General features: G+C 47.3%; 46 protein-coding genes (1 of these 46 running past the window's edge). 28 read left to right on the forward strand and 18 right to left on the reverse strand.

The window, feature by feature from the left end; genetic code table 11:
• Both topA and ACYVK4_RS15305 read right to left on the reverse strand, forming a co-directional pair.
• Positions 1 to 294, reverse strand: the start of a protein-coding gene (topA, locus tag ACYVK4_RS15300) for a type I DNA topoisomerase (RefSeq protein ID WP_461128391.1). It extends 2,382 nt beyond the left edge of the window; only the first 294 of its 2,676 coding nucleotides appear in the window; the start codon lies at positions 292 to 294; its stop codon lies beyond the left edge, outside the window.
• A gap of 480 nt (positions 295 to 774) precedes the next feature.
• A complete protein-coding gene (locus ACYVK4_RS15305; RefSeq protein ID WP_461128392.1) occupies positions 775 to 1,548 on the reverse strand; it encodes a hypothetical protein in 774 nt (257 codons plus the stop codon).
• Positions 1,549 to 1,715: 167 nt separating this feature from the next.
• On the opposite strand from ACYVK4_RS15305, the gene ACYVK4_RS15310 reads away from it, so the two are divergent.
• From ACYVK4_RS15310 to ACYVK4_RS15320, 3 genes are all read left to right on the forward strand, one after another.
• A complete protein-coding gene (locus ACYVK4_RS15310; protein ID WP_461128393.1) occupies positions 1,716 to 2,198 on the forward strand; it encodes a GNAT family N-acetyltransferase in 483 nt (160 codons plus the stop codon).
• Between the two features lie 324 nt (positions 2,199 to 2,522).
• Entirely contained in the window at positions 2,523 to 2,789 is a 267-nt protein-coding gene (locus ACYVK4_RS15315) for a hypothetical protein (protein ID WP_461128394.1), read from the forward strand.
• Positions 2,790 to 2,848: 59 nt separating this feature from the next.
• The gene (locus ACYVK4_RS15320) at positions 2,849 to 3,316 is read left to right on the forward strand and encodes an Hsp20/alpha crystallin family protein (protein WP_461128395.1); all 468 of its coding nucleotides are present in this window, start codon (positions 2,849 to 2,851) and stop codon (positions 3,314 to 3,316) included.
• A gap of 71 nt (positions 3,317 to 3,387) precedes the next feature.
• On the opposite strand, the gene ACYVK4_RS15325 is transcribed toward ACYVK4_RS15320, so the two are convergent.
• Positions 3,388 to 3,843, reverse strand: coding sequence for a CHRD domain-containing protein (locus ACYVK4_RS15325; RefSeq protein ID WP_461128396.1), 456 nt, complete (start codon positions 3,841 to 3,843; stop codon positions 3,388 to 3,390).
• Positions 3,844 to 4,134: 291 nt separating this feature from the next.
• Here ACYVK4_RS15325 and ACYVK4_RS15330 point away from each other — a divergent pair, with 291 nt between their 5' ends.
• A complete protein-coding gene (locus tag ACYVK4_RS15330) occupies positions 4,135 to 6,402 on the forward strand; it encodes an aconitate hydratase (protein ID WP_461128397.1) in 2,268 nt (755 codons plus the stop codon).
• Between the two features lie 803 nt (positions 6,403 to 7,205).
• Here the strand turns inward: ACYVK4_RS15330 and ACYVK4_RS15335 are convergent.
• Positions 7,206 to 8,894 carry a tetratricopeptide repeat protein gene (locus tag ACYVK4_RS15335; RefSeq protein WP_461128398.1) on the reverse strand — a complete coding sequence of 563 codons (1,689 nt, stop codon included), beginning with the start codon at positions 8,892 to 8,894 and terminating at the stop codon, positions 7,206 to 7,208.
• A gap of 464 nt (positions 8,895 to 9,358) precedes the next feature.
• Between ACYVK4_RS15335 and ACYVK4_RS15340 the strand changes: the two genes are divergently transcribed.
• Positions 9,359 to 11,983: a DUF7133 domain-containing protein gene (locus tag ACYVK4_RS15340; protein WP_461128399.1), complete on the forward strand. Its 2,625-nt coding sequence runs from the start codon at positions 9,359 to 9,361 to the stop codon at positions 11,981 to 11,983.
• A 128-nt stretch (positions 11,984 to 12,111) separates the two neighbouring features.
• Here ACYVK4_RS15340 and ACYVK4_RS15345 read toward each other — a convergent pair whose 3' ends face one another.
• Positions 12,112 to 12,438 carry a hypothetical protein gene (locus tag ACYVK4_RS15345; RefSeq protein ID WP_461128400.1) on the reverse strand — a complete coding sequence of 109 codons (327 nt, stop codon included), beginning with the start codon at positions 12,436 to 12,438 and terminating at the stop codon, positions 12,112 to 12,114.
• A gap of 336 nt (positions 12,439 to 12,774) precedes the next feature.
• Here ACYVK4_RS15345 and ACYVK4_RS15350 point away from each other — a divergent pair, with 336 nt between their 5' ends.
• Positions 12,775 to 14,199: an SDR family oxidoreductase gene (locus ACYVK4_RS15350; RefSeq protein ID WP_461128401.1), complete on the forward strand. Its 1,425-nt coding sequence runs from the start codon at positions 12,775 to 12,777 to the stop codon at positions 14,197 to 14,199.
• Between the two features lie 77 nt (positions 14,200 to 14,276).
• Complete coding sequence (locus ACYVK4_RS15355) at positions 14,277 to 14,747, forward strand: CAP domain-containing protein (RefSeq protein ID WP_461128402.1); 471 nt, start codon at positions 14,277 to 14,279, stop codon at positions 14,745 to 14,747.
• A 19-nt stretch (positions 14,748 to 14,766) separates the two neighbouring features.
• On the opposite strand, the gene ACYVK4_RS15360 is transcribed toward ACYVK4_RS15355, so the two are convergent.
• The 4 genes from ACYVK4_RS15360 to ACYVK4_RS15375 are packed head-to-tail and all read right to left on the reverse strand — an operon-like array spanning position 14,767 to position 18,344.
• Positions 14,767 to 15,297 carry a GNAT family N-acetyltransferase gene (locus ACYVK4_RS15360; protein WP_461128403.1) on the reverse strand — a complete coding sequence of 177 codons (531 nt, stop codon included), beginning with the start codon at positions 15,295 to 15,297 and terminating at the stop codon, positions 14,767 to 14,769.
• A 37-nt stretch (positions 15,298 to 15,334) separates the two neighbouring features.
• Positions 15,335 to 15,709 (reverse strand): hypothetical protein, encoded by a 375-nt coding sequence (locus ACYVK4_RS15365; RefSeq protein ID WP_461128404.1) that lies wholly within the window; start codon positions 15,707 to 15,709, stop codon positions 15,335 to 15,337.
• Between the two features lie 17 nt (positions 15,710 to 15,726).
• A complete protein-coding gene (locus ACYVK4_RS15370; RefSeq protein WP_461128405.1) occupies positions 15,727 to 17,229 on the reverse strand; it encodes a helix-turn-helix domain-containing protein in 1,503 nt (500 codons plus the stop codon).
• 14 nt (positions 17,230 to 17,243) lie between these two features.
• On the reverse strand, positions 17,244 to 18,344 hold the full coding sequence (locus tag ACYVK4_RS15375) for an o-succinylbenzoate synthase (RefSeq protein WP_461128406.1): 1,101 nt from the start codon (positions 18,342 to 18,344) through the stop codon (positions 17,244 to 17,246).
• A gap of 84 nt (positions 18,345 to 18,428) precedes the next feature.
• Here ACYVK4_RS15375 and lpxK point away from each other — a divergent pair, with 84 nt between their 5' ends.
• The 12 genes from lpxK to ACYVK4_RS15435 all read left to right on the forward strand — a co-directional run bounded on the left by lpxK (position 18,429) and on the right by ACYVK4_RS15435 (position 36,820).
• On the forward strand, positions 18,429 to 19,493 hold the full coding sequence (gene lpxK, locus ACYVK4_RS15380; protein WP_461128407.1) for a tetraacyldisaccharide 4'-kinase: 1,065 nt from the start codon (positions 18,429 to 18,431) through the stop codon (positions 19,491 to 19,493).
• Positions 19,494 to 19,545: 52 nt separating this feature from the next.
• Complete coding sequence (locus ACYVK4_RS15385) at positions 19,546 to 21,564, forward strand: putative porin (protein WP_461128408.1); 2,019 nt, start codon at positions 19,546 to 19,548, stop codon at positions 21,562 to 21,564.
• Between the two features lie 130 nt (positions 21,565 to 21,694).
• Positions 21,695 to 23,440, forward strand: a complete 1,746-nt coding sequence (locus ACYVK4_RS15390) for a GMC family oxidoreductase (protein WP_461128409.1) — start codon at positions 21,695 to 21,697, stop codon at positions 23,438 to 23,440.
• Between the two features lie 45 nt (positions 23,441 to 23,485).
• Positions 23,486 to 24,124: a gluconate 2-dehydrogenase subunit 3 family protein gene (locus ACYVK4_RS15395; RefSeq protein ID WP_461128410.1), complete on the forward strand. Its 639-nt coding sequence runs from the start codon at positions 23,486 to 23,488 to the stop codon at positions 24,122 to 24,124.
• A 552-nt stretch (positions 24,125 to 24,676) separates the two neighbouring features.
• Positions 24,677 to 26,119 carry a hypothetical protein gene (locus ACYVK4_RS15400; protein ID WP_461128411.1) on the forward strand — a complete coding sequence of 481 codons (1,443 nt, stop codon included), beginning with the start codon at positions 24,677 to 24,679 and terminating at the stop codon, positions 26,117 to 26,119.
• A 273-nt stretch (positions 26,120 to 26,392) separates the two neighbouring features.
• A complete protein-coding gene (locus tag ACYVK4_RS15405; RefSeq protein ID WP_461128412.1) occupies positions 26,393 to 28,075 on the forward strand; it encodes a glycoside hydrolase family 26 protein in 1,683 nt (560 codons plus the stop codon).
• A 232-nt stretch (positions 28,076 to 28,307) separates the two neighbouring features.
• Complete coding sequence (locus tag ACYVK4_RS15410) at positions 28,308 to 30,005, forward strand: CTP synthase (protein ID WP_461128413.1); 1,698 nt, start codon at positions 28,308 to 28,310, stop codon at positions 30,003 to 30,005.
• Positions 30,006 to 30,166: 161 nt separating this feature from the next.
• On the forward strand, positions 30,167 to 32,047 hold the full coding sequence (gene yidC, locus ACYVK4_RS15415; RefSeq protein WP_461128414.1) for a membrane protein insertase YidC: 1,881 nt from the start codon (positions 30,167 to 30,169) through the stop codon (positions 32,045 to 32,047).
• 149 nt (positions 32,048 to 32,196) lie between these two features.
• On the forward strand, positions 32,197 to 33,990 hold the full coding sequence (locus tag ACYVK4_RS15420) for an amino acid ABC transporter substrate-binding protein (protein WP_461128415.1): 1,794 nt from the start codon (positions 32,197 to 32,199) through the stop codon (positions 33,988 to 33,990).
• A 47-nt stretch (positions 33,991 to 34,037) separates the two neighbouring features.
• The gene (hemL, locus tag ACYVK4_RS15425; RefSeq protein WP_461129606.1) at positions 34,038 to 35,327 is read left to right on the forward strand and encodes a glutamate-1-semialdehyde 2,1-aminomutase; all 1,290 of its coding nucleotides are present in this window, start codon (positions 34,038 to 34,040) and stop codon (positions 35,325 to 35,327) included.
• 11 nt (positions 35,328 to 35,338) lie between these two features.
• A complete protein-coding gene (locus ACYVK4_RS15430) occupies positions 35,339 to 36,364 on the forward strand; it encodes a glycosyltransferase family 2 protein (RefSeq protein WP_461128416.1) in 1,026 nt (341 codons plus the stop codon).
• Positions 36,365 to 36,463: 99 nt separating this feature from the next.
• Positions 36,464 to 36,820 carry a hypothetical protein gene (locus ACYVK4_RS15435; RefSeq protein ID WP_461128417.1) on the forward strand — a complete coding sequence of 119 codons (357 nt, stop codon included), beginning with the start codon at positions 36,464 to 36,466 and terminating at the stop codon, positions 36,818 to 36,820.
• A gap of 35 nt (positions 36,821 to 36,855) precedes the next feature.
• Here ACYVK4_RS15435 and ACYVK4_RS15440 read toward each other — a convergent pair whose 3' ends face one another.
• Positions 36,856 to 37,011, reverse strand: coding sequence for a hypothetical protein (locus ACYVK4_RS15440; protein WP_461128418.1), 156 nt, complete (start codon positions 37,009 to 37,011; stop codon positions 36,856 to 36,858).
• Positions 37,012 to 37,174: 163 nt separating this feature from the next.
• Here ACYVK4_RS15440 and hisS point away from each other — a divergent pair, with 163 nt between their 5' ends.
• A complete protein-coding gene (gene hisS, locus ACYVK4_RS15445; protein ID WP_461128419.1) occupies positions 37,175 to 38,539 on the forward strand; it encodes a histidine--tRNA ligase in 1,365 nt (454 codons plus the stop codon).
• Positions 38,540 to 38,542: 3 nt separating this feature from the next.
• On the opposite strand, the gene ACYVK4_RS15450 is transcribed toward hisS, so the two are convergent.
• The 3 genes from ACYVK4_RS15450 to ACYVK4_RS15460 all read right to left on the reverse strand — a co-directional run bounded on the left by ACYVK4_RS15450 (position 38,543) and on the right by ACYVK4_RS15460 (position 40,543).
• Complete coding sequence (locus ACYVK4_RS15450) at positions 38,543 to 39,436, reverse strand: serine kinase (RefSeq protein ID WP_461128420.1); 894 nt, start codon at positions 39,434 to 39,436, stop codon at positions 38,543 to 38,545.
• Positions 39,437 to 39,532: 96 nt separating this feature from the next.
• Positions 39,533 to 39,877, reverse strand: a complete 345-nt coding sequence (locus ACYVK4_RS15455) for a hypothetical protein (protein WP_461128421.1) — start codon at positions 39,875 to 39,877, stop codon at positions 39,533 to 39,535.
• Between the two features lie 87 nt (positions 39,878 to 39,964).
• Positions 39,965 to 40,543: a DUF4142 domain-containing protein gene (locus tag ACYVK4_RS15460; RefSeq protein ID WP_461128422.1), complete on the reverse strand. Its 579-nt coding sequence runs from the start codon at positions 40,541 to 40,543 to the stop codon at positions 39,965 to 39,967.
• A gap of 478 nt (positions 40,544 to 41,021) precedes the next feature.
• Here ACYVK4_RS15460 and parS point away from each other — a divergent pair, with 478 nt between their 5' ends.
• From parS to ACYVK4_RS15480, 4 genes are all read left to right on the forward strand, one after another.
• On the forward strand, positions 41,022 to 41,405 hold the full coding sequence (parS, locus tag ACYVK4_RS15465; RefSeq protein WP_461128423.1) for a type II RES/Xre toxin-antitoxin system antitoxin: 384 nt from the start codon (positions 41,022 to 41,024) through the stop codon (positions 41,403 to 41,405).
• A 46-nt stretch (positions 41,406 to 41,451) separates the two neighbouring features.
• A complete protein-coding gene (locus ACYVK4_RS15470) occupies positions 41,452 to 41,901 on the forward strand; it encodes an RES family NAD+ phosphorylase (protein ID WP_461128424.1) in 450 nt (149 codons plus the stop codon).
• 277 nt (positions 41,902 to 42,178) lie between these two features.
• Complete coding sequence (gene gyrA / locus ACYVK4_RS15475; RefSeq protein WP_461128425.1) at positions 42,179 to 44,695, forward strand: DNA gyrase subunit A; 2,517 nt, start codon at positions 42,179 to 42,181, stop codon at positions 44,693 to 44,695.
• A gap of 142 nt (positions 44,696 to 44,837) precedes the next feature.
• Complete coding sequence (locus tag ACYVK4_RS15480; protein WP_461128426.1) at positions 44,838 to 46,277, forward strand: tetratricopeptide repeat protein; 1,440 nt, start codon at positions 44,838 to 44,840, stop codon at positions 46,275 to 46,277.
• Positions 46,278 to 47,164: 887 nt separating this feature from the next.
• Here ACYVK4_RS15480 and ACYVK4_RS15485 read toward each other — a convergent pair.
• On the reverse strand, positions 47,165 to 47,689 hold the full coding sequence (locus ACYVK4_RS15485) for a helix-turn-helix transcriptional regulator (RefSeq protein ID WP_461128427.1): 525 nt from the start codon (positions 47,687 to 47,689) through the stop codon (positions 47,165 to 47,167).
• Positions 47,690 to 47,848: 159 nt separating this feature from the next.
• A complete protein-coding gene (locus ACYVK4_RS15490) occupies positions 47,849 to 48,664 on the reverse strand; it encodes a 2,3,4,5-tetrahydropyridine-2,6-dicarboxylate N-succinyltransferase (protein WP_461128428.1) in 816 nt (271 codons plus the stop codon).
• 1,294 nt (positions 48,665 to 49,958) lie between these two features.
• Between ACYVK4_RS15490 and gap the strand changes: the two genes are divergently transcribed.
• Complete coding sequence (gene gap / locus ACYVK4_RS15495; RefSeq protein WP_461128429.1) at positions 49,959 to 50,951, forward strand: type I glyceraldehyde-3-phosphate dehydrogenase; 993 nt, start codon at positions 49,959 to 49,961, stop codon at positions 50,949 to 50,951.
• Positions 50,952 to 51,052: 101 nt separating this feature from the next.
• Here the strand turns inward: gap and trmB are convergent, their stop codons facing one another.
• Genes trmB through ACYVK4_RS15510 form a run of 3 tightly spaced genes read right to left on the reverse strand, consistent with a single transcriptional unit; the run spans position 51,053 to position 53,948 of the window.
• Positions 51,053 to 51,715, reverse strand: a complete 663-nt coding sequence (gene trmB, locus ACYVK4_RS15500) for a tRNA (guanosine(46)-N7)-methyltransferase TrmB (protein WP_461128430.1) — start codon at positions 51,713 to 51,715, stop codon at positions 51,053 to 51,055.
• 2 nt (positions 51,716 to 51,717) lie between these two features.
• Positions 51,718 to 53,004, reverse strand: a complete 1,287-nt coding sequence (locus ACYVK4_RS15505; RefSeq protein WP_461128431.1) for a bifunctional folylpolyglutamate synthase/dihydrofolate synthase — start codon at positions 53,002 to 53,004, stop codon at positions 51,718 to 51,720.
• The gene (locus ACYVK4_RS15510; protein ID WP_461128432.1) at positions 53,004 to 53,948 is read right to left on the reverse strand and encodes an energy transducer TonB; all 945 of its coding nucleotides are present in this window, start codon (positions 53,946 to 53,948) and stop codon (positions 53,004 to 53,006) included. Before ACYVK4_RS15510 ends, ACYVK4_RS15505 begins: the two co-directional genes overlap by 1 nt.
• A 283-nt stretch (positions 53,949 to 54,231) precedes the next feature.
• On the opposite strand from ACYVK4_RS15510, the gene ACYVK4_RS15515 reads away from it, so the two are divergent.
• The 3 genes from ACYVK4_RS15515 to menD are packed head-to-tail and all read left to right on the forward strand — an operon-like array spanning position 54,232 to position 57,553.
• Positions 54,232 to 55,395, forward strand: coding sequence for a sensor histidine kinase (locus ACYVK4_RS15515; RefSeq protein ID WP_461128433.1), 1,164 nt, complete (start codon positions 54,232 to 54,234; stop codon positions 55,393 to 55,395).
• On the forward strand, positions 55,361 to 55,768 hold the full coding sequence (locus ACYVK4_RS15520; protein WP_461128434.1) for a response regulator: 408 nt from the start codon (positions 55,361 to 55,363) through the stop codon (positions 55,766 to 55,768). Before ACYVK4_RS15515 ends, ACYVK4_RS15520 begins: the two co-directional genes overlap by 35 nt.
• A gap of 24 nt (positions 55,769 to 55,792) precedes the next feature.
• A complete protein-coding gene (menD, locus tag ACYVK4_RS15525; protein ID WP_461128435.1) occupies positions 55,793 to 57,553 on the forward strand; it encodes a 2-succinyl-5-enolpyruvyl-6-hydroxy-3-cyclohexene-1-carboxylic-acid synthase in 1,761 nt (586 codons plus the stop codon).
• Positions 57,554 to 57,671 lie beyond the last annotated feature (118 nt).

The following is a 57,671-nucleotide window of genomic DNA, read 5'->3' on the forward strand; positions in this document are numbered from 1 at the left end:
AAGCGCTTCTTTTAAATGCCACGAAATCGCTTCCCCTTCCCGGTCATCATCCGTCGCAAGCCAAACCTCGTCAGCGGCTTTGGCCAGTGATTTTAATTCGCTAACTAATTTCTTCTTATCGGGCGAAATTTCATAAGACGGACGGAAACCATTCGTCACATCAACGGCCAGCCCATCTTTAGGCAAATCGCGGACATGACCGAAACTGGACTTCACAGTAAAGTCTTTTCCCAGATAGCCTTCAATGGTTTTCGCCTTCGCCGGCGACTCCACTATGACTAAGTTTTTCGACATAATCGATATTTAGATTGAAACTGTCTCCGCTACCATTTACCACGAATCGAGCCAAATATAGACGCAAAAGCACTGACTTGTGCATGACAAGCAATCTAAGATGAAACAAAAAAAGAGGATTGCGGGGCTACTGTAGGGATTATATACAGCTAACAATCGAGGAGTAATCTCAGTTCGTATTCCCCGGCAAAAACCCCTATAAATGGGCTAAAAAGGCCTATTTTTCGTCAAAACAATAGCTGATTTCTTCATAGATCAAGCTGTTCACCCCCTTTGTTTTAACCCAATGAATAATTTTTGATTTTTTCCAACAATTAACTTCAATTATGCATATTCTGAATTCAATGTATAAAGACGCCTAACCCTGTGCAGTGGATTCGTACATCTATTACTTTGGCTTGAACCGTACCAAACAGGCAAAAAAAATGGCTCCACATTCCTGGTGGAGCCATTTTTTTGCCTGTTTGGCAATCGTATGAATTATCGAATCTGAACAGTACCGCCAATTTCACCATTTGGATAGCTGGAGGTACGCAGGTTTACCCGGTATAGCCCGTTTCGAAGACTATCTGCCCGAGCTTGTGAAACTGAAATCGTTCCACTGGACGGTGATGAAAGTGTAACGGCGGTTCCACTTCCTGGGGTCGTACTTGTGCCACTACCTGGAGTCGTATTCGTCCCGCTACCGGGTGTGGTTGTTGTCCCGCTACCTGGAGTCGTACTTGTCCCGCTACCGGGTGTGGTTGTTGTCCCGCTTCCGGGGTCAGTAGTCGTGCCACTACCCGGTGTTGTTGTGGTTCCACTACCGGGTGTTGTTGTCGTACCACTGCCGGGGTCAGTAGTCGTTCCACTACCGGGGTTCGTTGTGGTTCCGCTACCGGGTATCGTACTTGTACCGCTGCCAGGGTTTGTAATTGTCGATGGTAGGGTACCCGCCAGGAGTATGCTGTTGCTATTCGTTCCTGATGTCGATCCAACGGGGTCGAGCGTAATCGCCGTTGGTGATATACCCGAATACGTTACTGTGTAACTTAATACGTTCGACGTTTGCGTAGAACCGGAAGTGCTTCCCTGATTCAGGCTTCCTGTAAACGTACCGGTACCCGCAGACGTTGACGATCCGCCGGAGTTGCTTAAGGATGCGGCAAATAAAACGGGTGTCGGCACAGTAATTGGATTGTCGGTGTCTTTCTTACAGGCGTACCCAACGAGCCCAACAGCCAGAACGGCTGCGCCAATGATCACTTTTTTCATAACGAGAGAGGTTACATTAATTTAGACTAATGCCTATGGGATTAATATAGTTTGATGTGTTGGGTTAACGTTGAATATTGTTCCAAGCTTGCCTAATTTTTTGTAAAGTGAGGAAATGGACCAACTGAAACGGCTTTACATGAGCATAAAAGCAAGCGCCATTGTATATGCATGTAAAACTTATTTTCCGACTGGCTACTGTGGCCGACCTTCCAGTAATTGTCCAGATGCTTTCCGACGACACCCTCGGTGCGTTACGGGAAAATACTAAACCATCAGTTTCGGAGCAGTATAAGAAGGCATTTGACGAAATTCACAAGGACCCGAATCAAGAATTGACAGTTGCCGAACTAAACGGCGAGATCGTAGCGACTTTTCAGCTAACCTTTATCCAATATCTGACCTACCAGGGTGGGCGCAGGGCACAAGTTGAGGCTGTTAGAACCCATTCCAGCTACCGGGGGCAGGGTATAGGTACCGCTGTGTTTGACTATGTTATCCAACGAGCCAAAGAGAAAGGTTGTCATTTGGTGCAGCTAACGACCGATAAGCGAAGACCGGATGCTTTACGATTTTATGAATCATTGGGCTTCGTGGCTACACACGAGGGAATGAAACGTAAACTGGACGACGAACAGACGCAGGTTTAACTCCAGAAAACAGATTCAGTTAGCTCCAATACACTTTTTTTTACGTATCTCAACTCACTGAATAATTCTGGTAAGCTAAGCTAGGCCGCTGATAGTCAGTTAAATGGATGAAGGGTTTCTTTTTTTGGACGAAGATTGAATTCGCTTAGACTCATTCTCTGAAAAAAAATTCTCATTTGGTTAAAGTAAAAGTAAGGGCTTATGCGTCAACCTTACAAAGGCCCCAAACAGGCATTCGTTGTACCGAAAGATCGGCCGTTACTTTTCGCTACAATCGATAGACTGTCCTTACCAGGTCTTACAACCAATTAATGAATTTATAACATGAATATCATATGGCGAATAGCTGGCGTAGCGCTGGCGGCTGGATTGGTACTGTTTCTGGTATCACTCCTATTAAAAGTACTTTTAGTGGCATTAGGCATTGGGCTGGTTATACGGGTCGTTGGCCCCCGCTTAGCGGGCAGACGAGCATTTGGCCAGTTCAATCGGGGGCCGTGGCAATCATCGGATATTATTTCTATCGATAGTCCTGGTTATCGTTCACCGGTGAACCAGGCGAGTTTCGCCCGTATCATTCCGATCAGCTAAGCGAGTGAACACACACAATCAAAAACAATCAGTAAACACAAGACTAAAAACAGACAATCATGTATAATAAGCAGGGATTTCAATCAGACCATAAAGGGGGCTGTGGATCAATGGGCCGGGGTAAATGGGGACGCGGTAAATTTGGCGGATTCTGGGGCGGCCCAATGGGTGGACGACACGGATGGGGCTTTCAACAGACACCCGTCAACATTCAGGAAACCGAAACGGAATTTATACTCTCCGTATTTGCCGCTGGTATCGTTAAAGAAAATGTGACACTTTCGGTGAAGGACGATGTATTGACCATCGCCTATACAGGCAGCGAGTCAACTGAAAAGGCTGATTCAACAACCGCAAACTATACCCACCAGGAGCACGGTGACCGTTCATTTGAACGTGCTTTCCGACTCAATGAGAAGGTGTTGACGGAGAGTATATCTGCAAGCTATGCAAATGGGATTCTGAAGGTGATTTTGCCGAAAAATCCGGCCACCAACAAACCGGCGCAAACGATTAGCGTTGCCTGATCGGACGTTTAGATGAATAAAAAGCCCCGGCTTCTACAAGCCGGGGCTTTTTATTTTTTGCTGTCAACGGGTTACAGTTTTTTTACCTCCCCACGGATTTCACCACCTTTATAGGTAGCGGTATGGATGTTGGCGTAATACTGACCAGCCAGCAAACTATCGACCTGGGTTTGGCGGAGAACCGGTGAGGTCGCAATGATGGGCGATGTCAGGCTTGGGAATGGGATATCTACGGGCCCTGTACCATCTGCGTTGACAATCTTGTGTAAGTGACCGCCCGTTGGCGTTAGGCCCTGATAAGTAACGGTATAGCTAAGTACCCGAGTCGTTGTGTTCAGACTGCCGACAAACGTACCCGTTGCAGTTGACGGGTTGCCAGTAGGTTTCTCGCCGGAACCCGTTAACGAGGCTCCTAACCGGGTTACTGTGGAGATAACCGTTGGGTTCTCATCACTGCTACAGGAAGCTACCGTGAACCCGATAGCCAACAGGGTAATAGCAGAAAGAAAGGCGTTTCTCTTCTTCATAAAGTTTGTTTTCAATAGAATGATTGTGGGGTTGCTGATTTTAGTCATTGAATTTCTGCCACCAAGTTAAGTTTATTATCTATTTTGTTCTATTGATGGTCCTGTAAACTGGGTTATTCCTCAGAATTACCCCCAACTTTACGGTTGTTTAGTATCCATTCAGGGGAATATTTCCAAAACGAGTCAGAATCTTCTAATTTTGACCCGCAAACCTGAATCCATATTTGGATTCCTTGGTTGTTTTAAAGAGAATATCCCTTTCAGTAATCTGTTTTTTTATTCCTACTTGCTATGGCTTTTGATTTAGACATGATTCAGCGCGTTTACGCTAACCTCGGCAAACGCGTCGAAGCCGCTCGGCAGGCAGTGGGCAAACCGCTGACCCTGTCGGAAAAGATTTTGTATAGTCACCTCTTTGGCGGTGAAACAACCCAGGCGTTTGAGCGGGGTAAAGCCTATGTGGACTTTGCGCCAGACCGCGTAGCCATGCAGGACGCCACAGCTCAAATGGCCCTTCTGCAGTTTATGCAGGCCGGTCGTCCGAAAGTGGCTGTGCCATCAACGGTTCACTGCGATCACCTGATTCAGGCTGAAGTAGGGGCAGTAAAAGATTTGGACATTGCCAAAAATAAAAATAAAGAAGTTTACGACTTCCTGGCTTCGGTATCAGACAAGTATGGTATTGGTTTCTGGAAGCCGGGTGGTGGCATTATTCACCAGGTGGTTCTGGAAAACTATGCTTTCCCGGGCGGTATGATGATCGGTACCGATTCGCACACGCCAATGGCAGGCGGTTTAGGTATGATCGCTATCGGTGTGGGTGGTGCCGATGCCTGTGATGTGATGGCCGGTTTGGCCTGGGAGTTGAAAATGCCAAAATTAATTGGTGTTAAGCTAACGGGGAAACTGAGCGGCTGGTCATCGGCGAAAGATGTTATCCTGCGCGTTGCCGGTATTCTGACCGTTAAAGGTGGAACGGGCTGCATCGTGGAGTATTTCGGCGAAGGAGCCGAAACACTGTCGGCGGCTGGTAAAGGCACGATCTGTAACATGGGTGCTGAAATTGGCGCGACAACGTCGATTTTTGCCTATGATGAAAAAATGGGCGATTACCTCCGGGCAACGAATCGCGCTGAGATTGCTGATGCGGCTTCGGCGGTTCAGGCAGACCTACGTGCTGATGACGAAGTGTATGCTGATCCGGCATCTTACTACGATCAACTGATCGAAATTAACCTGACGGAACTGGAACCACACATTAACGGTCCATTCACCCCCGACCTCGCCTGGCCTTTGTCGAACTTTGCCAAAGCGGTGAAAGAAAATAACTGGCCTGCCAAGCTGGAAGTGGGACTGATTGGTTCCTGCACCAACTCCAGCTACGAAGACATGACCCGTTCAGCTTCGGTAGCCGCTCAGGCAACAGCCAAAAACCTGAAAACCAAAGCGGAGTTTACTGTAACGCCCGGTTCTGAACTGGTTCGGTTCACGGCCGAACGGGATGGTTTGCTGGACACCTTCGAACAAATTGGTGGTGTCGTGCTGGCTAATGCCTGTGGTCCCTGTATCGGTCAGTGGGCACGTCACATGGACGATCCAAGCCGCCAGAACTCAATCATCACTTCGTTCAACCGGAACTTCGCCAAGCGGAACGATGGAAACGCCAGCACGCACGCGTTCGTGGCCTCGCCCGAAATCGTGACAGCTTTCGCTATTGCCGGTGACCTGACGTTTAACCCCATGACCGATACGCTGACCAACGAAGCGGGTGAGCAGGTTATGCTGGATGAGCCACAGGGTATCGAGCAGCCGCTGAATGGCTATGCCGTTGATGATGCCGGGTATCAGGCACCAGCCGAAGATGGTTCGGGTGTTCAGGTACTCGTGAGCCCGACGTCTGATCGTTTGCAGTTACTGGCTCCGTTTGCAGCCTGGGAAGGTACTGACCTGAAAGGGTTGAAGTTGCTGATCAAAGCGAAAGGCAAGTGTACCACCGACCACATTTCGATGGCGGGCCCCTGGTTGAAATACCGTGGCCACCTCGACAATATTTCGAACAACATGCTGATCGGTGCGGTCAACTTCTATAACGAGAAGACGAACACCGTTAAAAATCAGCTAACCGGTGAGTATGGTGAGGTGCCGGCTGTTCAGCGGGCCTACAAAGCGGCTGGTATTGGATCGATTGTGGTTGGCGACGAAAACTACGGTGAAGGTTCTTCGCGTGAGCACGCTGCCATGGAGCCTCGGTTCCTGGGCGTTCGGGCTATCCTTGTTCGGTCATTTGCCCGTATCCACGAAACCAACCTGAAAAAGCAGGGTATGCTGGCGCTGACCTTCGCCAATCCTGCCGATTACGATAAAATCCAGGAAGATGATGTGATCGATATCAACGGATTAACGGAGTTTACTCCGGGTCGTCCGCTCGAAATTGGATTGCATCATGCTGATGGAACGACGGATACCTTCCCGGTCAATCATACCTATAACGAGGGTCAGATTGAGTGGTTCAAGGCGGGTGCCGCGTTGAACATCATACGGATGAAGCAAAACGCGTAAGCCTACGTTAAAGGGTAGTTATAAAAGCAGCCGATCGTCTTGAAGACGATCGGCTGCTTTTGTTTGTTAAAATGATTTTTTACGCGTTCTGTTCGTCCTACTGTCTGATATAATGCACCATTTATTACGACGTACAACAAGCCATTCATGGCTACGATGAGCGTAACATCTTTTAACAGAGCACGCCCCCAACCTGCACCGAATGGCCATTCATATCGGCACGAAATATAGTGTCGTTCTTCTCAAAGCTCCATAATACGCCCTGGTCAACAATTATCGCGACGGTATTTTCCCATCGCCTTTATTGCCAACCTGTATCCAACTCATTTCACGAATGCTGGTTTTGAGAAGGGTGCCATTTTCGACAGTCCAGAGAAAGCCCCCATTGATTCCAGCATAGTAGCCTCCGTAAATTCTCCTTTAGCACCAATCTGTCTCCAACTCCCGTTTTTCGACGTCTCGAAAAGCGTATCAGGTAAACCGGCTGTTAGTTCATAGAACTTGAATATTGCCCACAGCCAATGAGCGGAGGTTGTTATGCTTGGCGAGCGTTCGTACACTGCCTTGTTGCTACATTTAAAGTCCTATTGTTGCATAGCTTAAGCGGGTAAACAGGGTGTAAGACGTAAAGGAGGGCGATTACCGTTGTTAACTCGTAGGTCAGAAAGTAGCAAGCGAACTATAGAGAGGCCCTTATTTAGGAATTAATTCGGGCTTATTTGATTGTCTTTAATACACAAAACCGCTACCCAAGATCAAAGCTTAAGTAGCGGTCCTTTCATGTTCAACAATGAAAAAGGTGTTTACTGTTCGTCGGCTTCGGGAGCAGCAATTTTGACCAGGTCTTTATTTTCGGGAAATAAAGCAAGTCCTTTTGTGATCCATTCCTGACGGGTATTTGTATTTTTTGTGACGAGTTCCTCGTAGGAGATCAAGTATTTGAAGGCGAGAATAAGATCCTTTTTGTAGCGGTTGCGCTCCTCTTCTTTGTCTGCAACCATGGTAATAAATTGCTCAAAATAGGGCTTTGCTTTCCCATTGCGAACGGCTTCTTCGGGGGTATAGGCATAATAGTTGGCTTTGGCCCTGTAGAGCACCGTGGGCGCATAATCTGGCGACCCTTTTTGAGCCAGTGCCAGCGCTGAATCGGCGAGCGCAAAACGTAAGGTATCCCGCTGAAGCTTACCGGAACTATCGCGCTGGAATCCAAGCGTGTAGTTACTCATGCCATACCGAAACAAATCCTGTACATCGGCTTTGAAACCATGTTTAGCTGCAGAGTCAAGCATGGAGACTGCTTCGGGGTGTTTCTTGGCCCGATAATAATACTTGGCCAGGTCACTGTACAGATTCTCCGTTGTGTCGAAGGGGGCGGCTTTCGCCAGGAAAACAGCGCCCAGAGAATCATCGCTTGCACTATCGGTGGCCATATAGGCCCGGCCAAGGTATTTATAATCATCAGGCATGGCTTTCTCCGGAGATTTCTCCAGGAAGGTATTGATGTTCTCGATTGCCTTCTGCGGTTCTTTCAGGGAAGAGTAAGCCCACCCTTTAATTCGATAGATGATCGGGTTCTGACCCAGGGCTGTCTGGTTGCTGTCGATGAGATTAACGGCCTGTTGGTAATCTTTTGCCAGAAAATGGAACTGTGCCTGACGGAGCAGGGTAGGTTGCCGAACGTCATTCGATACCCGAACGTACTGGTCCATGTAATTGGCGGCTTCTTTATAGCGATTAACCAGGAAGTATAATTCGGCTAACTGGTTGTAGGCCGGGGCATAGCCTTTATTAGCGTCAATAGCTTTTTTGTAATTTTCAACCGCCAGGTTCAAATTGCGCCCCTGCCAGTAAATATCGCCAATGCGTTGATACACCCGCGATGGGTTCATGCCCAGTTCGAGAGCACTTTCGTACCGAGTGACAGCCGTACCGGCATCTTTATTCAAATAATGCGCATCGCCGAGAGCCAGCTGAATGGAAGCATTTTTCTTGTCCCGTTCGGTAGCGCGGTTCAGAAAGTCGATGGCTTTTGCTGCGTTTACAACTTTTGGGTAAACGGGTTTGATGGAACCATCTCCCGGCGTTAAATAACCTGTGTAAGCTTCACCAATTCTGTACAGAATATCTGCGTTCTTTCCTTTACTTCGGTCAATGACGTGAGCCAGTTTCGGGTCGGCATTTGTAAGGTCGTTCTTGACCAGATACGCAATGGCTATACCGGTTTCGTTAAGCGGTACCCGTTTTTCATCCATTGGAAGACCTTTTTCGAACCAGATTCGGGCGGAATCCGGCTGGCCGGCCCGGAGGTAACCATACCCGGCATCGAATAAAGTTTGCATGGATGGGTTCTGCTGAGCATTCCGGTTGAGGAGTTGGTTGGCCTCATCGAACCGGCCAAGGTTCATCAGTGTATTGGCGTCAGGCGCTGGAGTCTGCCCGAAGGCGACAACCGCAAAACCTGAAATCATTAAAAATGTCAGTTGAGCTTTCATGTTGCGTAGGTTTTAGCCAATTAACAAACAATATCGTTTGCCGTGGCTCCCGCAAAGTGCATTCTCAAACTAAGAGAGAGCTTAATGATTTATTAGAATTGGCTTAGAAACGGATCGCTATGTAGACATCTTTAACCGATCTACGGCAAACAAGCAGCCTTAGTTTGGACTAATGACCTGCCTGTTTTAGGGGTCAAGCATGACAAGATTATTAATGTGACGAATTCGTTAATTGAGCGGTCAGAAATTTACCGAGCTCGTCAACAACAATAGGCCAGCTTCCTGCTTATACGTAATGATGATCCCAGGACTACCTCAAACGTAATGGTAGTAAATTCGTACACGCTGCCCGCTCCAGTTGCGTTTTCCGGAATACTCGTACCGGACTGGTTAAACTACTCTCATTTTTTGCTTTACTTCGAAAGCAACCTAGATTTTAGCAATTACTATTTTTTTGACAACGCATGTTTAAGATTTCAATTAGCTTCCTATCCGCTTTTCTGTTCAGCTTCGGCTTGGATGGAAACTTGGGACTACTCAAAAGACCAGACATCCCACCAGCCACTATCCATGCCCCGGATTACCCGCCGAACCTACAGGTAACGGAATTCACGGGCCCTGACTTAACACCCAGTCCGGCCTGTTTGGCTGTTGCCCCAACCGGCGAAGTATTCGTTGGAGTGGACAAGCAGGGGTCGTTGGGGAAAAAGCCGAACATGGGTGCCATCGTTCGGTTGGTCGACAGGAACAATGACGGAAAAGTAGATGAGCATACAACCTTTGCCAGTGTAAATAACCCACGCGGCATCATCGCGCTGGGTGATCAGGTGTATGTACTGCACGCCATATTCTCGGCCGAAACAGGGAAGGCTACAGGCATGAATCTGGTCGTTTTTGACGATAAAAATGGGGACGGCGTAGCCGACGGTCCTTCCAGACCACTTGTTGAGCACATCAGCAATGTCAAGTTTATTCAGGAGCGGGGCGTCGATCACGCGACCAACGGTATCCGAATGGGGATTGATGGCTGGATCTATATTGCCGTGGGCGACTTTGGTTTTCATGATGCCGTAGACCGGTCGGGTAAAAAGCTGACCATGCTTGGCGGGGGCATTGTACGGGTAAGACCCAATGGGACCGAGATGGAGATTTTCTCCCATGGTACACGAAATATTTACGATGTGGCCATTGATCCCTATATGAATGTCTTTACCCGCGACAATACCAATGATGGTGGTGGCTGGAATATCCGGTTTAGCCATCAGCTGCAGTCGGCGGAGTATGGCTACCCGGTGTTGTTCAAGCATTTTACCGACGAAATTCTGCCGGCCCTGGTCGATGTAGGGGGTGGATCGGGTACCGGGGCTTTGTTTATGGATGAACCCACGTGGCCGCAAAAATACAACCAGGTGCCCATGATGGCCGACTGGGGCCGTAATGAACTGTACATACACCGCGTTACGCCCGACAAAGGTACCTTCACGCAACAGGAGGAAGCCTTTATTAAACTCCCGCAGATTACGGATATCGACGTGGATGGATCAGGTCGGCTGTATATGGCGGCCTGGAATGGCGCCGGTTATTCCGGTAATCCCAACAAAGGCTTTGTGGTGCGGGCGATTCCCCAAAACTGGAGCTATCAGGCTTTCCCGAACCTCAAAAAAGCGTCGGTAAAAGACCTGGGAAAATTGTTAACTTCGAAAAGTGCGGTAGCGCGGTTCAATGCCTCGCAGGAGTTACTCACCCGACCTGAGAAACAAACTGCCAAAATTGCGTTAAAGGTTGCCGAGGATCAGAAAATGCCGTTGGCCTGCCGGGTGGCTGGAATCTTCACGTATGCCCAGGCAACAGGAGAAAAAGGAATTGATGAACTGGTACAGCTCACGAAGGATCCGTCCGTCCGGGAGTTTGCCCTCCGGGCACTGGCCGACCGGAAGCCATTCGTCAATAAGATACCGCTTGAGCCTTTCCTACAGGGCGTGAAAGACCCGTCGGAGCGGGTGCAGGTGGCTGCATTGATCGGGTTGGGTCGTCTGGAGCGAAGCGAAGCTGCTGCCACCCTGCTTCAGGTTGAAGTACCCAATACTTTTATGGCACCCGGTAAAGATGTTGAAGGCCCCCACGCCACCCCCAATGCCGCCATAGTACCCGCCCATCTGGCCGTACGGTCGCTGGTAAAGCTAAATGCCGTAACGGCCTGTGTACAAGCAATCAACTCGCCAAACGCGCCCCTGGCGCTTTGGGCTCTGCGGTATATGCACACTCCCGAAGCAGTCAGTGGTCTAATTAATGCCTATGGTCAGACTACTAACGCTGGTTTAAAAAATCAGATACTAACCACACTCGGGCGTTTATACAAACAGGAAGCGCCTTATGATGCGTCGTGGTGGTGGAGTACCCGTCCGGATACCCATGGGCCTTATTACAAGTCGATTGTTTGGGAATCGTCTCCGGCAATCAAAACCCTGCTGCTGAGCGAGTGGCAAAAAGCTGCCGATAAACAGTACTTTATCGATCTCAACAGTCGGCTTCGGCTGGATATTCCCGAGTTCGGCGTTGAAGAGCCGGTTGTTGTTCAGCAGGAGAATAAAGTTGATCTGGAGAAGATCCGGAGTAAAAAAGGCCAGGTTGGTGAAGCCTCTATCGAAGATGTCATGCTGGCGATGGCCAAACTGCCGGGCGATGCGGCCCTTGGCAAAACCTTGTTTACACAACAGGGCTGCGTGGCCTGCCACAGTCTGTCAAAGAGTGAGACGATGAAAGGCCCATTTATGGGACAGATTGGATCGATCATGAACCGGGAACAAATCGCCGAATCCATTCTTAAACCTAATGCATCCATCTCGCAGGGATTTGCCTCAGTGTCGGTAACGGCAAAAGGGAATAAGAGCTATACTGGATTTATCACGGAAGAATCAGCTTCACGGCTTGTTATGCGGGATATTACGGGCCAAGTGTATACGATCAAAAAGGCTGACCTGCTCAGTCGAAAAGAACTGGACTCATCCATGATGCCAACGGGTTTAGCCAATGCCTTATCCTACGACGAGTTTGCCTCACTGATCACATTTCTGTCCCAACAGAAATAAACGTAAAGGCACCTCTTAGGGGTAGGCCTAGAAAACCAGCCCTTAATACACAGGGCTCTACAGACAAAAGAGTTTGGTCAGGTATAACAGCCTGAACCAAACTCTTTTGTTATGAATCAATTTAAAAACTAGCGACGCGGTGGCGTACCACTCGTATTCGTTTTAGGCGGTGTTGTAGCGGTTGATGACGAACTGCCGCTCGTAGTACCGGAAGTCGACGTCATACTTGAGCCGCTGGTGCTTCCCGTCGTGGTGGTTGGCATAGTGGACATTGTTCCATTCGTTTTTGTATTGCCCTGGCTGCCCGAGGTTGTTCCGACACCGCTCGTGCTGGTGGACGTCTGGGTGCCGGTTGTGGTACCGGTATTTGTTGACGAACTATTGGTCGATTGAGCGTTAGTCGCGTAGGAGGTAATGGCGATTAACAATGCGCTGGCTGCAATTACTTTTTTCATAACTTGATTGATTAATGGTTTTAAATAGTTTTTCCTGCCTTGACCAATCCGGATGCCTGTACAGCTGAAATAGGTACGGCACTTATTAGCCGATTGTCCTTTGTATAGGTGACCTTGCAAAGCAACAACTGCCAACTTAATGAGAGCTTAATCTGACTTTAAATTTACCTTAAAATTGCAGGAGCTTACTGGCGATAGGTCGAGCCTGTGTACGGACAATTGAATGATTCATTTTATCCCTTAAATCAAAAAAATGATCTAAACTTTAGGGATTAACAACCCGTTTGTCTGACCTGTACCATGGCGCGAAAGGTCGGGTCATTAAACTGGAAATAAATGAAAATCCTGCTGACGGGAGCCACCGGTTATATCGCCCAGCGGTTGCTGCCTATATTGCTACAGGACGACCATGAGGTTGTTTGTTGTGTTCGGGATAGGCTTCGGTTTCAGGCGCCGGAAACCGATTCGCCTAATGTACAGGTCATTGAAGTTGATTTCCTTAAAAAGGATACCCTTTCGCACATTCCTCAGGATATTGATGCCGCTTTTTATTTAATTCATTCGATGGCCTCACCAACGGGTGATTTTACGCAGTTGGAAGCCACCGCAGCTCAGCACTTTGTCGAAGCTGTTCAGGCGAGCAGAGCACGCCAGATTATTTATTTAAGCGGAATTGTCAACCAACAACACTTGTCGAAGCACTTGCAGTCCCGACAACAGGTGGAAAGCATACTGGCAGCGGCCAGTATACCGTTAACGACCCTGCGGGCGGGAATAATTGTGGGGTTGGGGAGTGCCTCTTTCGAGATTATTCGTGATCTGGTCGAAAAACTACCCGTTATGATTGCTCCGCGTTGGCTGCATACCCGTTGCCAGCCCATTGCTATCCGAAATGTCGTTGCTTTCCTGGCGGGTGTTTTGCTGCGTCCGGAAACCTACCAGGCCAGTTATGATATTGGAGGCCCGGATGTGCTGTCCTATAAGGAAATGCTTCTTCAATTTGCCCAGGTTAGGGGCCTGAAACGCACCATATTTGTTGTACCGGTGATGACCCCGAGACTCTCTTCCTACTGGCTGTATTTTGTGACGGCAACTTCATATCCACTGGCCTGTCATCTGGTCGACAGTATGAACGTTGAGGTGGTGGGTTTACCAAATATGCTGGATACCTTGCTTGGTATCAAGTTGATTCCTTATAAAGAGGCCATAGAAATGGCCTTTGATAAGATTGAACAAAATGAAGTTGTCTCCAGTTGGAAAGACGCCCTGGCTACTCCGGTTCTATATAAAGGAATGGCCCAGTATATTGAGGTACCGGTGAAGGGTTGTTATAAAGACCATCGACGGATCAAGATTGCTGATGCCGACCGGACATTAGATAGGATCTGGTGTATTGGCGGGCAAACGGGCTGGTATTATGCCAACTGGCTTTGGGCGCTTCGTGGGTTGATAGACCAGGTTGTGGGTGGGGTAGGCCTGCGCCGGGGTCGCCGAAGCCCAAGCCGCATCAAGGCCGGAGATGCCCTGGATTTTTGGCGCGTTTTGTTAGCCAGCCGATCACAGAAACGGTTGCTCCTGTATGCAGAGATGAAACTGCCGGGCGAAGCCTGGCTGGAATTTAAACTTAACAGCGACAACACACTAGAGCAAACGGCCACCTTCCGGCCGCTGGGAATCTGGGGGCGGCTTTACTGGTATGCTGTGCTGCCCTTTCATGGGTACATTTTTCAGGGCATGATTCAAAAACTGGCCCAACCTTAACCATAATAATTATGACCTTAATAGGAAATGTTATCTTTATTAAGCTGTGTCACTGGTTTCTGATGTGTTTTAACCTCATGGCACCCTTACCGCAAACCAAGGCTTACGTAAAGCCTTTGAATTCCTCGACAAATATTGTACAGATCCCTAACCTTGTCCGTGAAAAGGAAGCCATTATCGAAGCAACGAACCAGCAGCGAGTCCGTAAACGATTACCCGCTTTAAAGCCAGATGAGAAGTTAATGCTGGCGGCACAGCAGTATGCCGAACTCATGGCGGCTAAAGATCAATTGAGCCACACCCTAAACGGGATGGGACTTGATGATAAAGCCAAACGGGTGGGCTACTCGTTTAGGCAAATACGAGAAAATATCACCATGAATACGCGACTGGATGGCCAGTTTGTTGTTGTCGGGCAGTGGATGGAGTCGAAAGGACACCGCCAGAACTTGTTGTTTAAAGACCTGACAGATATCGGTGTTGGCATTGCCGGCCCCAGTAAACAGAATCGTTATTACTATTGCCAATTATTCGGTGCGCAATTGTGACAATCCCGGATGATTAGGACTAGTCGTAAAAACGCTGATAAACACGCTCGTAGATGAGGGTGGAAAATTCGGTAAACAGCTGTTGACTGGTTATCGCTGGCGTCGATAATAAATGCATCGGTATCGAAGGATTTCCGCGCTGGTAGGGCGGTTGAGCGTAAGGGAACACATTCAGGTAAAAACCCTGGCGTTCATAAAATGCAATCCGACGTATGCTGAGGTTGTCATTTGGTAATTCAACTTCCAGAACAACATAGGAAGCGGATTGCCTGAATACTATGTCGAGTGCTTGCTGCCCATACTGCCTGCCACGCAGGCCCGGATCAATGGCAAAATGCTCAACGAACAGACATTCTTCCCACTGCCAGTAAATGATAAAGCCAACGAGCTTGTCTTCACTCACCAGGCCACACAGGTGCATTTCGGGATAGGGGAGGAGCCGAAGCAAATCGCAAAACGTTCGCCGTTCGGAGGGCGGGAACGAATTCTCATACCACAGTTGGATGCTTTCCAGGAAGGGGTGGGCCTGGTTTATTCGGACGAATTGCATAGTCAGTCAACAAGAACCAAAGGTATACTTTCTTCGCTCACTCGACTGGCACAGAGGCTACAGTCCCCTGTTTTTTATAAACGAGTACCAATTTTTCGCCTTTGTCTTTAGAGACCGTATCACCAATAGCTACATGAACACGGTCAGGGTAAGCAATATAGAAACTGGACGCTTCCCGACTTTCCATATCCACATAATCGATTTTCAGGGCCTGCGGAAAGGTGATTGTTTGGGCTTCGCTTCGGGCGGTGTCGGTAATAATGGCATTCAGCCGTTTTTGAATAACTGAACTGGGTGGCAATTTCGTTTGAGGATCAACGTCTTCGCCCAGATACTGTTGATAAAAATAAGCAAAAGCAATCCCTAAGAACACTAAACCGATGACGATTACATACCGACGTACTGATTTCATAAGGGATCGAATTTGATTTACCGCAATGCTTCAATGGCCTTTTTCATAGCCGCAAACTGCCTTTTTTTCTGAAGGACGGTTGGGGCGGCAACCCGCTCGCGGCAATCGAAAATACCACATCGTTCGCAGGCTTCATTCACAACCCGGAACGATACTTCGCTTGGTGGGTTGGCCTCAGGAGGGGTCGACATGAATTTCATCTTGCTCTTCAAAGCATCATTGACCGCAAAACACATAGATAAACTTATGTTCTGCTGACCAACCGCCTGAAAAGGATGCGCAACCGAGATAATTAAGTATTGCTGTCCGCTATCGTAATATTCCGAGATCTGAGCCCGGCATAGGGTTTCATCAAACCCTTTGTTTTGTTGTAAAAACTGAAGCTCCTGTAAAATGGTCCAGGCAATCCACCGTCGACAAAAATGTTCGTCCATGATACCGCGCGGCCCCTGCTTGCGGGAGAGGTGCATCTCTTTGGTCAACTGGAAGGTTGTTTGACCGGGCGTATGGTTGAACCGATAAAAGAATAGTTGATCGATGCCGAATGCACTCGGAAGGACATTACTCAACCGATAGAAGAAACGCTCGGGTGTGGCACCAAAGTCCTCGATTAGCGTCAAAAAATCGTCGTTGCTCCAGGTGTTTCGGGCAAACAGATCGGTTAGTTTAGCCACCAGCGAAGCCCTGCGAATTAGGATAGCCCCGGCAAAATAAGAGGCTTTGTAGTTGTTCAGAATTTGCTCAAACGATTCGGCCTCAACCCAGGAATAGCTGAAAGGCCGGTTTTTGAGCGACATAAACTGAAACCCAACTTCCCGTGACAAGATAAACGAACGTTGTTCGACAGAGAGGCCAGCGTTGAGGTGTAAGGTATGCTGTTCCGGCCGGTACACTGATCGCAAAGCCACCAGCTCCGGTTGCGTGAGGGGGTCGAAATATTCAATGCTGATATTATACCTCGTTTTGAGCAAGTTGACCAGCAATCCCTCCGTAACGGGCTGCTCGGGTGCCGGAGCAAACTCAGACAGGAATCGATCGGCATCGGCTTCTATATCAGGAAAATAATTGTCATGCATTTCCTGATAAGACCGCAACATAGTCAGGTACAACCGTTCGACACTCATGTTGTAACTGAGGGCAATGTCCATGAAGGTTCGAATCATGGCACTCACTTTGGCAGGTGCTTCCGCGAGCAGTTCCAGCAAATCGGATGGGTCAATTCCAAACAGCTCAAGGGGCACTTCCGTCAGGAATTTCGACCGGAGCAGGTCCGAAATCGGCTCTAACTTTTTGCTCAGTTTAAGCGATACCAGGGTGTCATAGTCTACCTGCATGGCGTTGGCCAGTGCCGATATTTTATCCGCCTTGGGGTATTTTCGGCCTTTTTCAATTTCAGTCACATACGAAATTGATAAGCCTGATTTTAGGGCTAATTCGCTTACAGACAGCCCTTTGTCGAGCCGGAGTTGACGCAGCTTCAAGCCAAACAGCAGGCGGATATGATCAGCGGGTAGATTCAAGGGGAAACACGTGGTTAGTGAGATGCATCAACCAGAAGCGGACTCAGGTTCCAGGACTGGGCGGGGTCGTATAAGAGATGTCCATGATCAACGACCAGGGGACTGTCAACATTGTTGTGGTATAATTGACCAGTGCCCAGTCCTTGCGGCAGCAGATGCTTAAACTGGGCCGTGTACTGAGCGATGGCATTTAAACCAATGTTGGATTCGAGGGCCGAAGTAAGCCACCACCCGATATTCAGGCGACCGGCTAATTCGATCCACTCATCACAATGGCGCAACCCGCCCAGTAATGTAGGTTTCAGGACTATATACTGAGGCTGTATTTTTTTAAGCAGCCTGAATTTATTGACATATTCCATCTGCCCGATCAGCTCTTCATCCAGCGCAATCGGCAGGGGCGAGTGCTGGCAGAGGTCAGCCAGCAGGTCGGGCTGGCCGGCTCGTATGGGTTGTTCAATGGAGTGCAGATCAAAAGTAGCCAGCCGTTCGAGTTTTGTTAGCACATCCGAAGGCTTAAAAGCGCCGTTCGCATCGACCCGCAACGTGATCTGGTCTGCCGGGAACCGATCCCGGATCATCGCGAGCAGGTCGCATTCCTGCTCAAAATCGATTGCCCCGATCTTTAATTTTAAGGTTGTATAGCCAGCCAGAAGTTTTTCGTCAATCTGCTTCTGCATGAATGCCTGACTGCCCATCCAGATCAGCCCATTAATGGGTAAAGAGCGCTGGCCGGTGGTAAAGTCAGAAGCCTGAATGATACGCTGCCCACCCGCCAGAAAGTCGAGCATAGCCGTTTCAAAACCGAATAAAATGCTTGGAAACGATGGGCTGATCAGTTGATTGAGGATAATCGGAATATTCCAGCTAAACAGCTGCAGATCCATATCCGTAAACTCATCGCAGTATTGATCGAGCATGGCTTCGAAATCAGGGCGATCATCGAAGCTCAACCCTTTTAGCGGTCCGCATTCTCCATAGCCGATGAGTGAGGGGGCCTCATCATCGAAAATTCGTATTATGTAGGACGTTTTTTCCGTTAGGGTGCCGCGTGACGTACCCGCTTCGAAGCGAAAATGCAACGTGTATTTCAGGTAGTCGGCTCGTAAACTCATTGTACCAAACGGTGAGGACGGGAATTCCCAGTCCTAAAAGTACTAATTTTGACTGCTCAAGCTGGCAATATTACGAAATTATTAATGAAACGTTTAGTGGGTAAATGGCTACTCTTTCCATTCAGTGGACTTTATGGACTTATAACAGACTTACGTAATTGGCTATTTAGCAGTCACTTATTAACATCAACTCGTCCGTCAATCTATACGATTGGAGTGGGCAATTTGACAGTTGGCGGTACGGGAAAAACACCCATGATTGAATTTTTGATTAAACGGTCTTTAATTTTTGCCAAAATGAAGTCGGGGGAAACCGCTACCCTGAGTCGAGGGTACGGTCGAAAAACGACTGGCTTTCGATTGGCTACAGCCACCGACACTGCCGGGACAATCGGCGATGAACCCCTACAACTGTATCGCAAATTTTCTCCATTCGTTCGCGTCTGTGTGGGTGAGCGCCGGGTTGAGGCTATTGTTTCTTTGTTGAAACTTTACCCTGAAACCCGGCAGTTGTTGCTGGACGACGCCTTTCAACACCGGGCCGTTGATCCCCACCTTTCCATCCTTCTGATGGATTATAATCGACCAATCTACGAAGACTACCCATTTCCTGCCGGACGACTTCGCGAACGGCGAAAAGGAGCCCGTCGGGCCGATGCAATTGTCGTAACCAAATGCCCCGCCAACTTATTTGCTACCGAGCAGCAGCGTATTTGTGCGAAAATCCGGCCGTACGCACGAGCGGAAACCCCCATCTTTTTTGCTGGTTTGCAATACAGCGACCCGGTTTCCTTCGCGAAACAGCCACCTGTCCGGCTAATCAGGAAGGTTATTTTGGTGTCGGGGTTGGCCAATGCACGGCCGCTGGAGCAGTATGTTCAGCAAACCTTTGCCATGCAGGAGCACCTTTGTTTTGGCGACCACCATGCTTACACCCGGGCTGAACTGGACACTATTTTGGCAGACATTGGACCCGACGTCGCCCTGCTTACCACCGAAAAAGACTGGGTTAAACTGGATGCCCTGATAACACCGGAGGAACGGGCTTCATTGCCCTTGTACTATTTGCCGGTTGCCATTCAGTTTTTGCCCGGCCATGAGCAGGGCTTTTCGCAATTTTTAGATCAATCAAGCCTTAAAAATCGTTAACTAAACCCTGACAACGAATGTGTGTCCGACGTTTTGCCGTACTTTTGACCTGATGAAGCGTAGTTTTCTTTTCTTTCTTTTCAGTCTAAGCATCACGCTCAACGGGTGGGCGCAACAGTTTCCGGGCAGCACCCAGGTGCCGGGTGGTTTCGGGGGGCGGCAGAGTATGCCGACGTCAACAACGGGTACCAACGGCATCGACGATTCGACGAAAGTAATTTATGGCCCTAAGTCGACCCGTTTCGTTCTGGAAGACGACATTTTCAATAACCGGCGCAAACTGTACACCCTCGATACGACCATGGACGATGTCCATCGGTTCACCTACGTTCAGCGGAGTAAAAACCTGTACCAGGATTTAGGCACGCTGGGTACACCCATGCGCCCCGTTTTCCTGCAAACACCCCAGCAGCTTGGCGCTCAATCGGGCTATTATGTCTTCTCGCCCTACGCGTATCAGGCTCAGGATGTAAAATATTTTGATACTAAATCCCCCTTCACGGATATGTATATCGCGCTGGGGGGAAATAATCAGAACATTTTGCGTTTTGATATGTCGCAGAACATTAATCCACGCTGGAATGTGGGTTTTGATGTGCAGCGCTTTACCTCCCAAAAACAGTTTGGTACGAGCGGTAATAATGATCCATACAAACTTTTAGCGCAAAATTGGGGTGTTCAGCTACACACAAATTACCGGTCCAAGAATGATAAATACACCCTGCTGGCGAACTTCATTAATATGAACCACAGCCTGGATGAGCAGGGGGGCGTTTTACCCGGTCAGACCGCTGATGGTGTACCCATTCCGTTTAACTATACCGGCGACTCCCGTCTTCGGAGCGGGAGTTCAACTGTGCAGGGGCCACACGGCTGGGATATTCGAAATAACTGGCACGTTTATCACCAGTACATCCTCGAAAAAGGCTTTCAGCTCTATCATAAATTTGATTATCAGACTCAGAAGAATTTTTATCAGGACGATACACTGAGCCTGAATCAGAGCGATGCGCTATTAACGACAGCGGGAAACGCCCGGCGATTTTATCCCACCATTTTAGGGGATACATCCCGCCTTGAGCAACATGCCCGGTTTCGCCTGCTTGAGAATCAATTTGGTATAAAAGGAATCGCTCAATACAAAGGAGCTTCGTTCAATTATCGGGCGTATCTCCGTATTCGTAATTATAAGCAGGAGTCGCGCTACAACACCTCCCGAACGCAGTATAACGAATACCAAACGGTCGGTCTGGAGACCTTTGCAGGCGGATGGCTTGGGTATTATTTCCCGGACAGTCTGTCCCGGCTAACCGCCGAAGCGGAGTTAGGAGCCGATGGAAGCCGACGTTTACAGGTCCAGGTAGAAAGTAAGTTTTTGACGGCTGGGGGCTCGTATGTGAACATCCAGCCCACACTCGTACAGGAGCGCTTTCAGAGTAAGGTCTACAACTGGCCTGATCCATCGAATGGGCTGCTTCCCCTTATCAAACGCGATTACTGGCATGCCTATGGAAAGCTGAATGTTGCCTACAGGAAGCTTCGGCTGGAGCCAAGTCTGGACTATTATCTGGTAAAAAATTACATTTACTTTGATGAAAAAGGGGTGGTTCAGCAGGAAAATTCGCCGATAAGCATCGTTCGGCCTGGTTTAAGGTATCACCTGCAGCTCGGTAAATTTTTGATTTCGGGATTGGCCTATTATACCGCCAAGGAAGGGCCGGACGTTATTCGAATGCCACCTCTATTCGTAAACACCCGGATTCAGTACGAGTTTCTGTATGCCAAGGTGTTGTATATCCAGACAGGGATTGATTTACACTACAAATCAAAATACTACGCCGATGCGTATATGCCGCTGACGCAACAATACCACCTGCAAAACCGGCAACAGGTAGAAGGCTATGTACTGGCTGACTTATATGCGAATTTGCGTATTAACCGAACCCGTCTGTTTATTAAGTTGACCCATGCCAATCAGGGCCTGGTAACACCCGGATACTACGTTGCGCCCGACTTTTTGCAGATACGCCGTGGGTTCGCTTTTGGAGTTGACTGGTATTTATTTGACTGATCTTAACCACAAAACAGGTAAGAGATGAGGGATTACTGCTTCTTAACGTATAGCAAGTAGTCGTTATGTTTGCGTAGTGTTTTTTTCGATTGCATTCATTTCTGATTCATTAATAAACTTTTTCTTTTGCATGGATCCATTTCAGATTCAAAAAGCACCCGTTCAATATGACGTAGCCATCGTTGGCTCCGGTGCTGGAGGAGGCATGGCAGCCTACACACTGGCTAAAGCGGGTGCTAAAGTCGTTTTATTGGAAGCAGGTGGCTATTTTGACCCAGCTGACCCTAAGTACATTACTCAACTGAAATGGCCCTGGGAGTCGCCACGCCGTGGTGCGGGCACAACTCGCGCGTTTGGTGATTTTGACGCTGCCTGGGGTGGCTGGGATATCGAAGGAGAGCCGTATACCAACGCTAAAGGATCCGACTTTCAGTGGTTCCGGTCCAGAATGCTTGGCGGACGCACGAACCACTGGGGACGTATTTCCCTTCGGTTTGCCCCCGACGATTTCCGGCGCAAGAGCATGACTGGTGTTGGCGAAGACTGGCCAATCGGGTATGATGATATCAAACCGTATTACGACCGGATTGACCGGATGATCGGTGTCTTTGGCTCTGTTGAGAACATGCCCTCTGAACCGGATGGGATTTTTCTGCCGGCGCCAAAACCCCGTCTACACGAGTTAATGATCCGAAAAGGTGCCCGGAGTATTGGTATTCCCGTCATTCCATCGCGTCTGTCGATTCTGACCAAGCCGGTTAACAACGAGCGGGGTTCCTGCTTTTACTGTAGCCAGTGCGGGCGGGGGTGTCAGGCATACGCCGATTTTTCCTCGTCGTCGGTTTTGGTGAAACCCGCCATGAAAACGGGTAACGTGACCCTGATTAACGGGGCTATGGTGCGGGAGGTTCTTACCGATCCATCAACTGGCCTGGCCACGGGTGTTAGTTATGTAGATACCCAAACGCTGCAGGAAGTTACCGTAAAGGCGAAGACCGTAGTGCTGGCTGCCAGCGCGGGAGAAACCGCCCGTTTGTTGCTTAACTCCAAGTCGAGTCGTTTTTCAACCGGCCTGGCTAACTCCAGCAATGTGGTTGGTAAATACATTAATGATTCGACGGGTGCGAGCCGGTCGGCCTTTATTCCGGCCCTGATGGACCGCAAACGCTACAATGAAGATGGCGTAGGGGGTATGCACGTGTTTACTCCCTGGTGGCTTGATAACAAGAAACTGGATTTCCCCCGTGGTTACCACATCGAATACTGGGGTGGCATGGGCATGCCTGCGTACGGATTCGGTTGGGGCATCGAAGCCATGAACGGAATGATTCCGGGTCGCGATGGTAAAATGAAGCCCGGTGGCGGATACGGCGCCGGATTGAAAGACGATTTCCGTCGTTTTTACGGTGCCTATGTTGGTATGGCCGGTCGGGGCGAGCCTGTCCCTCTGGAAAGTAACTACTGCGAGATCGATCCAAATGTGGTTGATAAATACGGTATTCCGGTCCTTCGCTTCAACTACAAATGGTCGGAATATGAGATTAAGCAGGCGAAGCACATGCAGGAGACCTTCGAGGAAATAATTCATTCGATGGGCGGCATGGCGCTGGGCGACAAACCCAATGCATCCAACAACTACGGATTAGCCTCTCCGGGTCAGATCATTCACGAGGTTGGTACCGCCCGAATGGGGAACGACCCAAAAAATTCGGTGCTGAATAAATACCAGCAGGCCCACGACGTAAAAAATCTGTTTGTCGTTGATGCGGCACCTTTCCCATCGCAGGGTGATAAAAACGTTACCTGGACCATTCTGGCCAGTTCCATGCGTACCAGTGAGTATATAATCGATCAGGTTAAACAGAAGAATATCTAACGTTTTTATCGTACTGATAACGACAAACATTAAACCCGAAGACAAATGAAACGCAGAGATTCCCTAAAAGCCCTCTCGCTCACGGGTTTTGGCCTGGCTGTCAATCCTGTTGAAGCCGCCGTACCCGCACCCCCCGATGTAAAACCCCTGAAAATACCGGGTGGCCGTCAGAAATTTGAAGCTGAGCGCGATGCCCGGTTACATGCAGAGAAATTCTTTACGCCCCATGAACTGCAAACGGTAACGGTACTGTCAGACATTATCCTTCCGGCCGACGAGCGTTCGGGGAGTGCCTCTCAGGCAGGCGTACCGGCTTTCATTGAGTTTATGATGAAAGACCAGCCCCGAAATCAGACACCTATGCGGGGTGGAATCCGGTGGCTCGATAACACCTGTACAAAACGCTATGGTAAGCCATTTGTACAATGTACCAAAGCCCAGCAAATCGATATGGTAGAACAGATTGCCTACCCTTCGAAAGCTAAGCCGGATATGACCCAGGGTGCTTCTTTCTTTAGCCTCATGCGAAATATGACAGCTACGGGCTTCTTCACCAGCCAGATGGGTATCAAAGACCTTGGCTACGTTGGTAACGTACCAAACCAATGGGATGGCGTACCCGACGATGTATTGAAACAATATGGTCTTGCGTATGAAGAGCGTGAGCTAACGCAGGGTAAATAACAGTATACGCTTATAAAAAGGCCTTATTCTAGGAATAAGGCCTTTTTTGTTTTACACATGTCTGTGAAAACACGCCAACAGAATATACCATTGTTGAATATAGTAAGGTGCTGCCATCCCGACTTCCAATGACATGACAAAACGTATACGTATGAAGGTGTCAAAGAAAATGCTACAGGATTTAGGGCAGGGGTTATGTTTATTGGACTTGTCATTTGCTTGGTAAATTGGAAACAGGCGAATAGTTACCACTTCAAAAACCATTAAAACTTTACCGAATTTTAACCTAAATCAATCGCTTGTCCATGAATATCAGTTCTGACTTCCCGGGTTATTAAAAATACAAGTTTTCATTCTAGTCATAATTATAACTTATTAATAAACTAACAGTAGACAAGGCAATAATAAACTACAGATTAGTATTCCAAATACTATTTTTAATTCCCGGGAGCCCCGTACACCTTTCTGATACGACCTTATGGGTGTATACCCTGATTAAAAAGTATACTATATATCTGTTATAAATTTTAAAAATAGAATAGTCTATAAACTATGGCCCATGTATTGGTAGATGGTGTGCTCGATCACCAGAAGATAAACGGATATAGTACTGATAGGTTGACGACGTATGTGGTGTGGTTTACCTGGTTGGGTATGCTCACTTTTGCTTTAAGCTGGATAGTGATGCTGGCTCCCAATATGCCAATTGCTGAAGATTGGTTAATGGTTCCTGCCCTGACAAATAACGAAACGGATTTTGCTGGCTGGCTTTGGAGACAGCAAAACGAACATAGAGTCCCTTTTCCCAAACTTATTTACGTTGGCCTGCTTAAAATCAGTCATGGTGATTTTCGGGCGGGTATGGTTTTTAACGTTTTAATAATGGGGATTATATCGGCCGTTATTATCCGTACCTGTTACCAGTTAAGAGGTAAGAAACTTTTATTGACTGATATATTTATTCCAGTTCTTTTATTACACACAGGGCACGGCGATAATTTTTACTGGAGTTGGGAAATTACGTATGTACTGCCCACGGTTTTAACATTAATCCTTGGGTTAATAATTATTCAGTACAAATCTGCTTTCAAACCATTCACCGCTGTAGTAGCTGTTGTTTGTTTATTTTTATTACCCTTATGTGGTGCTAATGGATTAATATCCTGTGCGATATTTACGCCTTTTATTGTTTTGGAGGGCTTCATTCAATGGAAAAATAAAGAGCCTTTAACGAAACGCTGGATTGGAGTTTTTTTATTGGCTAGTGTGGTGTTGACGGGCCTTGAGGTTGGTTTTTATTTTATCGGGTACGAACGCCCACCCTGGAATCCACCAAGCCCCAGTTTATGGGCCACGATCTCGACAGGTTTAAAGTTTCAGACACTCGGTTTTGGCCCAGGTACCGAGCGTTACTGGAAACCCGCCATCGTATTTGTTAACCTGTTTCTTATGGCAACATTGGCTTTTATGATGACTAAAATCAAGGTTGACTTTTCCAGTCAGTCACGTCGCAAGTGGGGTTTGTTCGTACTTCTGGGGGGGTGTCTTGCTTTTGCGCTGGCTATGGGGCACGCCCGGGCAGGCCTTGTACCCACCTACGGTTTACCCCGCCGATACGCCATTCTGGCCGTTCCGGCCGTGTTTGCGGCCTTTTTCATCTGGGAACTTTACGGCCAAAAACGCCTGAAAATGTTTGTGCAGTTTATACTGCTTGTTGTGATCGTTGGCTTAATAAATCAGAATGCTAAAAAGGGCCGTGCCTGGCTGACCTATTTTAATGATGGGGCTAAATTAACGGTAAACGATATAGAAGCCGGTATGCCACCTTCTCTGATCGCCAAACGAAATCGTCAGTTTCTCCTTCACTGGGATGAGGCTGGATTGGCGAAGTACATTGTCATGTTAAGACAAGCCAGAATGGGCGCTTTTCAAAACGTTAAACTGACTGCACAAAAGAGCCTCACTGTGCCCCTTTCAACGGTAAATACAAAATAAATTTGCTGACTATTACCGCTTTTTTCTCAGAATCATTAGTTAATCATAGCTTGTCAAACATTTTTCTGTATCGATTGTCATTTACGGTAAATTTCTGTTAGCTACGATTACGATCCAGAAATCAATTAAAGCTTTATGTTTTTTGCCGTATGGTATTCGAGCCTGATTAATGGCTAGCTGAGTAAAAAATCATTCGGGAGTATACTGCCTCTACTTTAGCGTCTCCGTTAATCGTGTACACCCATACATCGCTTTTGCGATTATTCCACATATATGAATTATAAGAAAATAATTTACTTCCTGGCTGGCGTAATTTTAACGGTTTCTCTTTACAAAATTGTTAGTAATCGATTTAATAAAACTACCCAATCAACCTACAAATTTGATGAGCCGGTTATTGGTGTTTATGATCGGACTCATGTACTGCCTACGACATCAACTGCTGCCGCTTTTCAGCATATTTCCTTGACGTTGACCAAGTCGTTCGAAGAAGCCGAACTTGCTAAACTAACCATCCCGACCAACAAGCCTTTACTGGTGACCATCCTGATGCCCGAAGGCACTTTCTTCGGAGGCAGTAATCTAAAGCAAATTGCTTCGGGTGATTATGATGATTCATTTAAAACGCTTTGCGAAGGCCTTGTCAAAAAGGACGCGAACCTTTTTTTACGTATGGATCCGGAAATGGAAGTACCCGTCCAGTGGGTAGCCTGGCAAAACCAATCTCCCTACGATTACATCCGGGCCTTTCAACACTTTTCGCTTGTGTGCAAGGCAGTTGATCCAAGAATTCGAATTGTTTGGGGACCGGCCGGCTATCCGGGGGCGGATGAATTCTGGCCCGGCAGTAAACCCGTCGACGCGATTAGCGTCACCCTGGATAGTCGATCAGAACAATTAACAACGGCTTATCCGCATGCCCCTGATGCGGTAACTGAATTAAAACGAAAAATCCATCGGATGCGGTTTATGAATAAACCGATCCTCATGTTGGGACCGGCCAACTTTAAAGCAAATGCTCAAAATGACACCCTGCCCAAAAGAGCCATTCACGAGATCGATCAGAATCAACAATTTATTTATGCGACTGTGCATCCTGATCTGTCGGATCAAAAAGGGGCAGTTCGGTCGACAACTAAACCTGTTCTGGGGGTATATGATCCCGGCAAGTTACTACTCACCGCACCACCCATTACGGTAGAACACATATTCGTCAGTCTGGATAATATTGAAGATGGACTCTTTGCCAGGGCCTTTCAGGAGATTACGGCCCGTCACCACAACGCCATTGTAACGGTTGAGCCCTGGAAAGACAAAAAGCGTATCAGACCCAATCAGGTACTCCAAAACACAGTGGATGGGGCCTACGATACTCAATTCACCGAATTATACAGAATCATTTCCAACACCCGTCAAACAGTCTATCTGCGGTTTGCACACGAAATGGAAATTCCCATTCATCGCTATCCCTGGCAAAGTCAGGACCCTGTTTTGTATACGAAAGCTTATCGGTACTTCATGAACTTCGATAAAAATCACCCTAAAAACATAAAAAGGGTTTGGGGACCAGCCGGTGATCGGGGCGCACTGGAATGGTGGCCGGGTAACGATGTCGTGGATTACATCAGTGTGGCTATTTATGGATTACCCGACAAGAATATCACTGACCCAAAAAAGCAGGAATCGTTCAGCACCATTTTCAATCGTAAATACTACCGCATGCGTTTTGCCGATAAACCAGTTTTCGTGACGGAATTTGGGGTAAAAGGCCCGGAAGATTACCAGCGGCAATGGCTTGACGATGCCGCTACGTTTATCAGAGAGCAAAAAGAGATTGTGGGTGTCTGTTATTTTAACCTGGCTGATAATCCGGACGTTTGGGGGAAAATGCCTGCTCCAGACTGGAGTATCAATAAAAAAACCTTTTTGAATTTTGTAAATGAACTGACAAAGTAGCCCACCTGATACGTGTTTTCAGGCCAGGACTGCCATTGTAGAAATAGCGACTGATACGTGAACTATATAATCCATTTGTAAAAAACTGATGACAATTAAAAAAAATAGCTTTCAGGCGGTTGACCGCCAATAAGTTATCAGTGATTGGCTAACTTTTTCCGATTAGTATTCGCCCTTTCCGCCTTTTTTCTAGTACTTTTACATCCCGTAACGACCTAAACAGGTTTCAATCATGGCGGCTACGGGACCAAAATCCGCGAAATATATTTTTGTTACTGGCGGAGTAACTTCATCACTAGGCAAGGGCATCATTGCCTCATCATTAGCCAAATTACTTCAGGCACGGGGACTTACGGTAACGATCCAAAAATTCGATCCGTATATCAACATTGACCCCGGCACACTCAATCCATATGAACATGGCGAATGCTATGTGACCGATGACGGGGCTGAAACCGACCTCGACCTGGGTCACTACGAGCGGTTTCTGAATCGACCTACCTCACAGGCGAACAACATCACCACCGGTCGGATTTATAACAATGTAATCACCCGCGAACGTCGGGGCGATTTTCTTGGCAAAACGGTACAGGTCGTTCCACATATCACCGACGAAATCAAACGAAATATCAAGCTGCTGGGCGAAACCGGTGATTACGACATCGTTATTACTGAGATCGGTGGCTGCGTTGGCGATATTGAGTCCTTGCCATTTGTTGAAGCCGTTCGTCAGTTAAAATTCGAACTGGGGGAGAAAGACACACTCGTCGTTCACCTGACCCTCGTGCCGTATTTACAGTCGGCGGGTGAGCTGAAAACCAAACCAACCCAGCACTCCGTTCGAATGCTGCTCGAAAATGGGGTTCAACCCGATATTATTGCCTGCCGTACCGAACATCCGCTACCGCAGGACATTCGACGGAAAATCGCTCAGTTTTGTAACGTTCAGGTCAGTTCGGTCATCGAAGCCATCGATGCGGAGACCATCTACGACGTCCCGTTACTGATGCAGAAAGAGCGACTTGACCAGCGGGCGTTATACATGCTCGATCTGTATAATGATAAAGATGCTGATCTGGATGCCTGGAAAGCGTTTTTGGGGCGGCTCAAGAATCCGGGCGATACAGTGCGCATCGGCCTCGTCGGTAAATATGTAGAATTGCATGACGCCTATAAGTCCATTGCCGAGTCGTTCATCCACGCGGGTGCCGCCAATGAATGTAAAGTGCAGCTGGAATGGATTCAATCCGAAACATTAGTCGACGAGCACCATTGCGCTGAAGTGCTGGGCGGATTAGATGGTGTACTCGTTGCGCCGGGCTTTGGTGAGCGGGGCATTGAAGGCAAAATCAATGCTGTCCGTTTCGTCCGTGAGCGGGGAATTCCCTTCCTGGGTATTTGCCTGGGCATGCAGATGGCCGTGATCGAATACGCCCGGAATGTGATGGGTATTGCTGATGCGCACTCTACCGAAATGGAGCCCCATACGCCGAACCCCGTGATCAGTATGATGGAAGCACAGAAGAGCATCACGGATAAAGGAGGTACCATGCGTTTAGGGGCCTATGCCTGTAAACTGAAGCGCGATTCGCTGGCCCATCATATTTACGGAAAAACACAGATCAGTGAGCGCCACCGTCACCGGTATGAGTTCAATAACGATTACCTGGAAGCTTTTGAAAAGGCAGGATTCAAACCGACAGGAATCAACCCGGATACTGGATTAGTGGAAGTGGTTGAATTAAAAGGACATCCCTGGTATGTCGGGGTACAGTTTCACCCGGAGCTGAAAAGTACCGTTATGAACCCACATCCTCTGTTTGTGCAATTTGTGAAGGCTGCTCACGCCTATAGTCAACGTAAGCGCAACAGTGAATCTACATCCGACTTATCAACCGCCCATGTAGAAACGGTGGATGTGGTTGATTAAGCGGCCGGATTGGCGTAATTTTACGCAAAATAGTTAGTTAGTCAGTAAGTCGGTAAGTCAGTAAGTGGCTGACGCATTCGTAATAAACGCCGGTCTGCCGGTCGGGTCAGCCACTTACTGACTTACTGACTTACCGACTTACTAACTCACTAACTTATAAAATGGATCGTAATCAACTTATTGGCATTGTCCTGATTCTGGCAATGCTGGTCGGCTACCAGTTACTGGTACCAAAACCGGCGCCGGAAAAACCGACTGCCCAACAAACACAGACTACCAAACCAACGACGGCATCCGGCCTTGCGGGAAGCCGAACGGCTGCAACGGCCAATAGCCAGAGTGACTCAACCGGACAAAAAATTGATTCAGCCGCTGTTAAAGCTCAGTTTGGCGATTTTGCTGCTGTCGCTACCGGAGAGACACGCGATATCGTTGTTGAAAACAAAGATGTTAAATTAACCTTTAGCACCCAGGGTGGTCGCGTTAAAGAGGTTGTCCTTAAAAACTACCAGACCTTTGACAAGAAACCATTGGTGTTGATCGATGATCAGAGCAGTAAGACACTTCTTGAATTACCAACCAATCGGGGTAAGGTTGATCTGCACCAGCTTTATTACCAGACAACGGCCCAAGGGGGTACTTTAAACGGCCAGCCTCAACAAATCGTTTTCCGGGCCGAGATAGCACCGGGTCAATCGGTTGAGCAGATCTATACCGTTCCGGCCGAAGGCTATGTGTTGGATTATGACCTTAAACTTAATGGTCTAAATAGTTCTCTTGGTGCTGGTGATGTTCGGTTCTTCTGGGAAGACAAGATGCGGCAATATGAAAACGACCTGGCGAACAATCGCCGGGCTGCCACCATCAATTACCTGACGGCCGATGAAAGTTTCGAGAAATTAACGGAAGGAGAAAGCAGCCAGGAGGCAACGGTTGAAGAACCCGTTCAATGGTTTACAATCAAGCACAAATATTTCCTGTCAGGTTTTGTTGCCAAAAATGCTCCCTTACAGAAAGCGACGTTTAAATCGCTGGCTGATCCGGCGGATAGCAGTGTCGTTAAGACGGCCATTGCCGATGTGTCGCTGCCGATTGCCGATATAAAAGCCGGAAAAGGACAATATAAATTTTTCTATGGTCCCAACGATTTTCAACTTCTTGGAAAAGTTGCCCCGGAATTTGATCAAAACGTTTACCTCGGATATTCGATCCTGAAGCCGATTAACAAATACTTTTTTGTTCCGGTTTTCAACTTCCTTGGCCAGTTCATTACCAACTATGGGTTGTTGATCATTGCGCTGGTGGTGTTTGTGAAACTCATTCTAACACCGTTAACCTACAAGTCATACATCAGTATGGCCAAAATGCGGGTACTTCAGCCGGAGTTGAACGAGATGAAGGAACGCGTTGGCGATGACATGGCCAAGCAGCAGTCGGAGCAGATGAAGTTATACCAGGAGGTGGGTGTTAGCCCATTGAGCGGATGTGTACCGGTACTGGCGACCATGCCTATTCTGTTTGCGCTGTTCATGCTCTTCCCGAACCTGATCGAGCTACGGCAGAAATCGTTCCTGTGGGCCAATGACCTGTCTACTTACGATGCCTTCATTACTTTCCCGACGATTCCATTTATCGGGAGCCACCTGAGCCTGTTTACCGTGCTGATGACCATGTCGTCGATCGCGTATGCGTATTATAACAACCAGACCACGCCAACACAACCGGGACCGGTGAACATGAAAGCGATGAGCTACGTTTTCCCGCTCATGTTTATGTTTGTGCTGAACTCGTACCCTGCTGGTTTGACATTCTATTACTTTGTGTCGAACGTTGTTACGATCCTGCAGCAACAACTGATCCGTCGGTTTGTTGATGAGGATAAGATTAAAGCTGTGCTGGATGAAAACCGTCGGAAAAACGCAGCTGGCGAAGGCAAGAAACCAGGTGGTTTCCAGGCCCTTTTGCAAAAACAACTGGCTGCGGCTGAAGAAGCCCGTAAACAGGCCGATGAAGCCCAGCGTCGGGCAAAATCTAAAAAATAAGGAAAGAAGAATGACCGGAATAACAATCGTGTCCTGTCATTTGAATCAGCAACTGGTAACACAAACCTTAATAAGAGGTTTCCTTTGATACGTCTTCATTCGCAAAAGCAACGTGGGAGCGTTGCTTTTGTGCATTAATCCTAATGAATATGAACGGTAGGTTAAATTGGTTTATTCAGGGACTGATTTTATTTGTGGGGCTTATCTGTGGGCAGCATACAACGGCCCAGGTTAATCCCGACGCGCAAAAGCGGTATCAGGCAGCGGTAAAACTGGTGCAGCTGGGCGATTATGAACGCGCTAAAGCGGATTTAAATATACTGATTCAGCAACGGGGTGCGTTGGCGCCTTTTGCCAGTTATCAGTATGCCATTGCTGCCTTTCGACAGAAAAACTACAATCAGTCCCGCTTAATGCTCAAGCAGTTGATGGAGCTCTTTCCTGACTGGCGAAAAATGGACGATGCCAGTTACCTGTATGCGGCCGATTGCATGGAAATGGGGCAGTATGAAGATGCGCTGTCAGCCCTTCAAACTATACGGGATCCCCTGTTACGGAAAGACGTTTTGAAACTTGAACAGGCCTTCTTACCGCGTGTCACTGACCTGTCCCGGCTTAAACTGTTAAATCAGACGTTCCCTAATGATCAGGTTGTTGGTCACCTCTTAATTGATCTGATTCAGCGAACGGGCACCGACAAAGATGACCTTGAACTCTCAGATCGGTTGACCAATCGGTTTGGTGTTCCGGCCGGTTTACCAGCCAGATCAACACCCGTCTCTTCATCAACGGCGGCTACAATGCCAACAACTGCCAATGCACAGCCCAGTCGTGTTTCCCGTCCAAAGGGATATTACAATGTAGCGGTCATGTTTCCCTTTCGGGTTGACGAGTTCAGTGCCGAGAAGCTGTTCCGATCGAACCAATATGTATACGATCTGTATAATGGTATCAAAATGGCCAAGGCCAGGCTTCAGGATGAGGGAATAACCGTGAATCTGTTTGCCTATGACCTGGACAACGATGCCAATAAAACGCTTGAACTGGTCAACAGCCCGGCGTTTTCCCAGACCGACTTGATCATTGGTCCCTTATATGGAGAGCCGAACCGCATCGCATTGGCTTACGCGAGCCAGAACAATATCATACTCCTGAATCCCATTGCAACCAGCAGTGATCTGGTCGTTAATCAGCCGTTGGCCTTCTTGGCGCAACCTTCCATTAGTCAGCAGGCCCATAAAGCGGCCGAACAAGTGAAAAATTTGATCGGTCCCCGCAAGGCAGCTATTTATTTCGGCACATCCCGAAAGGACTCCCTGCTGGCAGTTGCTTATCAGGCTGAACTAAAGCGACAGAATTATCAGGTAGTCGATTTTCGAAAGGTGAGCGGCTCCGTGCAGGCTATGGCTGATGCCATGCAGTTTTCCGGGCCTGCTGCTGTCGCTTCAACCCGACCGCTCAGCAGTACGGCCCCACAGCCTGTCGTCAACCTGGGTCATGTTTTTTTAGCCAGCAGCAATACCGATGATGGGGCTCGTCTCCTTGATGCGCTGAGTCGCAGGCGTGTAAACGGACCCCTGATGGCTACAGCCTCCGCTTTCGATTTTTATCGAAACTCGTCTTCAACGTTTACCCGGCGGGACCTTTACCTGCTTTACCCCGATTTTATCGACCCAACAAGAGAGCCGGTTCGTTCCTTTCAAGATGACTATTTGGCTAAGCGCAATACGATTCCGTCGGTATTTGCTGGTCAGGGGTATGACATGATGTTATTCTTTGGCCGACAACTGGCAAGGAATGGCCTCTTAAGCGGCAGCCGGATGAACCTGTACTCAGAACCGGACGATTACGTGCTGTCTGGTTTTGATTATACGCAGAGTAATGATAATCAGATCGTTCCCATCGTAAAGTACGATAACGGACGGTTTGTGAAAATTAATTAACGAGTGAAAGCGGGACTTTTCCTTTACACATTCACTCACTCTTCATGATGACAACAAGCGAACAACTATTTGAAAAAGCTAAAACGCTGATCCCCGGTGGCGTCAATTCTCCGGTGCGGGCGTTTCGTTCGGTAGGAGGTACTCCCGTTTTTATTAAATCAGCCAAAGGGCCATACCTGTTTGATGAAGATGGCCGACAGTATATCGACCTGATCAATTCCTGGGGGCCGATGATTCTGGGCCATGCCTTCGAACCGGTCGAGAAAGCGGTTCGTGATGCCATTCAATATTCCTTTTCGTTTGGTGCTCCCACACGGAAAGAAGTAGAAATGGCTGAATTGATTACTGCCATGGTGCCATCGGTTGAGAAAGTCAGAATGGTCAACTCGGGTACCGAAGCGACTATGGCGGCAATTCGGGTGGCCCGGGGCTTTACCGGCCGGGATAAAATCATAAAATTTGAGGGGTGCTACCATGGTCACGGCGACTCTTTTCTGATTGCGGCCGGTAGTGGCGCCATGACAATGGGCATTCCCGACAGTCCGGGCGTTACGAAGGCGACAGCCGCCGATACGCTGACGGCTCCTTATAACGATCTGGCTACCGTTGAACTGCTTCTGGCCAACAACAACAATCAGGTGGCCGCCATTATTCTGGAGCCGGTTGTCGGTAACATGGGGTGCGTTTTGCCGGAGCCCGGCTTTCTGGAGGGTATTCGCTCGCTCTGTACGAAATATGGCGTCGTTCTGATCTTCGATGAGGTAATGACCGGTTTCCGCCTGGCAAAAGGTGGCGCCCAGGAACGATTCGGCATTACGCCGGATCTGACAACGATGGGGAAAATCATTGGCGGAGGCATGCCTGTAGGGGCGTACGGTGGCCGCGCGGATATCATGAATATGGTGGCTCCGGCGGGACCCGTCTATCAGGCGGGTACATTATCGGGGAATCCCATTGCCATGTCGGCGGGGCTGGCTATGCTGCATCATTTAAATGATCATCCGGACGTTTATACCCGTTTGGATGAAATCGGACAGAAATTGACGGAGGGTTTCCGGGCTGGTCTTGTCAAGGCTGGTTTGGATTATACGATCAATCATATTGGGTCCATGTTCACCCTGTTCATGACCAACCGGTCGGTCTCCAATTTTAGTGAGGCAACTTCGTGCGATGTCCCTCTGTTTGGCCGGTACTTTCACGAAATGCTGAAACGGGGTGTCTACCTGGCTCCGTCGCAGTTTGAAAGTCTGTTCCTGTCCGTTGCGCTAACCGACGAGTTGACGGACCAGATTATTCAGGCAAATGAAGAAAGCCTGTTGGCCATAGTGAATGCATAAGGAGACCGGTAATGTATTATTCGATTATTATTCCTGTTTTTAACCGTCCCGATGAAGTTCGTGAGTTGCTGGTAAGTCTGACCAAACAGACTTACCAGCAATTTGAAGTTCTGGTTATTGAAGATGGGTCGAGCGTAAAATCGGATAAGGTTGTGATTGAGTTTGAGCAACAGCTCGCTATACGTTACTTTTATAAAGAAAATTCGGGCCAGGGGTTCACCCGTAATTATGGGTTTGAACGGGCTAAAGGTGATTACTTCATCATTTTTGATTCCGACGCCCTGATCCCTCCCCATTATTTTGCTGCTGTAAACCAACGCCTTGACGTGGGCGCTGGCCCGTTGCATCCGGCACTCGATGCCTATGGTGGACCTGATGCTGCCCACCCGGATTTTACCGACATTCAGAAAGCCATTAGTTACTCCATGACGTCGCCTTTCACGACCGGCGGTATTCGCGGAAGCAAGAAAAACCTGGGTGGAACCTATCACCCCCGCAGTTTTAACATGGGTCTTTCCCGAACCGTTTGGCAAACAATTGGTGGATATAAGCTGAGCCGGATGGGAGAGGATATCGAGTTTGCCATTCGTATTATCGACAATGGCTTTCAGACGGGGCTCATTCCGGAGGCCTTTATCTACCACAAACGTCGGACGAGCTTCGGGCAGTTTTTTCGGCAGCTACGTTTTTTTGGCCGGGCCCGAATAAATATATCGCGGTATTATCCGGCCGAACTAAAGCTGGTACATGCGTTTCCGGCTTTATTTACCCTATTTGTCCTGGCCATACCAATCTGGTTGTTGATTAGCTCTGTTTTATTTTGGCTATCCGTTGGCGTGTTGGCACTTTTTTCGCTGCTTCTTTTCATTGACGCCAGCCGGAAAGAAAAAAGTCTGAAAGTTGGGTTGCTGAGTGTAGTAGCTGCCTTTGTTCAGTTGGTGGGGTATGGCGTGGGCTTTCTGTCGGAAGGCTGGACACGGTTACGGGAACCCAGGGATTTTCGGGAAACGGGTGCCACGATTGAGTATCCGTCTTAGCATCCTTTTGCCGACAGAAATATAGATTTGCGTTGACGAAATCAGCGACCAGTGCGTTGTTAATATAAACTATTCGATACCCACAGAGAAGATCAGCCCATGGCGAAATTGACCAAACCCCCTGGCCAGCGATTGGTGAAACGCATGAGTACCCGTACCAAAGGGCTGATTGTAGCTCCTTTGGGACTGCTGCTTATCAGTGTGGGCTTATGTGTGTTTAGTGCCGCGGTCGAAGCCAAACAGATGGGGGCGCCTTTTCGGCAGTGGTTTTTGTGGGGTGCCTATAGCCTGATCCTATTCAATGGTGGCTTACTGCTCTTTGGTCAGGCTATTCGGTACCGGGCTCAACTCGATTACCGCCGGTTTGTCCGTCGTGAGCTCAAGAAGCGGGATCGGGAATGGGATCGCCTTCGGCCAAAACGAAAAACCTCACCGGGTAAGGGTGAGGCTAAATAATCGTTCGTCTTTTTAAGCGATTGACGAGTCGACGCTTAAGCGGCTTTCTTCTCGGCAAACGAAGCCTTGATGGCATCAACATCTACGTTCTTGATCGTTGGTTTACGCAGCAATTGTTTGATGGCATTGGTTTTATTATTGGCAATGGCGCGGTTCCGGCGAGCCTTACGCTTTAGTTCTGTTACTCCCATGATTGTATCTTTTTAACGTGTCAGTTCAAAATCAGAGCGCAAAAGTAAGCTTTTTCATTGATTTTTGAAAGTACCATCCCGTAAAGTCCGTATTTTTGCGCCCTAAAAAGCAGCTTGTTGTCGACATTGTTGCTAAAACGGACTAAAATCCGGATTTTATCTGATGCAGAAACCATCTTTGCCGAAAGGCACGCGTGACTTTGGCCCGGCGCAAATGAGCAAACGGCTATTTATTTTCGATACCATTCGGGAAACCTTCAAACGTTTTGGCTTTCAACCCCTTGAAACGCCCTCCATGGAAAACCTGTCGACACTGACGGGGAAATATGGTGATGAAGGTGATCAGCTTTTGTTTAAAATTCTGAACTCCGGCGACTTTGCCGCCAGTCTGACAGAAACCGATCTGGCATCCGGGTCCAAAAAGCTAACACCAAAGATTTCGGAGAAAGGGCTTCGGTATGACCTGACCGTTCCCTTTGCGCGCTACGTCGTTATGAACCGGAATGGACTGACCATGCCATTCAAACGTTACCAGATGCAACCCGTATGGCGGGCAGATCGGCCGCAAAAAGGTCGCTATCGTGAGTTTTATCAGTGCGACGCCGATGTAGTCGGTACCGACTCGCTTCTTTGTGAGGCCGAAATTGTGCTGATGATCCATGAAGTGTTCCGTCATCTGAACGTGCCTGATTTTACGGTAAAGATCAATAACCGGAAAATTCTGGCCGGTATTGCCGAGGCAATTGGCGCACCGGGACAGGAGGGGACCTTGTCCGTTGCCGTTGATAAGCTCGATAAGATCGGTAAGGAGAAAGTCCTCGAAGAACTGCGTGAACGTGGATTTTCGAATGACGCCATTACCAGACTTGACCCTTTGTTTTCCTTTGATACGCTTAATACGGCTCTTGTTCTTGATGCGTTGAAGAACTGGCTTTCGGCTTCCGAAACGGCGGGTAAGGGGATTGCGGAGCTGGAGGAAATGCTGCTCTTAGTTGATCAATACGGATTGGCTGATTCACGGGTAGAAGTTGATCCGACTCTGGCGCGGGGTCTGTCGTATTATACCGGTGCTATTTTTGAAGTAAAAGCCAATGGTGTTTCGATCGGCAGTGTTACCGGTGGCGGGCGTTACGATAATTTGACCGGAACGTTCGGTATGCCGGGTTTATCAGGCGTGGGCATTTCGTTTGGTGTTGATCGCATTTATGATGTCATGGAGGAATTGAACCTGTTTCCGGCAAGTGCGGCACAGGGTACTCAGGTGCTTCTTATTCCTTTCGATGCTGACGCCCGGTCGGTTGCCCTTTCCCTGTTAAATCAATTGCGGACGGCTAATGTGGCAGCTGAAATGTATCCTGATTTAACGAAAGTGAAAAAGATGCTCGACTATGCCAATGCCAGAGCGATTCCATATGTCGTATTGATTGGCTCCGAAGAGGTTCAAACGGGTAATTTGACGCTTAAGAATATGATCACCGGTGAGCAGCAAAAAATTACTGCCGATACACTGGTGCAGCAGTTGGGTTAGTGTCTAAGCCCCGAAATTCTGCACAAAAAGGCCCAGCGCATCAAATCCGTTGGGCCTTTTTAATTGATGGAGGGCTGCGGATTGCGCAATCGTCAGGGCATCCCGAAAATGCTTTTGTAGATACGTAGCCGTTAAGAGCTGAACGGGTAGGGGGAAGTGCCTGACTAATTCAACCGGTGCCCGCAGCGGTCTGATCAGTTCGTTTTGCCTGCGTGCATTTGACGGGTATAATAAAGTGATACTCCGAAGCGGAATAGGTGTATTGGGAAAGTCGGATAGAGGTTGATTAACTAAAAATTTAGTTGCTCCTTCAAAAGACGGCGCCAGGGTCGATTCATCGAACGCCAGACCAGTGACGGTATTTTGCCAGATTTTATATTGCCCAAAGGCTGGGACTACGTATGGTTTTTGATCGATTAGCTGAATAGCGACCAGATCGTCGGTCAACACGGTGTGGCCGGCTTTACCAAAAGCCGCTGCGGTAGTTGATTTGCCGGCACCCGGAATGCCCAGGAAAACGATGGCGTCATGGCTTAGTTTGACGGCGCTTCCATGGAGCAGAAATAATCCTCGCTGATACAACACCAATCCGATTACCTCGCTCAGCAAAAATAAACGCAGGGTTCCTTCGTCGGTATCCGGGCACTGATAGCGAATGTCTGTTCCGTTCGTTACACTGAACAGGCCAATGCCTTCCCAATTCAGAAGCAGGCTTGAGGGTGTCGCGCCGAATTTGGCCCGAATACCCCGTCGTTGAATTCGGGTAGGCCGATTGGCTTTCTGCTGAATCGTTCCTGCGCAGATAAGAACATCTGGTTGGGCGGTTGATTCCTGTAGAATCCCAAAAAAGTTTACGTCCGTTTCCAGCGTCAAGCCAAAGGCAAGGTATTTATTCATGTATGGGTACAGGCAGGTCTTATCGGGCAAAAATAGCCAATTATGATCGACTCTTTGAGACCATCCTACCGATACCTTACCAGGGCGTTGTTCCGGCTATTGTGAACGCTGGTTCTTTTGTGATTTTTTAGAACCTGTCGCTTTTTTCTCCGGGGTCATCTTTTGAGGACTCGTCGCTGAACTTCCCGATCCGTCCGGTGAAGTTGTACGGTTCTTAGGTTTGGTGGCAGGGACATACATATAATCCCGGGAGGCACCTTCATCCGCAATGGTCATGCTGGAGGCACTGGTTTCGGCGGGTCGCTTGCCTTCTGTCAGGTAACCGGTGCCCGTTGAGGCTGTTGATCCACCACTCCGGCCGCCGGTAGTTGACTGTGCCTGAGCGGGCAGCATGACCAGCCTACCAAAAAGCAGGGAAGATAGGAAGATGAGCGTTTTCATTCGTTGAGGAATTTCTGCTTGATTCGGTTATCCGTATCTACCGTAAACCAAGTCTGCGACAGATACGGATAACCCGATCAGAATAACTTAATCCATTTTCTTGTCAATTGCGTTAATCTCGTCCATATGCTTCTGCAAGGTTGGCAGTGTCTTGGACGCAAAACTTTTAACCGCTGGGTTCGTCTTATCGTCTTCAGCAGCTTTTTTGAACAAGTCAATATCTTCTTTGTGGTCGTCGACCATCAGGCTGACATATTTTTTGTCGAATTCAGCCCCTGACAGTTTGGCCAGATCATTCACATGCTTTTGTTCATCCTCGCCCAGTGTGGTAGGGAGCGTAATGTTCTGCGTAGCGGCAATGCTTTTTAATTCTTCATTTGCCTTCGAATGGTCAGATACCATCATGGCACCGAAATCTTTAACATCTTTGCTTTGTGCCTTTTCCTGCGCGAGTCGACCCAGTTCCACTTCCATCATACCACCTGTGGCTGCTTTTACCGCAAACTCATTGCTTTCTTCGGTCGCTCCGGTGCCAGCATCTTCTTTAGCTTCGTTAGCGTCTTCTGCATTTTCAACGCTGTCGCTGCTTTCTTTCTTTTTTTCACTGCAAGCCTGAAAACTCAGGGTGCTGATAACCATCAATACAAGCAAACTTATCTTTTTCATAACGTGATTTTGTTTAGTTATTATCCTACAAAACGATTTAGAACGACTTAGGTTTAACAAACCGCCAATTAGCTGATCAATGAATAAGACATGTATTCGACAAAAAGTGTATTATTTGCTGCCTGGCAACACAGGTGCATATCGTTTTTACGCCTATTCACAGCTTGAAATAGTTTGTTCTTCACGTTTAATAAGGGTTTTACTAGCCGTGTCCAATCAAAAGGCTAATGGGGTTTTATATTTTATTTACAGGCGTACAGGAGCCACAGGAGACGTTTATGCCTTACATACGCATTAGGGGAATCATGTATTTAGCTGCGTCAAAAAAACCAGTAGGTCAATAACCGGAGCAGACGGCTACCTGTTCAAGACGATTCGATTGGATATTATCGCGTCTGTACTCAGTCGCTTAGGGATAGTGTTGTGAACTATTGGACAATAGTCTTAGTTATTCAGACAAATTTCCTATGTTTGTTGTATGGTTATTTCCGATCGTATATCATTGGTGTTTTTAGCCCTCAAAGGGGTGCCGGCTACCCGTTTTTTTGAGATTGCTGACCTGACGGGTTATAAGCGAGAGCATCTGGCCGAGGTGTTCGATACTTCCCTGAAGACATTTCAACGGTATGAGCGCGAGAAAAAAAGCCTCAATCCGCAGGACAGTGAAAAAGTGCTGAAGATAATGGCCCTGTTTCAATTGGGTGAGTCTGTATTCGGCACGGCTGATGCGTTTCGGCGGTGGATGGATAAACCAGCGTATGGATTAGGCCATCAGATCCCTTTTGAACTTCTTCATACGTCTGGTGGCATTGATCTGATCATGGACGAGCTGACCCGTATTGAGTACGGTGACCTGGCTTAGTGACTACAGAAAAGACTCGTCTGTCGAGGCATGCCTACATTACCCAATGATCGTTTATCGAATTACCAAAGCGGCTTATGCCGACCGTTTGGTTGCCTCCGGTGGGGCAGCCCGTTGGAATAGCCGTGGACAGTTTGTTATTTATACCGCAGCAACCCGCGCGCTGGCCTGTCTGGAGAACGTTGTTCACCGGGGTGGGGAGGGGCTGATGGATGTTTTTCGGGTTATGGTCATTGATGTGCCTGATCATCTGCCTATTGACACTATATCTCCCGAAACCTTACCTCCCGACTGGTTTGATTACCAGCAGTACACCCGCTGCCAGCAGATAGGAGGAGAATGGATAAGCAGTAGCCGCTCAGCGGTGCTTCGTGTGCCGTCGGCCATTATTCCCAGCGAGTGGAATTACCTGCTCAACCCAGCCCATCCTGACTTTGGTCGTATCCGCTTGCTGAGTACAGAGCCCTTCGTTTTCGATCCCCGTATCAAATTATAGGCCGTTGAGGATAGGAGTAAAGTTGTCAGGATCGGTGCTGGCAGTTGTTATGTTTTAATTGAAATAGAATTGTATTTGATCTAGATGATGTAAGGGCTTGACAGCGTCGTTTTAAGGCTGTTAAAATGAGTTTCTTGAGGTCCATTTAAGCCCTTTGGGCGTGATTTCACGGCATTATTTCTCTTTTCTCCTGAAAATTTTGTATATTTGTCTATAGAGCGGTCTACGCGCAGTGTGTAGGCTGGAATAGTAATTTTCTGCGAAACTCCTTTGTCACATGGCGGACGAAACTCCCGACCTCGAAACTCCCAGTAATATCATTCCCATCAACATTGAAGACGAAATGCGGGGTGCTTACATTGATTATTCAATGTCAGTTATCATTTCGCGTGCGTTGCCCGATGTTCGTGACGGCTTGAAACCCGTTCACCGTCGGGTATTGTTTGGTATGGCCGAACTGGGGGTGAACTATAACAAGCCCCATAAGAAATCTGCCCGTATCGTTGGTGAGGTACTGGGTAAATATCACCCGCACGGTGATTCCTCCGTGTATGATACGATGGTCCGGATGGCCCAGGACTGGTCGTTGCGGTATCCACTCGTTGACGGACAGGGTAACTTTGGTTCCATTGATGGCGATTCACCCGCGGCTATGCGTTATACCGAAGCCCGGTTGAAACGAATTGCGGATGAACTCCTGACCGACATTTACAAAGAAACGGTTGACTTCCAGGGTAACTTCGATGACTCCCTGCTGGAGCCGACCGTTATGCCGGCCAAGCTTCCGAATTTATTGCTGAATGGCTCGTCGGGTATTGCCGTTGGTATGGCTACCAACATGGCCCCACACAACCTGACGGAAGTGGTAGATGGTATCCTGGCTTACCTGGAGAACTATGACATTACCGTTGAGGAGCTGATGCAGTTCGTGAAAGCACCTGATTTCCCGACGGGAGCTACCATCTACGGCATGGAAGGTGTTAAGTCCGCGTTCAAGACCGGTCGTGGTCGGGTTGTTATGCGGGCCCATGCTACCATTGAAGAGAACCGGGGTAAAACCCAGATCATCGTAACGGACGTTCCGTACATGGTGAACAAAGCGGTGATGCTGGAGAAAACGGCCGAGCTGATCAACGATAAGAAAATAGAAGGTATCGTTGCTTTCCGTGACGAGTCGGATCGGGACGGCCTGCGGGTCGTGTACGATCTTCGGAAAGACGCTATTCCAAACGTTGTTCTGAACAACCTTTACAAGCATACTGCACTCCAGTCATCCTTTAGTATCAACAACGTCGCCCTGGTGAAGGGACGTCCGATGATGTTGAACCTGAAGGACATGATGAAGTATTATGTCGAACACCGGTTCGAGGTAATTACCCGTCGTACGCAGTACGAACTCCGGGAAGCTGAAAAGCGGGCGCATATTCTGGAAGGCCTCTTAATTGCGCTGGATAATATCGACGCCGTTATTGAACTGATTCGTTCGTCGCGCGACCCGGAAGTAGCCCGTACGGGTCTGATGGAGCGTTTCAGTCTGAGCGATGTGCAGGCTAAAGCCATTCTGGAAATGCGTTTGCAGCGTCTGACGGGTCTGGAGCGGGATAAGCTGCAGGCAGAATACGACGAACTGATGAAGGAAATTGCTGACCTGAAAGAGATTCTGGCCAGCGAAGAACGGAAACGGCAGGTGATCCGGGATGAATTGACGGATATCCGGGCCCGTTACGGCGATGAGCGTCGGACCGAGATCAATCCATTGGGTGATGGCAACATCAGTGACCTGTCGCTGATTGCCGATGAGGACATGGTCATTACCATTTCGCACGAAGGCTACATCAAACGGACACCAACGACGGAGTACCGTTCGCAGGGTCGGGGAGGAGTAGGGGCCAAGGCAGCCGCGACTAAGGAGGAAGACTTTACGGAGCATCTCTTTACGGCTACCATGCACAACACCCTGCTGGCATTCACGCAGAAAGGTCGTCTGTACTGGCTTCCGGTTTATGAACTGCCCGAAGGATCCCGAACGTCAAAAGGTCGGCCACTGGCTAATTTTATCAATATTGAGTCCGATGATAAAGTTCGCGCGGTTATTAATGTGTCGGATCTCAAGAATGAGGACTACATCAACAATAATTATATTGTGATGTGTACGCGGAAAGGCACCATTAAGAAGACCATGCTGGAGGCCTATTCCCGTCCCCGTCAAAACGGAATCATTGCCATTACAATCGATGAGGACGACCAGTTGCTGGGTGTGTGTATGACCAATGGCGACAATGACATTGTGATTGCGTCGAGTGCCGGTAAAGCCGTACGTTTTCACGAAAGTCGGGTACGCCCCATGGGCCGGACAGCCGCTGGTGTGCGGGGGATCTCCCTTGATGATGAAGACACGACCGATCATGTCATTGGCATGGTATGTATCTCATCCGCAGAAGCTCAACTGCTGGTTGTTTCGCAGAACGGTTATGGCAAGCGTACGGATATCGATGGTTACCGGATCACGAACCGGGGTGCCAAGGGTGTGGGTACGCTGAAGGTAACGGAGAAAGTTGGCCGGTTGGTTGCCATACTGGACGTAGCCGATAATGATGATTTGATGATCATCAACAAATCGGGTATTGCCATTCGAACCCCGGTCGATGCCATTAGTGTGATTGGTCGTAACACCCAGGGCGTTCGCCTGATCAAGCTGAATGAGGGTGATGAGATATCGTCGGTAACAAAAATCAAACGGGAAGAAGGAGAGGAGTTGGTTGCTTCCGAACCGGAGGCTGTTGTTGTCGATTAGTAACAATATAGATGTCGTTTGAGCCGCCTTTTCTGATATAACAATCAGTATTGGCGGCTCAAACATTTTAAGAGAGGTCATGCTTATACAGACAGATTCCGTAATTTCGTTTTTAATAAGAAAACACAACCCCAGTTTACACATGAAACAAGTTTTTGTAGTACTCGTCGCGTGTCTCCTCTCAACAGGTGTACGCGCCCAGCAAGGCACCACGGGGGCAGATCTAGCCGTCGAAGCCTCTAAAAAGGAAAAAGAAAAGAGCGACAAGGATATTACCGATGCAAAAGCATCAGCAAAGGCCGCTACCTGGATGGATCGGGCTAAAACCTACCAAAACATTGCTGCACAGGGTTTGATGAAAGTCGATTCAGCCGCTGCAACGGTCGCTTATGATGCGTATAAGAAGGTAATTGAATTGGACAAGGACAAAAAAGGTGGTCCTGGTAAATTAGCCAAAGAAGCAGAGGAAGCCCTAAAGGCACCCCTCATGGCTACCGCGTTCATGCAGCAGGGGGTTGCCAAATTCCAGTCCAAAAACTATGCAGATGCCATGAAGTCAATGGCTATAGCGGGTGATATAAACCCTAAGGACACCCTGGCGCCCCTGTACACGGCTATTGCTGCCCAGCAGATAAAAGACAACGCAACGGCAAAGACGCAACTGGAAAAGTATATTACCAGTGGAGGAAAGGATGCCACCATCTACGGATCGCTGGCTATGCTGTACCGGGCCGACAATGAAGTGGATAAAGCACTGGCTGCTTTAGACAAAGGAATTGCGCTGGCACCTGGCAATAAGGATCTTTCAAACGAAAAGATCAATATCATGCTGTCGAGCAACCGGATGGAAGAAGCCATTACCGGCATGAAGCAGATGGTGGAAAAAGATCCCAACAACGTTCAGAATCTGGTGAACCTGTCGATCGTTTACAACAACATCGCCAATAAGTCTAATGAAGAGATTCGGAAACTGGAAGGGGATAGTAAAAAGGGTGGCAATACCGCTAAGCAGATGGCCGATGCAAAAAGCATAGTCGATGCCTACAACAGCGAGATTGCTCGTTTGCAGGCCTCCATCAAGAAAACTCCCAAGCCGGAGTTAAAGCGTCAGCTGAGTGATGTGCAGAAACGGTTGGCTGAACAGAAAACGGAAATAGCTAAACTGGAAGCTGAGGCAAAAGAAGCAGCGGCCAATGCAGGTGCTGCTGCTGATGGGGCGAAGCGGTTGGCTGAATTGAAACAGTCGCAGGCGGATAATAAAGCCCAGGAAAAGATTTACCTGGAAAAAGCCCTCGCGATCGATCCGAACAACTACGATGCTAATTTCAACATGGCAGTTTTCCTTTTCAATGAGGCCGTTGAAATGAAGCGTGGCGTAGACCGGATGGATATGGCCGAGTATAACAAGAATGGTAAAGAGCTGGATGGTAAAGTTTGCGGTAAGTTCAAGCAATCCTTACCTTATTTCACAAAAGCTAAATCGATTAAAGACGATGCGGACGTGAATGAAAATCTGACGAACCTGACGAACATTCTGAAGCAGTACGAAGAGAAGAAGATCGTTTGTATTGAGAGTAAATAACAAATAGGGGCAGTACTTGAGGGTGCTGTCCCTATTTAATAAAAACTTTACTTAACATAATATAAATTATATAACAAATAATATGGGGTCATCCACAGACTTATCAACAACTTATCCACGTGGAACACTAAAGTGTTGCTTTACAAGGACTTAGGTAGTTTACGACCCCAAAACAGGCTCTGCAAGGCCAAAAGGGGCCTTTTTACAAAAAGAGAGGTACGTCGTTAAACCTTATAAATACCCTCTTAGAAGTAAATCAACGAAAAAAATGAGAACCTCCTGGGTACAATGAAAATACTGATTGACTGATTGCTCTAAATCTACAAGGTTTGATAAAAATCCAAAATGAGACAAAAGCTAAATCGGTTGTCCATGAACTGTACGAAGTAATTCGGTTTTAAATAAACGAATTTAAGAGTTCTAGTCGAAGCGGTTTGGTAAGCTGGAAAGTTCATGAGTAATCTGGTGGCCTGACGTTTCATTGGGGTCTCAACTGGTAAGGATGTTTACAATCCCATAAGAATTTATACGCCTGCCCAACAGCTCAATGGATTTGTCTTCCCGTTCCTTCCCATAGCAGTAAAGTTGAATTGCTTTCGGCGAATCAATGTTGACGTCCTTAAGCCAACCATTGAAAAAGGATTCAATTCACGGAGTGATTGGAGCTACCGGAGCATCGAAGATTACCTCCTTGTTTTGCTGAAAAAGACAATTCCATGCAGATATAAAATACCCGGTCCCGGCAAAAAAATATGAAAATTAACAGGAAGTATCCTGCTAAAAGCGTCAATCTTATTGAATTGTTAAAGCCTACGAAGACCTGAATCTTCACTAATCCAACCTGTACTTTAAAAGAAAACGATCAGATGAATCGAAGGATTTACAGATCAATGTGAAGGCGTATATTCTCTAAAGGAACCATCGGTATAAAAAATCAGGATGCGCTCAACTTTTTTGTCAGGATTTGGCGAGGATATACCGGTCGATTCGGATGGAGTTGGTGAAGGCTCCATGGGAACGGAAGCGCCCGGCATAGGCATGGTGATCGGTGGAATTTCATTTCGCTGGGTTCTGATGCCCGGCGATTGTGTAGGATATGAAACAGAAGATGGAGTTGTATTGAATCGGTCAGGCCGCTCGGGTACGGGTCGGGAAGTCGTACGATTTCCATAACCTGAAGATAGCGTTTGATTGCCAGACGGGCCGTCTTCCTCCATGATCCAGTCATAGCCCAGCTCTGGAAATCGTCGAATTATCTTTTGAATAATATCAAAACTAGGCCGGTTCCTGCCCGATAAAATATGGGAAATACTTGAGCGTTGAACCCCAATCTCATCGGCAAAATAAGAAGGTGTTAAATTCTTATCAATGAGGATCTGTTTAATTTTGTCATTTATGGACATCACATTCATAAGTTAAATAACGCATATATTACAAATATAAACAATTTAGCAATAAACATCTGTAATTTACAAAATAAAATAGCCACACAAGTAAATGTGTGGCTATGTAAATTAACAAAAGTAATATAAAAATGTAAATAATGAAATGGAGTTTAAATAATTACAATATTAAACAGAGACGTTATTTTCCCGAAGGGCATCATTCAATGACGTTTTAAGATCGGTCGATGCTTTTCGCTGGCCAATAATAATAGCACATGGAACATGGTATTCGCCCGCCGGGAACTGTTTAGCATAACTGCCGGGGATAACGACCGAGTTAGCAGGAACGAATCCCTTATACTCGATGGGTTCAGGACCAGTCACGTCAATTATTTTGGAAGACCCTGTAATTGTCACGCCGGCACCTAAAACGGCTCGTTTACCAATGTGAGCACCCTCTACAACAATGCAGCGTGAACCGATAAAAGCGCCATCTTCGATTATGACCGGTGCCGCCTGGGGTGGTTCAAGAACACCACCAATACCAACTCCCCCACTCAGGTGAACGTCTTTCCCAATTTGAGCACAGCTGCCAACAGTAGCCCAAGTGTCGACCATTGTTCGTTCATCTACATAAGCCCCAATATTTACATAAGATGGCATGAGAATAACACCGGGTGCCTGGTAAGAACCAAAGCGGGCAACTGCCGGTGGGACAGCACGAACTTTCGCTTCAGCAAAATTTGATTTGAGGGGTATCTTGTCGTTAAAGGTAAAAATACCGACCTCTTCAGTTTTCATTTGCTGACTTATGAAATAAAGAAGAATCGCTTTTTTAACCCATTCGTTAACGGTCCACTGTTCCGAGTCATTCGTAGGAGGAGTGGCAACACGCAGTTCTCCCCTATCTAATTGATTTATTACTTCTTTGATTAACTGTAAGGATTCTGGCTCAGCTAGCAACTCACGGTTAGCCCAGATTTCTTCGATTTTGTTTGTCATTTAAATAAAGTAAAAGTTTATAGATAATAACATAACTAATTGAATATAAGACTTTTAATATTTAAGACAAAATATTATATTGTTATACAACGATATTATATAATCTTCTTTTTTATTTTTTCAAAGGTAACACTTACAGGTGTATAGTTGAAATATAAAGTTCCAATTTATTTCAAAACACTAGCTGGCGGCTACAATCTCAGAATGGGCAAAAGGAGCCGGATGTCCGTTCTTGTAAGAACATGGCCAACAGGAGACAGCCTCTGACTTTAAAACGCTCTGGTCTGGATGTGTTAATTTGTCCGGTATCCCTTAAATACGAGCCAGATCTTAACATTGATCCTTTATAGATAGAGAGGTCGAACTACACCCTATTTCTTGGTTCTGTTTAAACGTCTTTAAGAAAATCTAGTGATGGCAGAAGATAACCAACTTAATTCTTCTTTATCCCAGTTTCGATTAGTAACGACACAAATATTGGGCCGTACTTTGGAGAGCTTAAATTATGTAGCATGTAATCTGATAAAACAATCGCTAAAGCAGGACCAAATAAGCGATAGATCCTTTCTACTGAGGTGTGCCAAATAGCTGTTATACAATTAGCCTATAATACCGGCTATGGAGGAGGAAAAATCAACAATACTAAGAACGATATGCTTTGGAGGGTTTTAAAGCCTAATAAGTTGAAATAAATAACTTCGTGCTAATGGTAATCTATTTATGCGGTAAATTCAGATAAGCGTGAAAGAATCGTAAAATGAATATTGTGGTTTATACTGCATACCTAACATCAAATACGATTACGACAAGTAATACTATATAGATACTATTGACACTGGAATTGGAGGCACTGAAAAAGTATTACTTCTAATAATTAATCATTTTAGCAAAACATTAAAGCCAATAACTGTAGAAAAACTCCGTCGTTTCTATGAAATATACTTCTCATTGAATCTGATTAATGATAAAAATATACTAAAAAAGGATGTTCATAATTAGATTAGTAAAAATCATTATTTACGCCACTCCTATTTAAAGGAAAAATTAGAATATTAGTAATAATAAATTCAATTAGCAAATATATTAGTAAATACTAACAAAATTTAGTATAAATTACTAATAATGCTAATAATAGTTAGTAAAATGCCTGCATAATGCTAAATTTTCAATCTTAATACTAACGTTTAGACACCCTCCCCTACTTTACTAAAATTCTTTACTAATTTTTATCGTAATGAAAAGGCTTATTTAATCCCTATATTTGTACCTGAAAACAAACCAATTTTCTCTGTTCATGGAAAAAATACGCGTTGCTATTAACGGCTTTGGCCGTATTGGGCGGTTATCGTTCAGACGACTACTAGAAAAGGAAAACATTGAAATAGTCGCCATCAATGACCTAACAGACAATGCGACACTAGCGCATCTGCTAAAATATGATTCGGTTCACGGTAAATTTTCCGGAACGGTAAGTTCGGATTCGGATAGTCTGACAGTTAATGGAGTCCGAATCAATGCATACGCTGAACGCGATCCCAAGAAATTGCCCTGGAGTGATTTAAAAGTAGATGTTGTCTTAGAATCTACAGGCCGTTTCGTTGATGAAGCCGGTGCGGGTATGCACCTGGAAGCTGGTGCCCGCAAAGTTGTAATCTCCGCCCCTGCTAAGGGAAATATTCCAACTGTTGTTTTGGGTGTTAATGATGATACGCTAACTGGCGAAGAAACGATCATCTCCAATGCCTCCTGTACGACGAACTGTCTGGCCCCGATGGCTAAAGTTCTGGATGATGTTTTTGGTATCGAAAAAGGATACATGACTACAATCCACGCGTACACGGCTGACCAGAATTTACAGGATGCTCCTCACTCCGACCTACGGAGAGCTCGCGCAGCTGCATTATCCATTGTACCGACCTCAACGGGTGCGGCTAAAGCTGTTGGCCTTGTTCTTCCTCAGTTAAAAGGTAAACTGGATGGCAACGCCATGCGTGTTCCAACGCCAGACGGCTCTTTAACAGACCTTACGGTTGTTTTAAAGCGGGAAGCTAGCATCCAGGAGATCAACGAAGCCATCAAAAAGGCTTCTGAAACTACACTGAATGGCATTCTTGAGTACAATACCGACGAAATCGTTTCAATTGATATCGTAGGTAATCCTCATTCCTGCATTTTCGATTCTAAATTGACGGCAGTCAATGGTACGCTGGCCAAAGTAGTAGGCTGGTATGATAATGAATTTGGTTATTCAAGCCGGGTGGCTGATTTGATAGCCAAGTTGTTTTAATGATGTAAATAGGATTCAATTTACAAAATGTATCTTAAATTCTATTTACGCTGTTAAACACTAATATTATAAATGTTAATTTACAAATGGGTGTGATTTTGTTAAATCACACCCATTTTGCATTGTAAATAGTTAATTGTAAATCCTTTGTCAAAAAACAGCTGTTCGTATTTTGTTTTAATACCTAGATGTATCTTATTCAACTCGGAATTATAAAGGTCAGTTGTATAATGTAAATCGCCCCCTTTGGCTTGTTTGACCTGCTCCAGACTATAGGCAAACAGTTCGGGATTATCAGTTTTCAAATGTAATGTGCCTCCTGAAACAAGAAGTGTTTGATAAATAGCCAGGAAACGAGGATGGGTTAACCGGTGTTTTTCCTGCTTCGGTCGGGGTTGTGGATCTGGAAAAGTAATCCATATTTCATTAACCTCCCCTTCCGTAAAAAATTCGGTAAGGAAATTAATATCCGTACGAAGAAAGGCAACATTCGCTAAGCCCATCGATTGAGCTGCTTTAGAACCACGAGCAATACGATCACCCTTAATATCAACACCAATAAAATTTACATCAGGAAATGCCTGCGCCAATCCAATGGTATACTCCCCTTTTCCACAAGCTAATTCCAGAACAATGGGCTTGTCGTTCCTAAAATATTCAGTACGCCATTGACCACGTATCGTTTTGTATAGTGGTTTACCATTTTCAATAACATTTAAACTTTCTGCATTTTGCAAAAAACGGTGGGTTTTTCTTCGAGTCACAGTTATAAATTTGTTAATTCGGCAATCGTGTAATTACTGCCAGTAATGAGAATAAGGTCGTCGGACGCGCCCTCTCCTAAAGCTGCCTGAAGGGCTGAATTAACATCAGTGAAAACCTCACCAAGCAAGCCAACTTCAGCGGCTTCCAGCTGCAATAGTTCAGCTGATAACGAACGGGGGGTATGCGCCTGACAGAAGTAATAAATAGCCTCCTTGGGGAACAAAGTAAGAATTTTACGTCTGTCTTTATCAGCTACCAAGCCCAGAATGATCCTAAGTTTTGTAAATTGGATCGATGATACCGTATCAAATAATACCGTTAAGCCTGCCTGATTATGGGCTGTATCAACGATTACCCGGGGCTTTTCGCTCAAGCGCTGAAAGCGGCCTTTTAAACCCGTCAACTGGGTTACAGAAGTTAATCCGGTTCGGATCGCATCAATAGAAAGTGGAAACTGGGATTGTAATACAGAAACAACAGCCAGAACGCCCGGCAGATTTTTGAGCTGATACCCGCCTACCAAATCAAGAGTGAAATGTTGAGGGGCGTCGGCTTCTCGTACAACCTCCACATCACGCCATCCTAAACGAATACCCAGGTCTTTAACTGAATATAATTGGTCCGCAAATTGGATGGGTGCCTTAAGGGATGAAGCCGTGGACCGAAATAAGGCTTCTGTTTCTGGATGCGTTTCACCGATAACAACTGGAATACCCGCTTTAATAATACCTGCTTTTTCATAGGCAATCTGGGCTAGCGTATCCCCCAGTATATCGGTATGATCGTAACTTATATTAGTTATCAGCGAAGTTTCCGGCTTAATGATATTCGTTGAATCGAGTCGACCACCAAGGCCTACCTCTATGATCGCCAGATCGACTGCCTGCCGGGCAAAAAAATCGAAGGCCAGGGCGACAGTAACTTCAAAAAATGAAGGCTCTATTTCCTCAATAAGCGCCTGGTGACGGGCAACAAAGGCCGCAACCTCCCCTTCAGGAATTGGCTGACCGCTGATACGGATACGCTCCGTAAATGACTTAAGGTGGGGAGAGGTGTATAGCCCAACCTGGTAGCCAGCTGACTGGTAAATGGCCGCCAGCATATGTGAGCTGCTTCCTTTGCCATTGGTCCCCCCAACATGAATACTTTTAAATTGATCCTGAGGATTACCAAGGGCTTCACATAATAACCGGATATTACCTAAACCAGGTTTAAGCGCTTTGGCCCCTATCCGATGGAAAACTGGGAGCCGACTGTACAGGTAGTCGATTGCTTCCGAATACTGCATTAATCTTTAGCCTTGATGATAAACGTAATGGTACCTGTTGCTGTTGGCGGAGTCGCTCCTCCTTTAGGGCGCAGCCGTAGCCGCTGAACAGCCTTTCGGTAAACTTCGCTCACCGAGGGGCTGACAGTGCTCTGCAACTGTTGAATTCGGGTTATTTCGCCTTCACCATCCACCGTAATTTTAAAGACGATCTTTCCGGTTTCGTCCGAATCATCATTCACACTGGGACGACTCGCCATGGACCAGCCGGATACATCAAAAGCAACACCAGAAGAAGAACCGCCCGGGGTGCCGTAAAACTCTTTGGCGTTAATTTTACCGTTCGGGTTGCCCTTGTCCCCAACACCATCGGCATCATCGCCGTTATTATTGCCTCCCGAACCGGAAGCTTTCCCCACGGTCCCATTAGAACCACCTCCCCCCGACGACTTTTTAAATAAGGCGTCATTATTGACCGTCTCTACTTTTTTGGTGGGTGCAGGAGGTGCCGGGCGTTCAACGGGAGCTGTGGCTTTTGGGGATTCAACCCGCTTTGGCTCGGGACGCTCGGGCGTGGTAACGGGACTTTCTGCCTTACTGGTTATAATTGGCTTCTCCGTTGCCGTTTTTGCAGGTTTAGCCTCCTCTACTTTTGGAGATGGCGTCACACGGGTCTTTACGAGTCGCGGGGTGGTATTTACTTTCGGATCCGGTCGTTTATCAGCCGCTTTCACATCAACAGGATTTGGAGAATCCGATGCTTTATTATACGTTTGAATACGACCACTACCCCGTGAATCGGTACCAAAGTTTACTTCGACAAATTCGATAGGCGGTGGATTGGGAACAGTTTGCGATAAGTTTACCAGCAATAACAGGGCAATTAGAATCCCGTTAATGATTAGGGCCCCGGCGAAAGACTTGACACGAATTTCGTCTTCGTTCTCAAAGGTTATACGGTTCATGCAGGCTTTTAGTTTTTCAAGCTTATAACGTCAATAAAAGCAGCTTCGTTTATGCCTGCCAGAAGAACAGGCAGCGAGTGATTAACAAAGTAACAGAAAATCCACGAGAGAAAGTCCATGACAACTCCTCAAGCTATGTTACCAACTGCTCCCATCCAATACTTTTATAGGAATAGGTAAGGCAACTTTTAGCTTCTTGTTTATCTTTGATTGACTGATTGAATTTTGAAGAAGACCGGTTATCTACTAAGCCCATTTACTATATACGTACTTTACATCATTTATGGAACAACTAATCGAGTTTTTTCAACGACTCGCCGATACAAGTGACTGGCCGCCCAGGTGGTATTGCGGACGTTGGACCGATTTTCACGGTTGGCTCTATATAGCTTCAGACGCTACCATTTGGCTGGCTTATATGGCAATACCGCTAATTCTGATCCGTTTTCTTATTGTCAAAAAAGGCGTTCCTTTATCCGGAGTTTTCTGGCTTTTTGGGGCCTTTATCTTGCTCTGTGGGCTCACACACCTGCTCGACGCTATGATGTTCTGGTGGCCTGCCTATCGGATCAATGCATTGATCCGTTTTATGACGGCGGGGGTGTCGGTTGCCACAGTAATTGCCCTGATACGCTATTTCAATGAGGCCGTTGGCTTGCGTACATCGAAAGAATATGATCGGGAACTTTCCTTTCGGCAACAGGCCATGCAGGAACTTTCCCGTTCGAATGAAGAACTTCAGCAATTTGCCTACATTGCTTCCCACGATTTACAATCACCTCTCAAAACAATCGTCAATTACCTCTCACTGCTCGAAAGCAAACACGCTGAAGCACTCGATAGCGATGCGCAACGTCTAATTGGGGTGTCGACGGCAGCCGCCGACCGGATGCGGGTGCTCATCAATGACCTACTCGATTTTTCACGGGTTGGTTCAGAACTACAATTCGTTGACGTTGATCTGAATACCGTCCTGAGCGAAATCCTTGAAGATCAACAGATGGAGATAAAAAGCACCGGGGCACTTGTTCAGGTGGGGCCAATGCCTACGCTGCTGGCTCATCGAACCGATCTGAAACAAGTTTTCCAGAACCTGATCACCAACGGACTCAAATACCGTCGGCCGGGGGTTGCTCCCAGCATTAGCATTCAGGCAAAAGACCAGGGAAGCCAATATCAGTTTTCGGTCAGCGACAATGGAATCGGTATTGAGAACCAGTATTATGATCGTGTCTTCCAAATTTTCCAGCGTTTGCATGGGCGAAATGAATACCCGGGTACCGGTATTGGTCTGGCCACCTGTAAAAAGGTAGTTGAAATATATGGCGGTAAAATATGGCTCGAAAGTAAACTTGGCGAGGGGACTACTTTCTTCGTTACCATTCCTAAAGTGATTAAAACTAGTCATCATTATGCCCAAACCCATTCATTGCATCCTTCTCATTGATGATGATCCCGATGATAATTTCCTGCACAAAATGGTCATTGAGGATTCGGGGCAGTGCGATTTCACCCGAATCGCCGAAGGGGGAAGGCAGGCACTCAAGTATTTGACAGACATTGATCATCCGGACTATATTCGACCGGACATTCTCATACTCGACATCAATATGCCGGGGATGAATGGTTTTGAATTTTTAGCCGAATATGAAAAGCTGGAACCATATTTAAAAAGCCGGTTAGTCGTTCTGATGCTAACGACGTCCCTCAATCCAGGGGATACTGCACAAGCTCAGCGGTGGGTTGATGTTAAAGCCTATCGGACCAAGCCCCTGACGAAGGCCATGATACAGGAAATGGTTAATTCGTACTTTTTATAATAAGCCGCTTTTCGGCGTTATTCTATGCCCGTTTTACAACCAATTGTCAATATTGCCGAACTTCTTTATCAACGTGGTATTACTGATGTCGTCATTTCACCCGGTTCCCGGTCTGCCCCGCTTACCCTGGCGGTAGCCCGTCACCCGAAACTTCGTACCCGCGTTATGGCCGATGAGCGATCGGCTTGTTTTGTAGCCCTGGGTATGGCGCAACAGAGTGGCAGACCTGTTGCTATCATCTGTACATCGGGAAGTGCCGTGTATAACCTGGCTCCGGCGGTTGTCGAAGCCTTTTTTGGGCAAACACCTCTCCTGCTCCTCACCGCTGACCGCCCTCATGAATGGCTCTATCAGCAGGATGGACAAACGATCAATCAGGTTGGGGTGTTTGGCACCCATGTGAAGCGGAGTTACGACCTTCCCGCCGATTATTCCCATGCCGACTCACGCTGGTTTATCGAACGATCAATACAGGAAGCCATTACGCTTAGCCAGCTTCATCCAGCGGGGCCCGTCCATGTGAATGTACCCCTCAGGGAGCCTTTCTACCCGGATACCAACGATGCATTTACGTACGAACCTGCCCGGCAGATAAATGTCTATCCGGCTCAACCTACACTCACAACGGAATCCTGGCACCGATTGCTCCAGGAATGGGAACAGAGTGAACGGACGCTTATCGCCATCGGTCAATTACCCTATAATCCAACATTGCTGACCCTTCTGCGAAAATTCAGTGAAGAACTGGGTATTCCGGTAATTGGGGAAATTGTAGGAAACATTCCAAAAAATGATCTCTTCATCACCCGTACCGATACATTCCTTTCCGGCATTGATGCAGAAACAGCCCGGTCGCTCAAACCCGACCTGCTGTTGACAATCGGTCATTCATTTTTAACACGAAACCTGAAAACGTATCTTCGGCAATATCCGGCCAATCGGCATTGGCATATTCATCCCTCCATCGACCGGATTAATGATTCACTCCAGAGTTTAACAGCGTTAATCCCGGCCGAACCGGTCGACTTCCTGAAAAAACTCTTCGACGATATCGACTACCAGCGATTTTTATCGGGCGACGAAGATGACGATGCGCATGCGTTTCTTCATAGCTGGCAGGCAATTGACCGAAAAGCTACGCGTCTTGTCGAAAAAACTCTTTCTAAACATACGGACGGTCAGACGACTCGCTTTACAGACTGGTCAGCGGTTCACCTGATTCTGGAAGAGCTACCCGAAAAATCGGTGCTTCATCTGGCGAATAGTATGCCGGTTCGTTATGCAAACCTTTGTGGCGTATCGGATCAACAACAAATCAGCGTGTGGGGTAACCGGGGGGTTAGTGGTATTGATGGTTGTTTGAGCACAGCCGTAGGAGCAGCCCTGATGACAGATCAACTGGTAACCCTGCTGATTGGTGATGTCGCTTTTTTTTATGATCGCAACGCCCTCTGGTCGGCACCAACTCCTCCTAATCTTCGTATCATTTTACTGAATAATGATAGCGGCCATATTTTTCGGATGATCGAGGGTCCGGGACGTCAGCCCGAACTCGAAACATTTTTTGAGACGCCCCATGGCTATACGGCACGCAACACCGCCGAAGACGCTAACCTGACTTATTCCGTTTGCGATTCGATAGAAAATCTCAGAATACTATTGCCCGACTTTTTTCAACCGGGTAACTCGGCTAAGCTGCTGGAACTAACAACCGATAAACGAGCCAATCAGGAACAGTTCGCTACCTATAAAGCCACAATACGCAGTCTGCACAGCCAAACATAATCAACAAAATTGATTCTAGCCTATACGGTTCAACTTCCGTTTTTCACCAGAAAATAAACTGACTGAAACCGGGTCAACCCGCCCCTATCAGTTTGTCAAAGAAAATGCTCGTTTAGGA

It is taken from the genome of Spirosoma aerophilum (genome assembly GCF_054782495.1).

Excerpts from the sequence above, each read along its gene's own strand:
- ACYVK4_RS15305 (WP_461128392.1), bottom strand. The coding sequence starts at position 1,548 with ATGAAAAAAGTGATCATTGGCGCAGCCGTTCTGGCTGTTGGGCTCGTT.
- ACYVK4_RS15310 (WP_461128393.1), top strand. The coding sequence starts at position 1,716 with ATGCATGTAAAACTTATTTTCCGACTGGCTACTGTGGCCGACCTTCCA.
- ACYVK4_RS15315 (WP_461128394.1), top strand. The coding sequence starts at position 2,523 with ATGAATATCATATGGCGAATAGCTGGCGTAGCGCTGGCGGCTGGATTG.
- ACYVK4_RS15320 (WP_461128395.1), top strand. The coding sequence starts at position 2,849 with ATGTATAATAAGCAGGGATTTCAATCAGACCATAAAGGGGGCTGTGGA.
- ACYVK4_RS15325 (WP_461128396.1), bottom strand. The coding sequence starts at position 3,843 with ATGAAGAAGAGAAACGCCTTTCTTTCTGCTATTACCCTGTTGGCTATC.
- ACYVK4_RS15330 (WP_461128397.1), top strand. The coding sequence starts at position 4,135 with ATGGCTTTTGATTTAGACATGATTCAGCGCGTTTACGCTAACCTCGGC.
- ACYVK4_RS15335 (WP_461128398.1), bottom strand. The coding sequence starts at position 8,894 with ATGAAAGCTCAACTGACATTTTTAATGATTTCAGGTTTTGCGGTTGTC.
- ACYVK4_RS15340 (WP_461128399.1), top strand. The coding sequence starts at position 9,359 with ATGTTTAAGATTTCAATTAGCTTCCTATCCGCTTTTCTGTTCAGCTTC.
- ACYVK4_RS15345 (WP_461128400.1), bottom strand. The coding sequence starts at position 12,438 with ATGAAAAAAGTAATTGCAGCCAGCGCATTGTTAATCGCCATTACCTCC.
- ACYVK4_RS15350 (WP_461128401.1), top strand. The coding sequence starts at position 12,775 with ATGAAAATCCTGCTGACGGGAGCCACCGGTTATATCGCCCAGCGGTTG.
- ACYVK4_RS15355 (WP_461128402.1), top strand. The coding sequence starts at position 14,277 with ATGGCACCCTTACCGCAAACCAAGGCTTACGTAAAGCCTTTGAATTCC.
- ACYVK4_RS15360 (WP_461128403.1), bottom strand. The coding sequence starts at position 15,297 with ATGCAATTCGTCCGAATAAACCAGGCCCACCCCTTCCTGGAAAGCATC.
- ACYVK4_RS15365 (WP_461128404.1), bottom strand. The coding sequence starts at position 15,709 with ATGAAATCAGTACGTCGGTATGTAATCGTCATCGGTTTAGTGTTCTTA.
- ACYVK4_RS15375 (WP_461128406.1), bottom strand. The coding sequence starts at position 18,344 with ATGAGTTTACGAGCCGACTACCTGAAATACACGTTGCATTTTCGCTTC.
- lpxK (WP_461128407.1), top strand. The coding sequence starts at position 18,429 with ATGAAACGTTTAGTGGGTAAATGGCTACTCTTTCCATTCAGTGGACTT.
- ACYVK4_RS15385 (WP_461128408.1), top strand. The coding sequence starts at position 19,546 with ATGAAGCGTAGTTTTCTTTTCTTTCTTTTCAGTCTAAGCATCACGCTC.
- ACYVK4_RS15390 (WP_461128409.1), top strand. The coding sequence starts at position 21,695 with ATGGATCCATTTCAGATTCAAAAAGCACCCGTTCAATATGACGTAGCC.
- ACYVK4_RS15395 (WP_461128410.1), top strand. The coding sequence starts at position 23,486 with ATGAAACGCAGAGATTCCCTAAAAGCCCTCTCGCTCACGGGTTTTGGC.
- ACYVK4_RS15400 (WP_461128411.1), top strand. The coding sequence starts at position 24,677 with ATGGCCCATGTATTGGTAGATGGTGTGCTCGATCACCAGAAGATAAAC.
- ACYVK4_RS15405 (WP_461128412.1), top strand. The coding sequence starts at position 26,393 with ATGAATTATAAGAAAATAATTTACTTCCTGGCTGGCGTAATTTTAACG.
- ACYVK4_RS15410 (WP_461128413.1), top strand. The coding sequence starts at position 28,308 with ATGGCGGCTACGGGACCAAAATCCGCGAAATATATTTTTGTTACTGGC.
- yidC (WP_461128414.1), top strand. The coding sequence starts at position 30,167 with ATGGATCGTAATCAACTTATTGGCATTGTCCTGATTCTGGCAATGCTG.
- ACYVK4_RS15420 (WP_461128415.1), top strand. The coding sequence starts at position 32,197 with ATGAACGGTAGGTTAAATTGGTTTATTCAGGGACTGATTTTATTTGTG.
- hemL (WP_461129606.1), top strand. The coding sequence starts at position 34,038 with ATGACAACAAGCGAACAACTATTTGAAAAAGCTAAAACGCTGATCCCC.
- ACYVK4_RS15430 (WP_461128416.1), top strand. The coding sequence starts at position 35,339 with ATGTATTATTCGATTATTATTCCTGTTTTTAACCGTCCCGATGAAGTT.
- ACYVK4_RS15435 (WP_461128417.1), top strand. The coding sequence starts at position 36,464 with ATGGCGAAATTGACCAAACCCCCTGGCCAGCGATTGGTGAAACGCATG.
- ACYVK4_RS15440 (WP_461128418.1), bottom strand. The coding sequence starts at position 37,011 with ATGGGAGTAACAGAACTAAAGCGTAAGGCTCGCCGGAACCGCGCCATT.
- hisS (WP_461128419.1), top strand. The coding sequence starts at position 37,175 with ATGCAGAAACCATCTTTGCCGAAAGGCACGCGTGACTTTGGCCCGGCG.
- ACYVK4_RS15450 (WP_461128420.1), bottom strand. The coding sequence starts at position 39,436 with ATGAATAAATACCTTGCCTTTGGCTTGACGCTGGAAACGGACGTAAAC.
- ACYVK4_RS15455 (WP_461128421.1), bottom strand. The coding sequence starts at position 39,877 with ATGAAAACGCTCATCTTCCTATCTTCCCTGCTTTTTGGTAGGCTGGTC.
- ACYVK4_RS15460 (WP_461128422.1), bottom strand. The coding sequence starts at position 40,543 with ATGAAAAAGATAAGTTTGCTTGTATTGATGGTTATCAGCACCCTGAGT.
- parS (WP_461128423.1), top strand. The coding sequence starts at position 41,022 with ATGGTTATTTCCGATCGTATATCATTGGTGTTTTTAGCCCTCAAAGGG.
- ACYVK4_RS15470 (WP_461128424.1), top strand. The coding sequence starts at position 41,452 with ATGATCGTTTATCGAATTACCAAAGCGGCTTATGCCGACCGTTTGGTT.
- gyrA (WP_461128425.1), top strand. The coding sequence starts at position 42,179 with ATGGCGGACGAAACTCCCGACCTCGAAACTCCCAGTAATATCATTCCC.
- ACYVK4_RS15480 (WP_461128426.1), top strand. The coding sequence starts at position 44,838 with ATGAAACAAGTTTTTGTAGTACTCGTCGCGTGTCTCCTCTCAACAGGT.
- ACYVK4_RS15485 (WP_461128427.1), bottom strand. The coding sequence starts at position 47,689 with ATGAATGTGATGTCCATAAATGACAAAATTAAACAGATCCTCATTGAT.
- ACYVK4_RS15490 (WP_461128428.1), bottom strand. The coding sequence starts at position 48,664 with ATGACAAACAAAATCGAAGAAATCTGGGCTAACCGTGAGTTGCTAGCT.
- gap (WP_461128429.1), top strand. The coding sequence starts at position 49,959 with ATGGAAAAAATACGCGTTGCTATTAACGGCTTTGGCCGTATTGGGCGG.
- ACYVK4_RS15505 (WP_461128431.1), bottom strand. The coding sequence starts at position 53,004 with ATGCAGTATTCGGAAGCAATCGACTACCTGTACAGTCGGCTCCCAGTT.
- ACYVK4_RS15510 (WP_461128432.1), bottom strand. The coding sequence starts at position 53,948 with ATGAACCGTATAACCTTTGAGAACGAAGACGAAATTCGTGTCAAGTCT.
- ACYVK4_RS15515 (WP_461128433.1), top strand. The coding sequence starts at position 54,232 with ATGGAACAACTAATCGAGTTTTTTCAACGACTCGCCGATACAAGTGAC.
- ACYVK4_RS15520 (WP_461128434.1), top strand. The coding sequence starts at position 55,361 with ATGCCCAAACCCATTCATTGCATCCTTCTCATTGATGATGATCCCGAT.
- menD (WP_461128435.1), top strand. The coding sequence starts at position 55,793 with ATGCCCGTTTTACAACCAATTGTCAATATTGCCGAACTTCTTTATCAA.